The 57,671-nt window shown below is 41.0% G+C and carries 49 protein-coding genes, 3 tRNA genes and 1 riboswitch (2 of these 53 running past the window's edge); of the genes, 15 read left to right on the forward strand and 37 right to left on the reverse strand.

The genetic code is table 11. The features are described 5' to 3' along the window. The 14 genes from lpxB to rpsB all read right to left on the reverse strand — a co-directional run. On the reverse strand, positions 1-425 hold the 5' end (the start) of the coding sequence (gene lpxB / locus M1F05_RS16445) for a lipid-A-disaccharide synthase (protein ID WP_272516358.1). Its footprint begins 724 nt before the window's first position; the window shows 425 of its 1,149 coding nt (coding positions 1-425); the start codon lies at positions 423-425; its stop codon lies off the left edge, out of view. Positions 426-481: 56 nt separating this feature from the next. Next, complete coding sequence (lpxA, locus tag M1F05_RS16450) at positions 482-1,279, reverse strand: acyl-ACP--UDP-N-acetylglucosamine O-acyltransferase (protein ID WP_206083757.1); 798 nt, start codon at positions 1,277-1,279, stop codon at positions 482-484. A gap of 1 nt (position 1,280) precedes the next feature. Then, on the reverse strand, positions 1,281-1,733 hold the full coding sequence (gene fabZ, locus M1F05_RS16455; RefSeq protein WP_047756012.1) for a 3-hydroxyacyl-ACP dehydratase FabZ: 453 nt from the start codon (positions 1,731-1,733) through the stop codon (positions 1,281-1,283). A gap of 129 nt (positions 1,734-1,862) precedes the next feature. Next, positions 1,863-2,900: a UDP-3-O-(3-hydroxymyristoyl)glucosamine N-acyltransferase gene (gene lpxD, locus M1F05_RS16460; protein ID WP_206083756.1), complete on the reverse strand. Its 1,038-nt coding sequence runs from the start codon at positions 2,898-2,900 to the stop codon at positions 1,863-1,865. 3 nt (positions 2,901-2,903) lie between these two features. Next, positions 2,904-3,398, reverse strand: coding sequence for a molecular chaperone Skp (gene skp / locus M1F05_RS16465; protein WP_206083755.1), 495 nt, complete (start codon positions 3,396-3,398; stop codon positions 2,904-2,906). Positions 3,399-3,487: 89 nt separating this feature from the next. Continuing rightward, positions 3,488-5,917: an outer membrane protein assembly factor BamA gene (bamA, locus tag M1F05_RS16470; protein WP_206083754.1), complete on the reverse strand. Its 2,430-nt coding sequence runs from the start codon at positions 5,915-5,917 to the stop codon at positions 3,488-3,490. Positions 5,918-5,958: 41 nt separating this feature from the next. Beyond that, positions 5,959-7,311, reverse strand: coding sequence for a sigma E protease regulator RseP (gene rseP, locus M1F05_RS16475; protein WP_206083753.1), 1,353 nt, complete (start codon positions 7,309-7,311; stop codon positions 5,959-5,961). Positions 7,312-7,319: 8 nt separating this feature from the next. Continuing rightward, positions 7,320-8,180, reverse strand: coding sequence for a phosphatidate cytidylyltransferase (gene cdsA / locus M1F05_RS16480; protein ID WP_206083752.1), 861 nt, complete (start codon positions 8,178-8,180; stop codon positions 7,320-7,322). Between the two features lie 9 nt (positions 8,181-8,189). Beyond that, on the reverse strand, positions 8,190-8,945 hold the full coding sequence (locus M1F05_RS16485; RefSeq protein WP_206083751.1) for an isoprenyl transferase: 756 nt from the start codon (positions 8,943-8,945) through the stop codon (positions 8,190-8,192). 186 nt (positions 8,946-9,131) lie between these two features. Further along, a complete protein-coding gene (gene ispC / locus M1F05_RS16490; protein WP_206083750.1) occupies positions 9,132-10,325 on the reverse strand; it encodes a 1-deoxy-D-xylulose-5-phosphate reductoisomerase in 1,194 nt (397 codons plus the stop codon). Between the two features lie 147 nt (positions 10,326-10,472). Beyond that, entirely contained in the window at positions 10,473-11,030 is a 558-nt protein-coding gene (gene frr, locus M1F05_RS16495) for a ribosome recycling factor (protein WP_206083749.1), read from the reverse strand. 108 nt (positions 11,031-11,138) lie between these two features. Then, positions 11,139-11,867, reverse strand: coding sequence for a UMP kinase (pyrH, locus tag M1F05_RS16500; protein ID WP_206083748.1), 729 nt, complete (start codon positions 11,865-11,867; stop codon positions 11,139-11,141). 217 nt (positions 11,868-12,084) lie between these two features. Next, complete coding sequence (tsf, locus tag M1F05_RS16505; RefSeq protein WP_206083747.1) at positions 12,085-12,936, reverse strand: translation elongation factor Ts; 852 nt, start codon at positions 12,934-12,936, stop codon at positions 12,085-12,087. 143 nt (positions 12,937-13,079) lie between these two features. Further along, positions 13,080-13,805, reverse strand: a complete 726-nt coding sequence (gene rpsB, locus M1F05_RS16510) for a 30S ribosomal protein S2 (protein ID WP_102139937.1) — start codon at positions 13,803-13,805, stop codon at positions 13,080-13,082. A 659-nt stretch (positions 13,806-14,464) separates the two neighbouring features. Here rpsB and map point away from each other — a divergent pair. From map to M1F05_RS16530, 4 genes are all read left to right on the forward strand, one after another. Next, positions 14,465-15,262, forward strand: coding sequence for a type I methionyl aminopeptidase (gene map, locus M1F05_RS16515; protein ID WP_206083746.1), 798 nt, complete (start codon positions 14,465-14,467; stop codon positions 15,260-15,262). A gap of 108 nt (positions 15,263-15,370) precedes the next feature. Beyond that, entirely contained in the window at positions 15,371-18,007 is a 2,637-nt protein-coding gene (glnD, locus tag M1F05_RS16520) for a bifunctional uridylyltransferase/uridylyl-removing protein GlnD (protein ID WP_206083745.1), read from the forward strand. A gap of 62 nt (positions 18,008-18,069) precedes the next feature. Next, a complete protein-coding gene (gene dapD, locus M1F05_RS16525; protein ID WP_206083744.1) occupies positions 18,070-18,897 on the forward strand; it encodes a 2,3,4,5-tetrahydropyridine-2,6-dicarboxylate N-succinyltransferase in 828 nt (275 codons plus the stop codon). A gap of 412 nt (positions 18,898-19,309) precedes the next feature. Continuing rightward, positions 19,310-19,690: a DUF3461 family protein gene (locus tag M1F05_RS16530; protein WP_047755916.1), complete on the forward strand. Its 381-nt coding sequence runs from the start codon at positions 19,310-19,312 to the stop codon at positions 19,688-19,690. A gap of 78 nt (positions 19,691-19,768) precedes the next feature. Here M1F05_RS16530 and M1F05_RS16535 read toward each other — a convergent pair whose 3' ends face one another. From M1F05_RS16535 to M1F05_RS16545, 3 genes are read right to left on the reverse strand one after another with little or no spacing between them, the layout of a single operon-like run. Continuing rightward, complete coding sequence (locus tag M1F05_RS16535) at positions 19,769-20,221, reverse strand: flavodoxin (protein WP_047755915.1); 453 nt, start codon at positions 20,219-20,221, stop codon at positions 19,769-19,771. A 21-nt stretch (positions 20,222-20,242) separates the two neighbouring features. Continuing rightward, positions 20,243-21,001 carry a tRNA pseudouridine(65) synthase TruC gene (gene truC, locus M1F05_RS16540; protein WP_206083743.1) on the reverse strand — a complete coding sequence of 253 codons (759 nt, stop codon included), beginning with the start codon at positions 20,999-21,001 and terminating at the stop codon, positions 20,243-20,245. A gap of 3 nt (positions 21,002-21,004) precedes the next feature. After that, on the reverse strand, positions 21,005-21,340 hold the full coding sequence (locus M1F05_RS16545) for a YqcC family protein (RefSeq protein ID WP_206083742.1): 336 nt from the start codon (positions 21,338-21,340) through the stop codon (positions 21,005-21,007). A 240-nt stretch (positions 21,341-21,580) separates the two neighbouring features. Here M1F05_RS16545 and M1F05_RS16550 point away from each other — a divergent pair, with 240 nt between their 5' ends. Continuing rightward, positions 21,581-22,468 carry a DUF535 family protein gene (locus M1F05_RS16550; protein ID WP_206083741.1) on the forward strand — a complete coding sequence of 296 codons (888 nt, stop codon included), beginning with the start codon at positions 21,581-21,583 and terminating at the stop codon, positions 22,466-22,468. Positions 22,469-22,914: 446 nt separating this feature from the next. Here M1F05_RS16550 and syd read toward each other — a convergent pair whose 3' ends face one another. Next, on the reverse strand, positions 22,915-23,475 hold the full coding sequence (gene syd / locus M1F05_RS16555; protein WP_206083740.1) for a SecY-interacting protein: 561 nt from the start codon (positions 23,473-23,475) through the stop codon (positions 22,915-22,917). Positions 23,476-23,618: 143 nt separating this feature from the next. Here syd and queF point away from each other — a divergent pair, with 143 nt between their 5' ends. From queF to xni, 3 genes are all read left to right on the forward strand, one after another. Beyond that, positions 23,619-24,464: an NADPH-dependent 7-cyano-7-deazaguanine reductase QueF gene (queF, locus tag M1F05_RS16560; protein ID WP_206083739.1), complete on the forward strand. Its 846-nt coding sequence runs from the start codon at positions 23,619-23,621 to the stop codon at positions 24,462-24,464. A 108-nt stretch (positions 24,465-24,572) separates the two neighbouring features. Continuing rightward, on the forward strand, positions 24,573-25,940 hold the full coding sequence (gene ppnN / locus M1F05_RS16565; RefSeq protein ID WP_206083738.1) for a nucleotide 5'-monophosphate nucleosidase PpnN: 1,368 nt from the start codon (positions 24,573-24,575) through the stop codon (positions 25,938-25,940). A gap of 18 nt (positions 25,941-25,958) precedes the next feature. After that, positions 25,959-26,714, forward strand: coding sequence for a flap endonuclease Xni (gene xni, locus M1F05_RS16570; protein WP_206083737.1), 756 nt, complete (start codon positions 25,959-25,961; stop codon positions 26,712-26,714). Between the two features lie 55 nt (positions 26,715-26,769). Here xni and rlmM read toward each other — a convergent pair whose 3' ends face one another. From rlmM to M1F05_RS16585, 3 genes are read right to left on the reverse strand one after another with little or no spacing between them, the layout of a single operon-like run. Continuing rightward, a complete protein-coding gene (gene rlmM / locus M1F05_RS16575; RefSeq protein ID WP_206083736.1) occupies positions 26,770-27,873 on the reverse strand; it encodes a 23S rRNA (cytidine(2498)-2'-O)-methyltransferase RlmM in 1,104 nt (367 codons plus the stop codon). Then, entirely contained in the window at positions 27,866-28,261 is a 396-nt protein-coding gene (locus tag M1F05_RS16580) for a DUF423 domain-containing protein (protein ID WP_206083735.1), read from the reverse strand. Before M1F05_RS16580 ends, rlmM begins: the two co-directional genes overlap by 8 nt. A gap of 27 nt (positions 28,262-28,288) precedes the next feature. Next, positions 28,289-29,230, reverse strand: a complete 942-nt coding sequence (locus M1F05_RS16585) for a transcriptional regulator GcvA (protein WP_206083734.1) — start codon at positions 29,228-29,230, stop codon at positions 28,289-28,291. A 699-nt stretch (positions 29,231-29,929) separates the two neighbouring features. Here M1F05_RS16585 and csdA point away from each other — a divergent pair. After that, complete coding sequence (gene csdA / locus M1F05_RS16590; RefSeq protein WP_206083733.1) at positions 29,930-31,135, forward strand: cysteine desulfurase CsdA; 1,206 nt, start codon at positions 29,930-29,932, stop codon at positions 31,133-31,135. 29 nt (positions 31,136-31,164) lie between these two features. Then, on the forward strand, positions 31,165-31,623 hold the full coding sequence (csdE, locus tag M1F05_RS16595; RefSeq protein WP_206083732.1) for a cysteine desulfurase sulfur acceptor subunit CsdE: 459 nt from the start codon (positions 31,165-31,167) through the stop codon (positions 31,621-31,623). 37 nt (positions 31,624-31,660) lie between these two features. Here the strand turns inward: csdE and tcdA are convergent, their stop codons facing one another. Both tcdA and mltA read right to left on the reverse strand, forming a co-directional pair. Continuing rightward, positions 31,661-32,482: a tRNA cyclic N6-threonylcarbamoyladenosine(37) synthase TcdA gene (tcdA, locus tag M1F05_RS16600; protein ID WP_206083731.1), complete on the reverse strand. Its 822-nt coding sequence runs from the start codon at positions 32,480-32,482 to the stop codon at positions 31,661-31,663. 30 nt (positions 32,483-32,512) lie between these two features. Next, positions 32,513-33,622 (reverse strand): murein transglycosylase A, encoded by a 1,110-nt coding sequence (gene mltA / locus M1F05_RS16605; RefSeq protein WP_318826061.1) that lies wholly within the window; start codon positions 33,620-33,622, stop codon positions 32,513-32,515. A gap of 263 nt (positions 33,623-33,885) precedes the next feature. On the opposite strand from mltA, the gene M1F05_RS16610 reads away from it, so the two are divergent. The 3 genes from M1F05_RS16610 to M1F05_RS16620 all read left to right on the forward strand — a co-directional run bounded on the left by M1F05_RS16610 (position 33,886) and on the right by M1F05_RS16620 (position 34,192). Then, positions 33,886-33,962: transfer RNA gene (locus tag M1F05_RS16610), tRNA-Met, on the forward strand. Positions 33,963-34,019: 57 nt separating this feature from the next. After that, positions 34,020-34,096: transfer RNA gene (locus tag M1F05_RS16615), tRNA-Met, on the forward strand. Between the two features lie 19 nt (positions 34,097-34,115). Continuing rightward, positions 34,116-34,192 (forward strand) — tRNA-Met (locus M1F05_RS16620). 112 nt (positions 34,193-34,304) lie between these two features. Here M1F05_RS16620 and amiC read toward each other — a convergent pair. Further along, positions 34,305-35,555, reverse strand: a complete 1,251-nt coding sequence (gene amiC / locus M1F05_RS16625) for an N-acetylmuramoyl-L-alanine amidase AmiC (protein WP_206083730.1) — start codon at positions 35,553-35,555, stop codon at positions 34,305-34,307. A gap of 246 nt (positions 35,556-35,801) precedes the next feature. On the opposite strand from amiC, the gene argA reads away from it, so the two are divergent. Beyond that, positions 35,802-37,145 carry an amino-acid N-acetyltransferase gene (argA, locus tag M1F05_RS16630; RefSeq protein ID WP_206083729.1) on the forward strand — a complete coding sequence of 448 codons (1,344 nt, stop codon included), beginning with the start codon at positions 35,802-35,804 and terminating at the stop codon, positions 37,143-37,145. Between the two features lie 109 nt (positions 37,146-37,254). On the opposite strand, the gene M1F05_RS16635 is transcribed toward argA, so the two are convergent. From M1F05_RS16635 to rppH, 13 genes are all read right to left on the reverse strand, one after another. Continuing rightward, positions 37,255-37,824 (reverse strand): hypothetical protein, encoded by a 570-nt coding sequence (locus M1F05_RS16635; RefSeq protein ID WP_206083728.1) that lies wholly within the window; start codon positions 37,822-37,824, stop codon positions 37,255-37,257. A gap of 70 nt (positions 37,825-37,894) precedes the next feature. After that, positions 37,895-39,742 (reverse strand): exodeoxyribonuclease V subunit alpha, encoded by a 1,848-nt coding sequence (gene recD, locus M1F05_RS16640; protein ID WP_206083727.1) that lies wholly within the window; start codon positions 39,740-39,742, stop codon positions 37,895-37,897. Continuing rightward, entirely contained in the window at positions 39,742-43,353 is a 3,612-nt protein-coding gene (gene recB, locus M1F05_RS16645) for an exodeoxyribonuclease V subunit beta (protein ID WP_206083726.1), read from the reverse strand. The genes recD and recB overlap by 1 nt, the downstream gene beginning before the upstream one ends. Beyond that, the gene (ptrA, locus tag M1F05_RS16650; protein WP_206083725.1) at positions 43,350-46,247 is read right to left on the reverse strand and encodes a pitrilysin; all 2,898 of its coding nucleotides are present in this window, start codon (positions 46,245-46,247) and stop codon (positions 43,350-43,352) included. Before ptrA ends, recB begins: the two co-directional genes overlap by 4 nt. Positions 46,248-46,264: 17 nt before the next feature. After that, positions 46,265-49,642 (reverse strand): exodeoxyribonuclease V subunit gamma, encoded by a 3,378-nt coding sequence (gene recC, locus M1F05_RS16655; protein ID WP_206083724.1) that lies wholly within the window; start codon positions 49,640-49,642, stop codon positions 46,265-46,267. After that, positions 49,620-50,006, reverse strand: a complete 387-nt coding sequence (locus tag M1F05_RS16660) for a prepilin-type N-terminal cleavage/methylation domain-containing protein (protein ID WP_206083723.1) — start codon at positions 50,004-50,006, stop codon at positions 49,620-49,622. The genes recC and M1F05_RS16660 overlap by 23 nt, the downstream gene beginning before the upstream one ends. Then, positions 50,003-50,440 carry a YgdB family protein gene (locus M1F05_RS16665; protein WP_206083722.1) on the reverse strand — a complete coding sequence of 146 codons (438 nt, stop codon included), beginning with the start codon at positions 50,438-50,440 and terminating at the stop codon, positions 50,003-50,005. Before M1F05_RS16665 ends, M1F05_RS16660 begins: the two co-directional genes overlap by 4 nt. Further along, positions 50,440-51,045 (reverse strand): prepilin peptidase-dependent protein, encoded by a 606-nt coding sequence (locus M1F05_RS16670; protein WP_206083721.1) that lies wholly within the window; start codon positions 51,043-51,045, stop codon positions 50,440-50,442. The genes M1F05_RS16665 and M1F05_RS16670 overlap by 1 nt, the downstream gene beginning before the upstream one ends. Further along, positions 51,039-51,524, reverse strand: a complete 486-nt coding sequence (locus M1F05_RS16675; RefSeq protein ID WP_206083720.1) for a prepilin-type N-terminal cleavage/methylation domain-containing protein — start codon at positions 51,522-51,524, stop codon at positions 51,039-51,041. Before M1F05_RS16675 ends, M1F05_RS16670 begins: the two co-directional genes overlap by 7 nt. A 307-nt stretch (positions 51,525-51,831) precedes the next feature. Beyond that, the gene (locus M1F05_RS16680) at positions 51,832-52,683 is read right to left on the reverse strand and encodes a thymidylate synthase (protein ID WP_206083719.1); all 852 of its coding nucleotides are present in this window, start codon (positions 52,681-52,683) and stop codon (positions 51,832-51,834) included. A gap of 111 nt (positions 52,684-52,794) precedes the next feature. Beyond that, positions 52,795-53,691, reverse strand: coding sequence for a prolipoprotein diacylglyceryl transferase (gene lgt, locus M1F05_RS16685; protein ID WP_206083718.1), 897 nt, complete (start codon positions 53,689-53,691; stop codon positions 52,795-52,797). A 158-nt stretch (positions 53,692-53,849) separates the two neighbouring features. Then, positions 53,850-56,096: a phosphoenolpyruvate--protein phosphotransferase gene (gene ptsP / locus M1F05_RS16690; protein ID WP_206083717.1), complete on the reverse strand. Its 2,247-nt coding sequence runs from the start codon at positions 56,094-56,096 to the stop codon at positions 53,850-53,852. Positions 56,097-56,100: 4 nt separating this feature from the next. Beyond that, the gene (gene rppH / locus M1F05_RS16695; RefSeq protein ID WP_206083716.1) at positions 56,101-56,634 is read right to left on the reverse strand and encodes an RNA pyrophosphohydrolase; all 534 of its coding nucleotides are present in this window, start codon (positions 56,632-56,634) and stop codon (positions 56,101-56,103) included. 113 nt (positions 56,635-56,747) lie between these two features. After that, positions 56,748-56,845, forward strand: a riboswitch (TPP riboswitch). Between the two features lie 59 nt (positions 56,846-56,904). Between rppH and thiB the strand changes: the two genes are divergently transcribed. Beyond that, positions 56,905-57,671, forward strand: the 5' portion of a protein-coding gene (gene thiB / locus M1F05_RS16700; protein ID WP_206083715.1) for a thiamine ABC transporter substrate binding subunit. Its footprint extends 238 nt past the window's final position; 767 of the gene's 1,005 nt are visible here — the first part of the coding sequence; its start codon is at positions 56,905-56,907; the stop codon falls past the right edge of the window.

Below are 57,671 nucleotides of genomic sequence, written 5' to 3' on the forward strand. Positions count from 1 at the left end.
ACTAAATGAGTGGAGCGACCAATTTTAAATACGCGCTTTTGGCGCCATGCCCAAACGGAAGGGCTAACGTAATGAATGGTTTTAATGCCTTTCGCTTTTAAGCGCCCCTCTAGAGTGATGTTAAAATCAGGGGCATCAATTCCAACAAAAATGTCGGGTTGTAACTGCGTAAAACGCTGGGTCAAGTCTTTACGAATGGATAATAAGCGAGGTAACCGGCCGAGAACTTCAACAATCCCCATCACGGCTAATTCTTCCATTTCGTACCAAGCTTCACAGCCTTCAGCTTGCATCAACGGACCTGCCACACCAACAAAGCGCGCATTAGGCACTTGTTCTTTAAGTGCACGAATAAGCCCCGCACCGAGAATATCACCAGATGTCTCTCCGGCAACAAGGCCAATAGTAAGTGGACGGTTATCAATCACCGAAATTCGCTCCTTAATAAAGGCCTAGTCACGTTAAGCACATTACCTTGTGATTAACGGATAATACCACGCTTAGATTGTGCAGAATCTTCTAAGAAATCACTAAACACTTTAACATGTTCGTTTACTTTTGCCGCTTCTGCGATTTCTTCACGTGCTTCTTCTAATGATTTACCTGAACGATACAACGTCTTGTATGCATTACGAATAGCATGAAGTGATTCTTTTTCAAAACCACGACGTTTTAAACCTTCAAGGTTTAAGCCAAATGGTGTTGCATGGTTACCTTGTGCGATAACATAAGGAGGTACATCTTGCGCCACACCAGAGCAACCACCAACCATAACATGAGCACCAATTTTACAAAATTGATGAACCGCAGTCATGCCACCAATAATCGCGTAATCGCCTAACGTGACATGGCCACCAAGGGTTCCGTTATTTGCAATAATGCAGCGATTACCAATGATACAATCGTGAGCTATATGCACGTTAACCATCAATAGGTTATCGTCACCCACTTTTGTTAGGCCAGTATCTTGGACGGTACCACGGTGGATCGTTACGCTTTCTCTAATGCGGTTTCTATCACCAATTTCAACACGAGTTGGTTCGCCTTGGTACTTCAAGTCTTGGTTAATTTCACCAATTGAAGCAAACTGGAAAATGACATTATCGCGGCCAATTTTAGTATGGCCATTAACAACAACGTGAGATTTCAGCTCAGTGCCTTCGCCAATTTCAACATTCGCGCCAATATAACAAAAAGGGCCAATACGCACATTGGCTCCAATAATCGCACCCTCTTCAACAATGGAGGAAGGATGGATATAGGCAGTATTGTCAATCATATCAGACCTCACGGCGACGGGCGCACATCATTTCTGCTTCGCAGGCCACTTCTCCATCAACTTTTGCAACGCCTTTAAAACGTGCGACTCCGCGACGTTCTTTAATAAATTCAACTTCTAAGACCATTTGGTCCCCAGGTAGAACAGGACGTTTAAAACGTGCATTGTCTATCGCTGCAAAATAATACAGTTCACCTGGCTCTAATTTTCCAACGCTTTTAAATGCAAGAATACCCGTTGCTTGCGCCATCGCTTCTAAAATTAAAACACCTGGGAAAATTGGTTTACCAGGAAAATGCCCTTGGAAAAATGGCTCGTTGAAGGAAACATTTTTAACTGCACGCAAAGATTTGCCTTCTTCAAAATCCAATACACGGTCAACCAAAAGGAATGGGTAACGGTGTGGAAGGAGCTCTAAAATTTCTTCAATATTCAGAGTATGATTATCACTCATCGAAATACTCTTCCTGTCTATTAATACGATTATTATTAACGAATCGGCCTGCTTTAACCTTAAATTAGGTTAACTGGCAGGCCGGAAAACGTAACTCAGATAACTATTTTAGCCTGAATTACAAAATGATTACTGATTTTTTTGATTTTGGCTATCTAATTCACGTTCAACATTTTTCAGGCGCTTATTCATCTCATTGATACTTAAGACTAAAGCAGCTGTTTTACGCCAAACTTTATTAGGTTGTAAAGGGATGCCTGAAGAGTAAACACCTGGTTCAGTGATAGGACGCATGACCATTCCCATTCCCGTTACTGTGACCTTATCGCAAATTTCCATATGGCCATTGATTACACTCGCGCCACCAATCATACAGTAACGACCGATTTTTAAGCTGCCAGCCATAATTACACCACCAGCAACTGCGGTATTATCACCAATAATGACATTATGTGCAATTTGGCACTGGTTATCGATAATAACCCCATTACCTATCACTGTATTGTCGAGTGCGCCCCGGTCAATTGTTGTACTTGCGCCGATCTCAACGCGATCGCCGATGATCACTGTACCTAATTGCGGGATTTTGATCCAATTACCGCGATCATTTGCATAGCCAAAGCCATCTGACCCGATCACAGTACCAGATTGCACTAAGCAGTGTTCGCCAATTTCAATATTGTGGTAAACGCTGACATTTGCCCATAAACGGGTGCCTGCCCCAATACGCGTGTTTTTACCCACAAAGCAACCTGCGCCAATCACCACGTTATCACCCAGTACAACACCACTTTCGATAACGGCATTTGCGCCAATTGCAATATTTTTACCGAGTGTTGCATCACTTGCAATCACTGCGGATGCATGAATATCTTCTGCCGGGCTTGGCGTGGTATCCATGATTTGAGCCATCCGTGCATAGGCTAAGTACGGGTTATCAACAACCAGTGCTGCTACTTTGCAGGATTCGAGATCTTTTGCTGTGAGGACCACCGCGGCAGCTTGGCAATCGGCCAATTTATCGCTGTAACGGCTATCAGATAAAAAAGTTATCTGTTGATTATTCGCTGAATGCATAGGCGCAATACTGGTGATGACGGTATCGCCATCACCATGTAATTGTGCATTCAACTGCTGAGCAAGGTCAGCCAATCGAATTGAAGACATCTATTATTTAACCTGTTTTTGAACCTGACTCGTGATGTCGATGCTATCTTTTGCATACGCAACTGCGTTTGCATCGATAACGACATCGTAGCCTTCTTTAGCGGCAACAGACTTAATAGAGTCCTGAATACGAGTTAAAATCTTATTACGCTCTTCACCTTGACGACGACGGTTGTCTTCTTCAAATTTCTGCGCTTTTTCAGCAAAAGTGTCACGTTTAGTCATGAGTTCGGATTCAAGCTTTTCGCGCTCGCTTTGCTTCATGGTAGCACCATCGCGACGCAGTTTTTCTACGCGCGATTGCAGGTCTTTTTCCAAATTCTGCAATTCAGTTGCACGGCTTTTGAATTCGCTTTCAAGCTGTTTAGCAACGGCTTCACGCGCAGGCATATTTTGGAAAATTTCACCAACGTTTACGATAGCGATTTTTTCAGCATAAGCCCCCGCAGACATTGCTAAAGCAATACTCACACCCGCTGCACACAACAATTTTTTCACACTAAACTCCTTAGCCCATATGTATGGTTGGAAATTTTGGTTGCCCCCATAAAATTATGGGAGCCTTCATAGATAGAAACTAGACTAGATTACCACGTTCTACCAATATTAAATTGGAACTGTTCTGATTTATCCCCTTCGTAGTCCTTAATCGGCTGCGCATAAGAGAAGACCAGTGGTCCAAGTGGGGACATCCATTGTAAAGCCACACCCGCTGAAGCACGGACATTGGATGCCTTACCGTAGTCAGGCATACCCGCACGCCAATCGGATGGAATACTATTCCAGTTAGTGTCCCATACAGTACCTGCATCAACGAAAAGAGAGGTACGAACCGAGTTCGAATATTTCTCATCGAGGAACGGTGTAGGGGTAATTAACTCAAATGATGCTGCATACATGGCGTTACCACCTACTGCATCACTCGATGGGCTACCTGGCTCAGGGCCATTTACCCAATTCCCTGCTGAATCCTTGAAACGCTTCAGGTAAACCGCTTTCGGACCGATATTGTTCGAGCGGAAACCACGAATGGTACTCGAACCACCCGCATAGAAGTTTTCATAGAATGGCATTTGCTTGCTGCCGATACCATCACCATAACCTGCTTGAGCACGACCCAGTACAACCCATGTTTCATCTTCATCTAATGGGTAATACTGCGCAGTATCAAAACGTAATTTATAGTATTCGTTATCGGAGCCAGGAATAGTCACTTTACCAGAGACATTCGTTTTATTACCTGAAGTTGGGAAGAAACCACGGTTTAACGAGTTGTATGTCCAGCCTAAGTTAAGCGTAAAGTCATCCGCATCAAAACTTTCTTTATTACGGCCATTTTCTGTGATTGGTGGATTTTTACCCATAGAATCAAGGTAATCCCACATCGCAGCTTGCGCACGCATATCAGATAGTTTGTTATGAACATAACCCGCTCCCACACGGAAAGAGTTATTTTCATTGAATGGGAAGCTTAAGAAACTATCTAAGCCATACGTTTTGTTGTTATAGCCAGACAGGTCAGCATCTTTCGCGCTAAAGTCGTTATAGAAAATACGACCCCCCAAGCTCACACCATTAACAGTGAAGTAAGGGTCAGTAAAGGAGAACTCAACGTTAGTTGAATAGTCATTTTTACTTGCGTTGATACCAACCGCGTTACCTGTACCTAACCAGTTATCCTGTGTAACACCGACTTGGAAGCTCACGCCACTTTCTGTACCAAAACCGATACCGAAGTTCATCGAGCCTGTATTACGTTCTTTAACTTTATAGATAACATCAACTTGATCAGGGCTGCCTGGCACACGCTGAGTTTCAACATCAACAGTTTCGAAATACCCTGTACGATTCAGACGTTCTTTACCAAGCTCGACAAGGTCATTCCCCAGCCATGCTCCTTCCATTTGACGCATTTCGCGACGTAGGACAGTATCTTTACTGGTGTCATTACCTTGGAAACGAATTTCACGAACGTAGAAACGGTTACCTGCATCAATGTTCAGATGTAATTTAACTGTTTTATCGGTGTCGTTAATTTCAGGCTGAGTCATCACTCGTGGATAGGCATAACCATAACGACCAAACAATTCTTTGATCTGGTTTTCCATCCGCGTCACTTGCGCACCATTGTATAACTCACCTGGTGTAATTGTGATCAGCTCTTTGATTTCATTTAAATGTTCAGCCGTATTACCATTAATTTCAACGCCAGAAATTTTGTACTGGTCGCCTTCAGTAATGTTAATCGTGATGTAAATACCTTTTTTGTCTGGGGTCAGACTGACTTGTGTTGAGTCAATATTAAAGCGTGCATAACCGCGATCAAGATAGAAACTGCGCAGCGTTTCTAAATCACCTGCCAGTTTTTGCTTCTGATATTTTTGGTCAGCCGCAAGGTTCCACCATGGGACATCATCACGTAATTGCAGCTTGTTAACCAATTCAGCAGTCGTGTAGTTTTTGTTCCCCACAATGTTAATCTGCTGAATTTGCGCAGAAACACCTTCGGAGAATACAAATTTTAAATCCACACGATTACGCGGTAATGGCGTCACAACGGCTTTCACTGTCGCGTTGTATTTACCCACACTGTAGTAAAAGTCTTCTAAGCCTTTTTCAATATTCGCGATTGTCGTGCGGTCAAGTGCCTCACCTACGCGAATATTTGAAGCCTCCAAGTTCTGCTTGAGCATATCGTCTTTAACAGATTTATTACCTGTAAACGTGATGCTTGCGATGGTTGGCCGCTCTTTAACTTGAACGATCAGCGTGTTTCCATCACGCAGGACCCTAACATCTTCGAAGTTACCCGTTGAAAATAGTGAACGAATCGAACGACTGATATCGTCGTTATCAATCGAATCACCAACCCTAACTGGCATGTTCAATAATGCTGCACCAACGGCGACGCGTTGTAGACCTTCGAAACGAATGTCTTTAACTACGAATCCGTCTGAACCGTATGCAGTGGCGCTGCCTAGAAGCAGCGACGCTATGAGCAACTTTTTCATCGCCATCGTTGTTATGCGTATTCCTTACTGGTCCCCAGCTTACAAAATTAGAAGCGAGAGAAATCATTAAAAAGTGCAAGTCCCATTAACAGAATCAATGCCATTGCACCTATCCGAAAACTAAAGTCTTGTACTCGCTCAGACACTGGACTTCCCTTAATTTTTTCAATTAATAAGAAGAGCAAATGCCCCCCATCTAAAACAGGCAATGGAAACAGATTGATGATACCTAAATTCACGCTAATAAGCGCAATAAACATCAAATAATATACCAAGCCTGATTCGGCTGATACCCCCGCTCCTTTCGCGATAGATATCGGACCGCTTAAGTTATTGAGTTTGACATCCCCAACAACTAATTTACCCATCATGTTGACCGTTAGCTTCATCAACTGCCACGTTTTATCACTTGCTTGGTAAAACGCAGAAAATGGCCCGTATTGCTGAACCATTTTATATTCATCTGCCAACGGTAACACTGAAAGTTCCACCCCCGCAAATCCAATTTTCTCACCACGCTGCCCATCTTGGCTGTCTGGCGTTAAGGTGAGTGAAATACGTTGTGAAGAACGTTCAATTTCTAATTTTAACGGTGTTCCCGGATTCATACGAATAATTCGAGTCACAGGATTCCAATACCCAAGTTCCTCACCGTTAACACTCACAATTCTATCGCCTGGAATTAAGCCCGCGCGTTCACCAGCTTGACCCGCTGTTACTTTTTGAATCACAGGGTCAATTCTGACTGAAACTGGCATAATACCCAGTGACAAAATCGGATCTTGCTTTTCAGGATCAAATTTCCAGTCAGTTAAATCAACTGTTTTGGTTATGGGTTCACTATACCCTTGTGGCAACACTTGCGCAGTTAACTCGCGATCACCTATTTTGCCAACTAATGCTAAGCGCGCCGAATTCCAATCAGGTGTTTCGATACCATCAATGGATTTTAGTTCCATTTTGGGTTCAAAATTCGCAACTGCTGCAATCGAACCAGGTTTTATATCCTCAATAACTGGCTTAACAGAAGGAACACCAATCATAAAGACTATCCAGTAGACAACAATAGCTAACAAAAAGTTCGCAATTGGGCCAGCACTAATAATTGCCGCACGTTGCCCTACCGTTTTATTGTTAAATGCTTCATGTCGGCGTTCAGGAGAAACGTCACCAACACGTTCATCCAACATTTTGACATAACCGCCCAGCGGGATTAACGCAAGGACAAACTCAGTACCGTGTTTATCTACTTTACGCCACAACGTTTTACCAAAGCCAATGGAGAAACGCTCAACATAAACGCCACAGCGACGTGCAACCCAATAATGGCCAAATTCGTGTACGGTTATCAGCACACCAATTGCAATAATAAATGCCGCTAAGCTCCAAATAAATCCCATTTATCTTCCTACAGCCCAAAGCCGTTAAAAATTAACAAATTCAGCCCAGCAAACACTGGAATTGCTGCAGTTAAGCTATCAATACGGTCAAGGATACCACCGTGACCAGGGATTAAATGACTACTATCTTTAATACCAGATTGGCGCTTAAACATACTTTCCGTTAAATCGCCAAATACAGATACTACAACAACAATAATTGAAGTCACTAGCAAATAATCTGGCATAGCAGGGATTGGCGCATATGCACTAAATACCCAAGAAATAATCCCAGCTGTGATTAAACCACCAACGAGGCCTTCCCACGTTTTGCCTGGCGAGACTTTTGGGGCCATTTTATTACGGCCAATCGTACGACCAAAGGCATAAGCACCAGAGTCTGCCCCCCATACCAATAACATGACATACAGTAGCCACCATGCACCAATAGCGGTGTCATTCTGGTAGCCCACGGTACGTAGTGCCATCATTCCGCAGTAGAAAGGGATTATGGTTAATACCCCAAATAATAAGCGAATAATAACAGATTTACCCCATGACGCTGATGCTGGATAAGTGACAACAAGGATAATAGCAACAACCCACCAGACCAGCCCTGCCCATAGTCCATAAAGGATCATTGGCGCATTGGATAATACCGTGATGTCAGGGATTGAAAATTGTATTGCAAGTAATATTGCAGCAAAAACAACTGCTAAGCTAATTCGTTTAACCTGTGAGTGCCATCCTGCAAATTGTGCCCATTCCCAAGCACCTAGTGCAGAAACAGCAATCACAACTAAACCAAAATTCGCTGGAGAAAGAAAAAACAACGCCGCAATAACAATTGGTATCAATACTATCGCAGTAAGCAAACGATATTTCAGCACATCTATCCCCTATTCTTTGACGAGTTCGTCATCTGATTCAGCCCCACCATAACGACGCTCGCGCTTACTAAATGCATCAACCGCATCCTGAAACACCATTTCATCAAAATCTGGCCACAAAACGTTGGTGAAATAAAATTCCGCATAAGCGACTTGCCATAACAGGAAGTTGCTAATTCGATGTTCTCCCCCTGTTCTGATGACTAAGTCGACATTCTCTTGGTCATGCATACAGATTGAGTTATTAATAGAGTCTTCACTGATATCATCAATAGAAAGCTCACCACTTTGCACTTTTGCAAAGATTTGCTTCACACTATTGGCGATATCCCAGCGCCCACCATAGTTCGCTGCAATATTTAATATTAAGCCTGTATTGTTTTGCGTCAGTGCTTCTGCTTTATCAATGCGTTTTCTAAGACGCTCGCTAAAGCGGTCAATATCCCCTATCACTTTTAATTTAACATTGTTCTTGTGTAGGTTTTTGACTTCATTATCGAGTGCAAAAACGAATAATTCCATCAACGAACTGACTTCTTTTTCAGGCCTTCGCCAATTTTCACTGCTAAATGCATAAAGCGTGAGCGAGCTGATTTTATTTTTTACCGCAAAACGCACAGAATTACGTACAGATTCAACACCTGCCTTATGGCCTGTTATTCTGAGTTTTCCTCTCTGTTTTGCCCATCGCCCATTACCATCCATAATGATAGCGACATGCTTAGGCATCATCGATTCAGAGAGATTTTCACCACTAGAGTTCATTAAATGTTAATCCTTGTAAGTACCGCTTTGAGAATACCACTCAATAATAACCACTATTATTAAGTTTGCTGATAAGACACATCCTTAATTCTCTGCTAAATACTAGGTTATCTTTCTTTTTTTAAACGCATCACATATTAAAGATAAATTATGGTTATCAGCAACTAAATAAATCACATACCAAGCTTAAACTGTCTGAGCGATTATTTTTATCGCATCACGACGTGCACATTCATCGATTTCTAAGACCTCTTCAATAGAAACAGGTTCAGAAAAAACTTGGTTTTCTAGGATTTTGTGATTAATTTTCGCGATATCTGTAAAACGAATTTTCCCTTCAAGGAACGCCGCTACCGTCATTTCATTTGCCCCATTCAGTGCTGTTGTCGCTGCTTGCCCTTGATGACACGCATCAATAGCAAGTTTCAAACAAGGGTAGCGCTGATAATCAGGTTGCACAAATGTTAACGATGAAAGGCTAGAGAAATCAAGCGGTTTTGCGCCTGACATAATACGCTGTGGGTAAGCCATGCTATACGAAATTGGGGTGCGCATATCAGGGGTACCAAGCTGTGCGATGACGCTGCCATCACGATATCTCACCATTGAGTGGATCACCGATTGCGGGTGAATAATCACTTCCATCTGATCAGCATTTGCATTGAAGAAATAACAGGCTTCAATATATTCTAGCCCTTTATTCATCATAGTCGCTGAATCAACTGAAATTTTACGTCCCATCGACCAATTCGGGTGATTACACGCTTCATCTGGCGTCACGTTATCAAAGTGCGATAGTGGTGTATCTCTAAATGGGCCACCTGAGCCTGTTAAAACAATACTGGAAATACCTGAAGCCGTTAAATCAGCAAAACCTAAGTTGAGCTGAATAATTTCAGGTAAACTTTGGAAGATAGCATTATGCTCACTATCAATTGGAAAGACTGAGGCATTATGTTGTCGAATCTCATTAAAGAATAAGCGGCCACTGGTAATTAAAGACTCTTTATTCGCTAATAATATTCTTTTACCTTTGCGGATCGCCGCCAAGGTGGGTAATAGCCCAGCAACACCCGTGATTGCTGACATTACTTGGTCTGCCTCATCAAGACCTGCAAGGTCAATTGCTGCTTGTTTGCCCGACAACACTTCTGTTTTGTTATTATTCTCAGATAAAATTGTCCGTAATGCCTTCGCCGATAACTCATCCGCCATGGCGGCATATTTCGGATTAAACTCAAGACACTGCTTTGCCATTTCGGCAACATTTTTACCTGCAACAAGGGCAAGAACTTGGAATTTTTCAGGATTTTGACGAACAACAGAAAGTGTATTAGTACCAATTGAACCTGTTGAACCCAGGACTGTCAGACGTTTCATAGTGATCGGATACTCTGTATTAATTCAATACTGAGATTATATCAGCTTAGTGATAAGAAAGGATTTTTTAATGGGTACGAAAAATAATAAAGCCACGCTAACGCACACTTTTACAGTTTGCATTGGTGGCTTTATCATCATAATGGATTAAAACTCCATCAATTCTGCTTCTTTTTGCGCTAATGACTCATCAACTTTCTTGATGTAGCTATCAGTCAGCTTTTGAATGTCATCTTGTGAACGACGCTCATCATCTTCACTAATTTCTTTATCTTTTAGCAGCGCTTTTACTTTGTCATTAGCGTCACGACGCACGTTACGAACAGCGATACGACCTTGCTCCGCTTCACCACGAACCACTTTAATTAAGTCTTTACGACGTTCTTCCGTTAACGGAGGAAGCGGAACACGGATAACAGTGCCAGCAGAAGATGGGTTCAAGCCTAAATCAGACGCCATAATCGCTTTTTCAATCGCAGGTGACATGCTACGGTCAAAAACAGAAATAGCTAATGTACGTGAATCTTCAACCGTCACGTTAGCTAATTGGCGTAATGGTGTCGCTGAGCCATAATATTCAACAGTGATACCATCTAATAAACTTGGAGATGCACGGCCTGTACGAACTTTGCTGATTTGGTTTTTGAATGCTTCAAGGCTCTTTTCCATACGGTCTTGAGCATCTTTTTGGATTTCGTTAATCACGTTTTCAACCCTTAAGAACTGATTATTAAAGGCCGCAATGCGACCTCGCTTAAATTGTCTGAATTTATCTTAGATAATACATTTAAACTCAGGCTGTGTCTCTGAGTATTAGTTGTGAGAAATCAGAGTACCTTCGTTTTCGCCCATGACAACACGGCGTAATGCACCTGGTTTATTCATATTGAAAACACGAATTGGTAAGTTATGATCGCGAGCTAATGTGAAGGCAGCTAAGTCCATCACTTTTAATTCACGTTCCAAAACCTCTTGATAATTCAGGTTTTCATATAATACAGCATCAGGGTCTTTTGCTGGATCAGCTGAATAGACGCCATCAACTTTTGTGGCTTTTAACACAACATCCGCTTCAATTTCAATACCGCGTAAACACGCTGCAGAGTCTGTTGTAAAGAATGGATTACCTGTTCCCGCAGAAAAAATAACAACACGGCCGTGACGTAGCAAGCTGATGGCTTCTGCCCAGCTGTAATTATCACAGACGCCGTTTAATGGAATAGCAGACATCAGTCTTGCATTCACATAAGCACGGTGCAAAGCATCGCGCATAGCGAGTCCGTTCATCACCGTGGCTAACATACCCATGTGGTCACCGACAACACGGTTCATACCAGCTTGTGCCAAACCAGCACCACGAAACAGGTTACCACCGCCAATAACCACACCGACCTGTATACCCAGTTCTATGAGTTCTTTGATTTCCTGAGCCATACGATCTAAAACGCTAGCATCGATACCAAAACCTTCTGCGCCTTGTAAGGCTTCGCCACTTAATTTAAGCAGAATACGCTGATAAACGGGTTTTGCATTGGTAGCCATGGTGTTCTGTCCTAACAGATTATTTATTGGGGTAACATACGCAGAACACACAGGTTCTACATACCTAAATTTGAATAGATTTTTAAACCTTAATTACCCACGTAATATTTCAAGCCAAAAGATAACGTTGATGGTCTCTCATACCCGCTAACTCATGTTTGTTTACTTGAAAGAAACGTGAATAAAACAGAGCCGCCAATTGGCGGCCCTTAGTTGATTACTTGCTCATCGCAGCAACTTCTGCTGCAAAGTCAGTTTCAACTTTCTCGATACCTTCACCAACTTCGAAACGAAGGAAACCAGAAACAGTAGCACCTTTCTCTTTCAGTAAGTCACCAACAGATTTGCTTGGATCCATGACGAAAGGTTGGCCAGTCAAAGAGATTTCGCCAGTGAATTTGTTCATGCGACCGATAACCATTTTTTCAGCGATCTCGCGTGGTTTACCTGATTGCATTGCGATGTCTAACTGAATTTGGTGCTCATGAGCAACAACATCAGCTGGAACGTTGTCTGGAGTCACATATTCAGGTTTGCTTGCAGCGATGTGCATAGCGATGTGTTTCAGTAATTCTTCGTCTGCGCCTTCGCCAGCGACTAAAACACCAATACGAGCACCGTGCAGGTAGCTACCTACTTGTGCGCCTTCCAGAATAGCAACGCGACGAATATTGATATTTTCACCAATTTTCGCAACTAATGTTGTACGAGCTTCTTCGAATTTTGCTTTCAGCGCGTCGATGTCAGCATTTTTATCAGCAACAACAGAAGCTAAAACTTCTTTACCGAATGCTAAGAAACCTGCGTCTTTAGCAACGAAGTCAGTTTCACAGTTCAGCTCAACCAGAGCACCTGTTTTACCATCGTTGAAAACTTCAGTCAGGATAACACCTTCAGCTGCAACACGGCCTGCTTTTTTAGCCGCTTTTGCTTGACCTGATTTACGCATGTTATCAATCGCTAATTCGATGTCGCCATTAGCTTCAACAAGTGCTTTTTTACATTCCATCATACCTGCGCCAGTACGTTCGCGCAGTTCTTTTACCAATGCAGCGGTAATTCCAGACATGTGATTTATTCCTCGATATTCCCCGTGAGAGTCTTCCCCACGTGGATAGTTCTGATTCATATATAAAAGGGGCCTAAATCAGGCCCCTTCTAACATATAGCAGTACCTGTATAGCAATACCTGTTAATAAGGTTAAAACCTTATTATTCAGCTTCTACTAAGCTTTCTTCTGCTTGAACAGCCAGATCTTGCGAACGACCTTCACGAACGGTGCTTGCTACAGCGCCCAGATACAGTTTGATTGCACGGATTGCATCGTCGTTACCAGGGATAATGAAATCAATACCATCTGGATCAGAGTTAGTATCAACGATAGCAAATACTGGGATACCCAGGTTGTTTGCTTCTTTGATAGCAATGTGTTCGTGGTCTGCATCGATAACGAACAGAGCGTCAGGTAAACCGCCCATATCTTTGATACCGCCTAAGCTGTTTTCTAACTTGCCAAGTTCACGAGTACGCATCAGCGCTTCTTTCTTGGTCAGTTTGTCGAAAGTACCGTCTTGTGATTGAACTTCTAAATCTTTCAGACGTTTGATTGACTGACGAACAGTTTTCCAGTTAGTCAACATTCCGCCTAACCAACGGTGGTTAACGAAATATTGGTCACAGCTGTTAGCAGCTTCTTGAACGGCTTCGCTTGCAGCACGCTTAGTACCAACAAACAGAATTTTGCCTTTACGAGAAGCAATTTTAGTCAACTCAGCCAGAGCTTCGTTGAACATTGGAACAGTTTTTTCCAGGTTGATGATATGAACTTTATTACGCGCGCCGAAAATGAAAGGTTTCATTTTTGGGTTCCAGTAACGAGTCTGGTGACCAAAGTGAACGCCCGCTTGTAACATATCGCGCATGGAAACAGTTGCCATTTAATACCTCTGTATTTAAGTAATTGGGGTTATGCCTCCACGAATCCCATACTACCGACTCCAAAGCTGCGTCTAAACGCATAAGAGCACCCCGGCGCACGTGTCGATTCGTGTGTGTTATACACAATTGAGTTTAAGTTTCGCAAATCCAATTTCCTTTTCAGGAAACCTCATTTTGCTGCCATAAGTTGACATTTCAATGAAGATGAGAAGAAATAATATGGATTGCCGGCGCGCTTTATACCATAAAACCAACTTAGAAGCCAACTTTTGTTGATTTTTTCACACATAAAAATGCGTGAAAAATGGATTTTATGGTTCGCATTTCGCCTATCTAATACGTGATCCGTATTGGGTTAATTATAGACCTTTTTTGATGTGATGAAAAAGCCCTATTTTTATAATGGATACTCATTCACTTACTGGTATTTTTTGCAATTTGTGCGGTTAAAAGCTCAAAATGAACAAGCCGCTCGCTTCTGTTACCTTATTCTAATAGCAACTTCAACTCTCGAACCTTTCGATAGCTAGTTGGCAGAAAATGCGGTGGCTGTTACCATAAGTGTTATTAATGCTAAAAAATGGTCTCAAAAACCCATTTTCAACCTCTCATTTTTTAACATGTCATCAATCATTGCTGGCATGAATGGACTGAACTCATGGCTATTATTATCAAAACTGAAGAAGATATTCAGAAAATGCGTGTTGCTGGCCGCTTAGCTGCCGAAGTATTAGAAATGATCGCACCGCATGTGGTACCAGGTGTTAGCACAGGTGAGCTGGATAGACTTTGCCATCAACACATTGTTGATACACAACAAGCAATTCCAGCATGCCTGAACTACCATGGTTTTCCAAAATCCGTTTGTATTTCCGTTAATGATGTTATCTGCCACGGTATTCCAAGCGATGAAAAAATCCTAAAAGACGGTGACATCGTGAATATCGATGTCACCGTGATTAAAGAAGGCTTCCACGGCGATACTTCAATGATGTTTATTGTTGGAAAACCAACTATTCAAGGCGAACGCCTGTGCCAAGTCACCCAAGAAAGCCTATATTTAGCCATTCGTATGGTTAAACCTGGCATTCGCCTACGTACCATCGGTAAAGCGATTCAAGAATTCGTTGAAAAACAAAGTTTCTCCGTTGTTCGTGAATATTGTGGTCACGGTATTGGCGAAGGTTTCCATGAAGAGCCACAAGTGCTGCATTATGATGCAGATGACAGTGGCGTCATTCTGCAAAAAGGCATGGCATTCACCATCGAACCGATGGTGAATACAGGCGACCACCGTATTCGCACGATGAAAGATGGCTGGACGGTAAAAACCAAAGATCGCGGCTGGTCTGCACAATATGAGCACACCTTAGTTGTCACCGACAATGGCTGTGAGATCCTCACACTGCGTAAAGAAGAAGAGCCGTTTATTTCTGCGGTTTTAGTTAACGAATAAATTTCCCCAAGAACCCTCGATTAAGAGGGTTCTTCCTCTGTTCATCTTTCACAAAAAACCGTAAGCTGGTCGTAGTTTCTTTATGGCTATCAATACGGAAAGATAAAGATGACGGCATCCTCTGCAACATATCTTGCACCAAACCACTTCACTGCCCACGACCTTGACCTCATTACCTTAAGGCAACATGTTGATGATTTTGATCGTTGGCTTGAAGACAGCTTTAATCAAGGTAAAAATGTGGTTGATTTAATTCACGTTCGCAGTGATTACCTTGATGCTTTGCTAACAAGGCTTTGGCAGGCTTTCGAATTCGACAAACAAGCAAATATGTCCCTTGTGGCTGTCGGGGGCTATGGGCGACATGAGCTCCATCCACTTTCTGATATTGATATTTTAATTCTCAGTAAACAACCACTTCCCGAGGATATCGCTACAAAAATTGGCCAATTTATCACGTTACTGTGGGACTTACGCTTTGATATTGGGCATAGCGTCCGTTCTCTTGCTGAATGTATCGAAGCAGGCAATACCGATTTAACAACAGCAACCAATTTAATCGAATCACGGCTTATTTGCGGTGATATCACCCTTTTCTTATCGCTACAAAAAACCATTTTCAGTGATGATTTTTGGCCATCAGCCACCTTTTTTGCGGCAAAAATTGCTGAGCAACAAGAACGCCACCAGCGTTACCATAGTACCAGTTACAATTTAGAACCCGACATCAAAAGCAGCCCTGGCGGCCTACGGGATATTCATACCTTACTTTGGGTTGGAAGGCGCCATTTTGGTGCGACCACAGTAGATGAGATGGTTGGTTTTGGTTTTTTGACTGAAGAAGAACGCCAAGAGCTCAAAGAATGCCTCACTTTTTTATGGAAAATTCGTTTCGCGCTCCACTTAGTGGTGAAGCGCCACGATAACCGTTTACTGTTCGATCGCCAATTTAGCGTTGCACGTTTACTAGGCTATGTCGGTGAGAAAAATCAGCCTGTAGAACGCATGATGAAAGATTTTTATCGTGTGACTCGCCGCGTGAGGGAGCTAAATCAAATGCTATTACAGCTATTTGATGAAGCGATTTTAACCCTTAAACCAAATGAAAAACCGCGACCGATTGATTCACAATTTCAATTACGCGGCACATTAATTGATGTTATCGATGAAAACCTATTTATCAACCAACCTGCCGCTATTTTAAAAATGTTCTACCAAATGGCTCGCTATCCAAACATCACGGGTATCTATTCCACAACATTGCGTCTACTGCGCTTTGCTCGACGAAACTTGAGCCTGCCACTGTGTGAAATCCCTGAGGCACGCAAGTTGTTCCTAAAAATTCTGCGCCACCCACGAGCAATTAAAGGCGCATTTGTTCCCATGCACCTGCACAGCGTACTTAGCGCCTATACGCCGCTTTGGAGCAACATTGTTGGGCAAATGCAGTTTGACTTGTTTCACGCCTATACCGTTGACGAGCACACCATCCGTGTTTTACAAAAAATCGACAGTTTTACACTTGAAGAAAACCGTCGCGAGCACCCTTTGTGTGTCAGCGTTTACCCTAAACTGCTACAACCTGAGATTTTACGCCTTGCGGCTATCTTCCATGATATCGCCAAAGGCCGTTCAGGGGATCACTCCGATTTAGGCGCTGATTTTGTGTATGACTTTGCGCTACTGCATGATTTATCAGCAAAAGAAGCTGAGCTTGCTGCATGGCTTGTTAAAAACCACTTATTGATGTCGGTTACTGCTCAACGCCGAGATATTCAAGACCCTGATGTTATCAAGCAATTTGCAGGTGAGGTGAAATCGGTTTCTCGACTTAACTATTTGATGTGTCTAACGGTTGCAGATATTTGCGCCACCAATAGCACTTTATGGAACAGCTGGAAGCAGAGCTTAATTCGCGAACTCTTCCTATCAACGGAACATCAGCTCAACCAAGGCATGCAAAGTACGCCAGATTTACGGGAGCGCATTCGCCATCACCGCAATCAAGCGTTATCTCTGCTTCGCCCTCTTGCAATTGATGAAGAGAAACTGCAAAAACTGTGGTCACGCTGCCATGCCGACTATTTTTTACGCCACACCCCGTCGCAACTCGCTTGGCATGCCAAAAACCTGTTACATCATGATTTAACTCAGCCTTTAGTGCTAATCAGCACTCAACCGAAACATGGTGGAACAGAAATTTTTATTTGGTGTCACGATAAATCGCATCTGTTTGCCGCCGTAGCCAGTGAACTAGACCGTCGCAATTTAAGCATTCACAGCGCTCAAATATTCACCAATAAAGACAATATGGCGATGGATACCTTTGTAGTCCTTGAGCCAAATGGCTCGCCGCTCGCCAAAGACCGTTATGACCACATACGCAAAATGTTGTTACTGGCGGTACAGCAACCTGAAATTTCCCTGCCGAAACAACGTACATTGCCCTCTAAATTGCGCCATTTTACGGTTCCTACCAAGGTCAACTTCTTGCACTCCACCAATGAACGCCGTACCTACATGGAATTATTCGCGTTAGACCAGCCCGGTTTGCTGGCAAGAATTGGCCATATTTTTGCACAGCTAGAAATTTCTTTATACGGCGCGAGGATCACCACAATTGGCGAAAAAGTAGAGGATTTCTTTGTGTTAGCAGATAAAGAACACAAAGCACTCGATAAAAAAATGCAACAAGTGTTATCAGAAAGGTTGACAGAAGCCCTACAATCGAAGGATAAAATATAACGTTCATCACATTTTTATGGTGAACGCTCACTTTTATGTTATTCAAGAGGGAAATAGAATCAATGCAGCATTTACAAGCGATCATTGAAAACGCATTTGAAGACCGTGCTAACATCACGCCAAATACGGTTTCAGCCCCCGTTAAACAAGCCGTTTTGGACACTATCGCGTTATTAGATAGCGGTAAACTGCGTGTTGCCGAAAAAATCGCAGGTGTCTGGGTCACTCACCAATGGTTAAAAAAGGCCGTCTTACTGTCATTTCGTATCCAAGACAATCAAGTGATTGACGGTGCTGAAAGTCGCTACTTCGACAAAGTACCAATGAAATTTGCCGATTACGACCAAACACGCTTCGAAAAAGAAGGTTTTCGCGTTGTACCACCTGCCGCGGTTCGTAAAGGTGCCTATATCGCCAAGAACAGTGTACTCATGCCATCTTATGTCAATATTGGTGCCTATGTCGATGAAGGAACAATGGTCGACACTTGGGCAACAGTGGGCTCTTGTGCACAAATTGGTAAAAACGTGCATTTATCTGGCGGTGTCGGTATTGGTGGCGTGTTAGAACCATTACAAGCGAACCCAACCATTATCGAAGACAACTGCTTTATTGGCGCACGCTCTGAAGTTGTTGAAGGTGTCATTGTCGAGGAAGGCTCGGTGATTTCCATGGGCGTCTATTTGGGGCAAAGCACTAAAATTTATGACCGTGAAACAGGCGAAATTTTTTATGGCCGCGTTCCTGCGGGGTCTGTCGTTGTATCGGGCAATTTACCGTCGAAAGAGGGTAACTACAGCTTATATTGTGCAGTCATCGTCAAGAAAGTGGATGAAAAAACGCGCGGAAAAGTTGGCATCAATGAATTATTAAGAACTATTGATGAATAACTAGTTTTCTAACAGTTTCTCCTCCTGAACCTTTTACTGCTGTTTTTGAATCACTTAGCAGTAATCTGGTAAAACGAAGCTATCCCGAAATGCATACGCTGTATGCAACTCGGGTGGCCAAGTTCCCTTATCTCCCCCACATCTCCTTTTTCTTTTCACCGTTTTATTGCAAAGAGAAGTTGGTCAATTTCGAGAAATCGCGCATAATATGTTCGTGACTTTTGCCGTTTACCATCAATAAAACTGTATTATTTTATTTTTCATTATCATGATGCTATTTACGTAATGGCTTAATGTTATTTACGTCTTTAGGTCAATAGCACAGTACAAGAGAAATAGACTGGTATTGTTGCGGCCTGTTCACACGATTATTCTGTTCACCGACTCTGACTCTACAGTTAAGCGAGCTAACATGTACGATAATTTGAAAAGTTTAGGCATTAGTAACCCTCAGGATATCGACCGCTATACCCTGCGCCAAGAAGCAAATAACGATATTTTGAAAATTTACTTCCGTAAAGACAAAGGGGAATTTTTTGCCAAAAGTGTAAAATTCAAATACCCACGCCAACGTAAAACTATCGCGGATGGTGGTAATAATTTCAAAGAGATCCACGAAATTAACACCAACCTTCGCTATGCCATTGAAGAACTTGATCAAATTTGCCAAACAGATAAAACTGATATTGATTTAAAACACAAAATCCTTGATGACTTACGTCATTTAGAACATGTAGTTTCAAACAAAATTGCAGAAATTGAAGCTGACTTAGAAAAACTGACTCGTAAGTAACTGACCTGCAAAATAATTTACTGCGCCGTGAAATCACCTGAATTCGTATCGAAAAGGGTTACTCCACGGTGCAGGTACTTAAAGTAATTCACTCCACGCTTCAACCCACGGTTTTGCAAACTCTTCAGGAACATCCACTTCAATAGCGTCAATAAAAAGAATATCACCAATACGCGTAGCTGATTGTTCGGTCAGCACTTCATCAAAACGTAACCCAGCGCCACAAAAACTTTCATAACTGCTATCACCTAAGGCAATTAACCCATAACGTAAATCAGGTTGGTAACCAACAACATCATTGATTTCATTAAAAAGTGGTGCAATAGAGTCAGGTAAATCACCTTGTCCTGTAGAGGAAGTCACGATTAACGCAATTTCATTTCCTGAATTGTATAATTGCCAATCATTCAGAGTGGGTTCGTCAAAGACAACCACTTCATGCCCTCGTTCCTCTAAGATTTCTTGTGCTATTTCAGCCACAGCTAAAGAGTTGCCATAGACAGTACCAACAAAGATACCTATTTTTGACATAACGCCTCCCTCTAAATTTATTTAAACTGATGGATTAATAACTTTCATACTTAAATTAGCGACTTGTGCTGACCATCCAAACTGCTCAATCAGTGATATCCATTGTGCATCCCAAGGTGCAACCAGAGATATATTTTCTTCTGTTATAGGGTGACTTAAATTTAATTGACTTGCGTGCAACATTAGACGCGACACAGAAAAATGTTCTGTTACCCCTCGATTTTGGCGTAAGTCACCATGTTTACTATCCCCAATAATTGGGTGACGTAAGTGAGACATATGCCGCCTAAGCTGATGTTTTCGACCTGTTTGTGGTGTTAATTCGACTAAACTAAAGCGTGCTGTTTCATAGCGACCGATGGCCACAGGGCATTCCACCGTCGCAATTGGACGGCAATGGGTAATGCACTCTTGTAACACAGGCTCCCGAGTGGCATGTTTGTCTGCAATTTTGTCTAACTCTTCCCGTAAAGGGTAATCAATAGTTTGCTCATCTGTCAGATAGCCACGCACAATGGCATGATACGTTTTCTCTAACTGATGTTTTTCAAACTGAGTAGCTAGCAACCTCGCAATGTCACTCGATAACGCAAATAATAAAATACCTGATGTCGGTCTATCGAGACGATGAATGGGATAAACATATTGGCCAATTTGGTCACGCAATGTTTGCATCACAAAAACAGTTTCTTTGCTATCTAACCAACTGCGGTGAACTAACATACCTGCGGGTTTATTCACCGCAATCATATATTCATCTTGATAAATGATTTCTAACATCAATCACCCGTTTGAATTAGTTGAAAAGATGCTGTCTAGCTCACGCAAGTGCTGGATAAGAGCCACATATTGCTCTTCTTCATCGTGCTTATAGGCTTCTTCAAAATACGGCGCGATAGCAAAATTTGCAGGTAACATGCCACCTTGGTCAATAATCGCTTGTAAACGTGGAATTAAGATCCATTGTAGCCATTCCAGTGCTTCCATCGTATCAATACAAAATGGCTCGACACTTTTAAACGCATCCTGTTCAGGTGGATGCTCACGCCACAATACTTTTAATTTCATTTCCTCTTCGAGATGGCGAAGCTTTTCAACAATGCGTTGTTCTTTGTTCATATGTAACCCTTTTAACCTTTATGCTGCGAAATATACTGTAATTTTGCCAATGATTCTGTCGGATAAATGGGGTTGTTCTGTCTTATATACAAGCGGGTTTACTTCTATTGCATTTATTTATTCATAATAAATTCAATTCAATAAGTTTCGTTGATGTTTTGTTAGGGTGTATACGGATATAATAAAATGTTTTTTTTAATTGAATTTTAGCAAAATAATTAACAATAAAATGGTCTATCTATGGGATTACTAAAGCAGTGGCGCAAGGAAAATAAGGCATGGAAGGCCTTCAGTGGTAAATATGTTGAGCTCAAAAGAAAAATTCGCATAGCGAAACTCCCTTCAGTGCAATATCAACAGTACCAAGGCATGTGTCAGACATATCAAAGTGCTCAGTTCGCTTCTGCAATTAACGGAGTTCCCCATTTTATTGAGCGCCCAATTAATAAATATCTGCATAAAGCTTGGAGTGGAAAGCAAAAATTGCTGACAGCAAGCTATACACTGGATTTAATTGAAAAAACCTTTACCCCTAAAGCCGTCGAAAAAATGTTTTCGGCAAAACGTGAAGGGTTAACTGTTGCAAATATTGAGCTGAAATCTGGTGATTTTGCACAGCTCACCTTGATTTATTCTCAATACCCAAGAGAAGGCGATCTTACCTTACACCTGCGTAATGAAACGGGTGATGATATCTATTTAATGAGTTTTTCTTTTGGGCCTGAAGGGCAACTCTATGTTTGCTCACTGCAAGGCCCATCAACCGACCAAAGTGTTGAGCAGGTTCGCCTAATCACCAAACAAATGCATGGTATGAGGCCCAAAAACCTATTAATGTCTGCTGTTTATGCTGTCGCGACCTATTTCAAAGTGACATCAATCCAAGGCATTTCAAACAATAGCCATATTAAGAGCCAACATTTAAAATCGAGCTATGATACTTTTTGGCAAGAATGTAGTGCAACATTATCATCTGATGGTTGGTACCAGCTTCCATTACAAGAGCCAGTTCGTGATATAGAATCCGTGAAAAGCCAGCGTCGTGCTGAATTTCGTCGACGTGAAGCACTTCGTGATGCGATGAGCCAAGAAATTATTGCATCACTCAGTGCGAACTCAACGAAGTAACAATCCGTTGATTACAAGCTAGAATAACAAAAAAAGCCAGCCGGCCTAAATCAGGCCGACTGGCTTAACATCACATTTTAGATTTTAATGCATCCTGCAAAACGACATCCTGTCGTTCAACATCCTGTTGAATAAAACAATTTAATAGGTTGTTCCTGCCTATTAAGCAGTCCATCGCTTTGGTTTTTTCATTTTTTATACATTACGATGTATAAAAAGCTAAACGAACTTACCCTGTCCAGCGGCATAAGAATGTATTAAATCTATTAATGAAACAACCTAGCTGAGCAAACAAAAATTAATTTAAAAAAGCGGCGTTTCCATTATCGGTAGTAACGTCATGATATTAAAAGTTAATTAATTATCATTTAAATAAAATTAAATAACTTTGAGAAATTACTTAACCCAATTGTAAGTCCTGACTTACAACATTTATCCTAAAATACTTACTCCTGAAGCTCAACAACAGGGAGTAACTCTTCAATAAAACTCGCTAAATTTGGTGAAAGTACGCGCCGCTCTTGGCTACCAAATTTTTCTAAGATCACCTCCCCTGTCAAATTACACAACGAGATCATTTCAATTTCAGAGTCTATTGTGGCAATAAACAGAGTTGGCGATAACTTTAAACGCTTTTGAGTGACTAAATGCCCAATTAAATTTTCTTGTAAGCGAATAAAATCCTCTTCATTCCATACTTGTACCAAACTTAAGGTAATATCACGAAATGTGGCTTTCATATCCCCAGCCAGCTGAGTGGTATAAAAGTGATGAATATCGTCCTGTAAACTGATATCCAATGCCGTAGCGACTTTATTTAAATGTGCATCCTTAATGGGAAATGCTTGCGGTTCCCAATAGACCCAGTTCTCGCCTGTTCTCACGACACAAGGAGAAGGAATACCATATAAATCAACAGATGCAGGTGGTAACCCCGTTTGTTGTTCCCACGCTGAAATATAGTTTTGAGTAAAACGCTGTAACGCTTGAGAGAGTATTGTATTCATAATTACGTAATTTTTACGGCTAGCCTAAATTGAAAGACGTCAATATGATGGATAAATGGTATTATGACAGATGTTTGCAGGCGAATAAAATGTACTCATTGCGCCTTTTAGCCTCATTTTGTTTATGAAGTATAAGGATCACTATGTCACACTACCAGAACAATCCCGCTCTTGACAATTTAACCCTCGGGAAAAAAACGGCGTATCACGACCAATACGATGCCTCGCTACTGCAGCCCGTCCCAAGGAGCTTAAACCGTGATCCACTGGATATTTATGCAAATTCACTGCCATTTCATGGTGCTGATATTTGGACCTTATATGAACTTTCTTGGCTAAATCAAAGTGGCGTTCCCCAAGTGGCTATTGGTTCAATCAGTGTGGATGCAACAAGTGACAACCTGATTGAGTCTAAAAGTTTTAAGCTCTATCTCAACAGCTTTAATCAAACTCGCTTTGAAACTTGGGAAAATGTGCGAAGCGTTTTGCAAAATGACTTAAGCCACTGTGCTAATGGCAAAGTTGACGTTACACTTCATAAGCTAGAGGCTTTTTCTCATCAGCCAATCTTACCCTTTAAAGGGCTGTGTATTGATGAGCAAGACATTACTATCGAACAGTACGAGTTTAATCGTGACTATCTAGCGGGTTGTACTCAAGAACCGATTGTTGAAGAAACATTAGTCAGTCATTTGCTAAAATCGAATTGTTTGATTACAAATCAACCTGACTGGGGCTCTGTACAAATCCACTACCATGGCCCTAAAATCAATCATGAAGCGCTCTTACGCTATTTGGTTTCGTTTCGCCATCATAATGAGTTTCATGAGCAGTGTGTTGAACGAATTTTTAACGACATTATGCAACTGTGTAGACCCGAAAAATTGAGTGTTTACGCGCGTTATACCCGCCGCGGGGGGCTGGACATTAACCCATGGCGTAGTAATGAAATTTTTGAACCTGAACTTGGTCGTTTGGCTCGCCAATAAGTACACATGTAGTTAAAAAATGCTTGAAAAACAGTTGAAAAGTAAATGCACTAGTGTATTTGCGGTACAATTCACCTATCAAGAACCCATGGGGTAAAGGAGTACTACTTGATTACGCATATCAGTCCATTAGGATCTATGGATCTACTTTCGCAGCTTGAAGTTGACATGCTTAAACGCACTGCAAGTAGCGATTTATACCAGTTATTTAGAAACTGCTCACTCGCGGTTTTACATTCTGGAAGCCTTACTGATAGCAGTAAAGAGCTACTAGAAAAAAGCAAAGACTTTGATATCAACGTATTACGTCGTGAACGTGGTGTAAAACTTGAGCTTATCGAGCCACCAGAAAAAGCATTTGTTGACGGGAAAATTATTCGTACTTTGCAAGCTAACTTATTTGCAGTTTTACGCGATATTTTATTCGTTCATGCGCAAATAAACCAAGCTAAAGAGCAACTCCATTTTGATACGGAAAATGGCACGCACATCACCAATATGATTTTCTCTATCCTACGCAATGCTCGTGCATTACATATTGATGATGACCCAAGCATGATAGTTTGCTGGGGCGGCCACTCAATAAATGAAATTGAATATCAATATGGCCGTAAAGTTGGTAACGAACTGGGTTTACGTGAACTGAATATCTGTACGGGCTGTGGGCCTGGTGCGATGGAAGCCCCAATGAAAGGTGCAGCTGTTGGTCATGCCCAACAACAGTATAAAGATAGCCGTTTCATTGGCTTAACCGAACCTTCAATCATCGCAGCAGAGCCACCTAACCCATTAGTTAACGAGTTAATTATTATGCCTGACATTGAAAAACGGTTAGAAGCGTTCGTCCGTTTAGGTCACGGTATTATTATTTTTCCAGGTGGCGTTGGTACCGCTGAAGAGCTGCTGTATTTGCTGGGCATCTTGATGGATCCAGCCAATAAAGAGCAAGTTCTCCCGCTTATTTTAACGGGTCCGAAAGAAAGCGCTGAATACTTTGAAGTCCTCGATGATTTTATCCGACATACTTTAGGGGATGAAGCGAGCAAACACTATCAAATCATTATCGATGATGCTCAAGAAGTGGCGCGTGTGATGAAAAGAAGTATGCCACAAGTGAAAGAGAATCGCCGTAGCACAGGCGATGCATACAGCTTCAACTGGTCAATTAAAATTGCGCACGACTTGCAGCATCCGTTTGAACCAACACATGAAAACATGGCCTCACTGAACCTTCATCCAGGGCAAGCACCTGAAAAATTGGCTTCAGATTTACGCCGTGCGTTCTCTGGTATCGTTGCAGGTAATGTGAAGGAATTTGGTATGAAAGCCATTGAAAAACATGGCCCATTCAAAATTCACGGTGATAGCGATCTCATGAGGCGTATGGATGTGTTACTCCAAGGCTTTGTTGAACAACATCGAATGAAATTGCCAGGTGGCACTGCATATGAGCCTTGCTATGAAATCGTGAAATAAATCTGTAATGGCGTATTTATGATCCATTTATTAATTATTGATGCATTAAATTTAATACGCCGTATCCATGCGGTGCAAGGAAGCCCGTGTGGAGAAACCTGTCTATCTGCGATATCACAGTTGCTCACTCATACAGATGCCACACACATTGTCGCGGTGTTTGATGAAGAAGGTCGCCATCAAAGCTGGCGTCATGAAAAACTCCCTGATTACAAAGCAGGTCGGTCGCCGATGCCTGAAGATTTACACGCAGAGCTTCCTGATCTAATGGCTTTATTTACAGAAAAAGGCATTCACTGTTGGCAATCTGTAGGGGATGAGGCTGATGATTTAGCGGCCACGTTAGCAACGCGTATCGCGGGAGCTGGGCACACTGTTACCATCGTTTCCACCGATAAAGGCTACTGTCAACTGCTTTCGCCTAATCTACGCATTCGCGATTATTTCCAAAAACGCTGGCTAGATATTCCTTTTATCGAAAAGGAATTTGGCGTTTCTCCTGAACAACTTCCTGATTATTGGGGACTTGCGGGGATCAGTAGCAGTAAGGTTCCAGGTGTCGCAGGTATTGGCCCGAAAAGTGCGGCAATACTATTGCAGCAATATCACTCTATCGAAAACTTATTTGCGAATTTAGATAAACTGGAAGAAAAATGGCAAAAAAAACTAGTTAATCAACAAGAAATCGCATTAATTTGCCGCGATATTGCCACATTAAGAACGGATATTGCACTGCAAGGAAATTTAAACCAGCTACGTTATATAAGCAACTGATCAAAATAAAAAGGCCTCTGAGTTAATTAGTGGCCTTTCTTATTAGTTTTATAAATTAATAATATTCACGCGCCATTGGGTTTGCTGACCAAACACGCATCACATGCACAGTCACTTCTTCACGATCATGATAAAGCTGCTTAGCTTGGATTAGCACGTTTACACCCCGTTCTTTCAGCTGCACCTGCATCTTTTCTAATATGTGTGAGACTTCTTCATAGCGCTTTTTCATTGGCAGTTTTAGGTTAAATATGGCCTCGCGGCACCAACCTTGAGCTAACCAATCCGTCATCAATGCAGCCACTTTTGCTGGCTTTTCAACCATATCACACACTAACCATGTGATGTTTTGTGATGAAGGTTGAAACTTAAAACCATCTACACGGTGATGAGTAACTTGCCCTGTATCCATCAAACTTTCTGCCATCGGGCCATTATCAACCGCATGAACCATCATGCTACGTTTCACTAGTTGATAAGTCCAGCCCCCAGGGCAAGCGCCTAAATCGACCGCTTTCATTCCACTGGCAAGACGCTCATCCCACTCTTCATAAGGAATAAAGACGTGAAATGCTTCTTCTAACTTCAAGGTAGAACGGCTGGGCGCATCTGATGGAAATTTTAAACGCGGAATACCCATATAAAAATTTGAGCTATTATTGGTATATGAATATCCCGTATAACAGCAACCTGGTGCAATAAAAAACACGTGGATCACGGGTCTTTTGAAATTCTCAAGTGGAAGTAAGATTTTTTCTTTACGCAACGCATTACGTAAAGGCACCGTAAATTTACGGCAAAACTTCATCAGTTCTTTGGATTCGTTGGTATCTGCGACCTCCACCCGAATATCACCTGCTCTCACCACTTGTTGGCTTAGCGCATTGACTATTGGGGTGATACGATCTTCAGGTGGCAAGTCTTTTAATAAATCACCAACCACAATCATTTGGCGAGCAAAAATTAGCTCACGAAAAGGCAATGTACGGGCGAGAGTGTCTGCATCTTCAGCTTGGTAGCACTCAAAAATGACATAACCACTATTTTCTTTTACACGGGCAAAACCATAAATTTCTTTTTGCCCTGCTTTATCCGTAATCTCTGCTGCGCACTCTTTTTCAAAGCCTGGTCGACAATAAAGTGCAATTTTATTACTCATTACGTGACGCCGATTTCCTTAGACGCATAGCGCCAATAACTACTAACAACCAACCAATCAGGAAACAAACTCCCCCTATTGGCGTAAAATAAGAAAAGTATTTTACCTGCAATAGGGCCATACAATAAAGGCTACCGCTAAAAAGAAGTATCCCAACAGAGAAAAAAACACCTGACCAATAAAACCATAGGATCACTTTACGTAATAAAATTGCGCCTAATACCATTAATGCAATAGTGTGCAACATCTGATAACGCAATCCAGTTTCAATCCAGTCCATTTGATGGACACTCATAATTGACGATAACGCATGAGAACCAATAGCCCCAAAAGCAACAGTAAAAAAGCCACTAATTCCAGCGAAAATTAACATCAAACGACTATTCACAGTAACACCTTTTGTTTAAATACTTGATTACTGAATAAGCGCCACATCTTGGTCACCCGTAATAAAACCCAATTTTTCTTGTTCACTCGCTGCTTGCGCAAGGATCCACTGACGAAATGCAGCTATTTTGCCTAAATCTGCTTGGCTTTCTTGGCAAACTAAATAAAACGCATTTTTACTAACTAACACCTCGCTAAAGGGACAAACCAAACGCCCTGCGTCAATTTCATTCTTTGCCATTACATTATTGGTTAATGCAACACCTTGTCCATGTACTGCCGCTTGAATCACCATCGCGCTATGGCTGAAAATCGGCCCTTGTTGTACATTCACTATATTCTGTAGCTCTAGCTGTTTAACATACGCTTGCCAGTCTCTTCGAGAAGAATCATGAAGCAGTGTATGTTTTGCTAAATCTTCTGGATTTTTTAGTTGGTTTTCCCCTGTCATTAATGACGGTGCACAAACTGGCATTAAATATTCAGCGTAAAGCCTATCAGTTCTTAAACCAGACCAATTTCCTCGACCATAAAAAATCGCCACATCCACATCATCTGCGAGTTTATCTTCTTCTCGATCAACGGCTTGAATGCGGACATCAATACCTGGGTAAGCTTGGTTAAACCCTGAAAGCCTAGGTACCAACCATTGGATAGCAAAACTGGGTGATAAACTCACCGTTAATGCACCTTTGGCGCTTCTCGCTTGCAACTTACGTGTTGCTTCATTTAAAGAAGAAAATATTTCTTTAATATCAAGGTAATAACTTTGCCCTTCTTCCGTAAGAAGTAGCGAGCGATTACGCCGACGAAATAGCTTTAACCCAAGAAAGTCTTCCAAACTTTTCATTTGGTGACTCACGGCTGCTTGGGTGACAAATAATTCTTCTGCTGCCTTAGTAAAACTTAAATGACGGGCTGCGGCGTCAAACACTCTCAGCGCATTCAGTGGCGGTAATCTTTTAGACATAATCACTTCTACTCGGCATCTCGTTATGCATTAGTTTTTTTCATCCGAAGCATTATAATTTGTCCCTTGAGGATCTGCCAGTAAATACCTATAGTATGCGCACTTCCTAAGCCGGAACGAAAAGTTACAGAGTTTAGTTACTTTGAAACTTTTGGCTTTGTGGTTGTGATGTTGTGTTTGCAAGTTGTCTGGTTGAACCAGACTTTGTAGCTTTTGCTACTGTTTTTTTCACTTCCTGTACATTTACCCTGTCTGTCCATAGTGATTTTTTATAGTGCACCGCCAAAACGCGGTGCTTTTTTTTGATTTTTTTACTGGTATTTACTTAGGACAAATGAAAAATTTAACTTAGTAAATACAAATAGCTACAGATAATTACTAGTGTACCGAAAAAACTTTAAGTTAGATATTTAAGATAATTCCTGAAAATAATTCAGTTTATGCTTTCTAAAAAAGAACTCTCAAACAAAAAGGATTACTTTGCGGTGCAATACACTGAATCACCCAAGAAAATTTACTTTTGATATTGCTAATAAGTAATACCAAACGTAACAAAATATTTCAATGTTTTGATTGAAAATGACAAGTTTAAATTAATCAAAAAATAATCAATAATGTACGGATAAATGTACATCTCTGTAGACAATACCCACAACTATCAGATAACACAGATAATTATTGACTAAAAAGAAAGAACCCATGGATCATTTTAGCGCTACCGCATTTCGCCAATTATTTCCTGCAATAAATTCCTCAACATTATTTTTTGATAGTGCAGCAACTGCATTGAAACCGATTGCAATGATTGAGGCTTCAAATAATTACTACCGCTTATCTGGTAGCTCGGTTTACCGCGGTCAATCACCAGAGTCATTAAAATTAACTCGCGACTATGAATTAGGCCGTATTCGAACGGCAAAATTTATTAATGCCGCCAGTGAAAATAATATAATTTGGACACGAGGTGCCACCGAGTCGATTAATTTGATTGCTCAGAGTTATTTTCGGCCAATCTTACAAGCAGGTGATGAAATCATTGTCAGCGAAATAGAACATCATTCAAATTTATTACCTTGGATGATAGTTGCTAAGCAAACTGGCGCTAAAATTATAAAATGGCCCATCGAACAAGGTGCCTCACTCAGTTTAGCAACGCTAAAATCACTGCTAAATAACAAAACCAAAGCCATTGCTATTACACAAATGTCGAACGTCACTGGCTTTCAGCCTGACTTATCGGCAATCACTCATCTCGCCCACCAAATAGGTGCCCTGGTTATCGTTGATGGCGCACAAGGCGCTGTACACTGCCCTATTGATGTTAGTGCTGAAGATATCGACTTTTATGTTTTTTCCGCCCATAAACTGTATGGCCCTACAGGCCTCGGTGTTTGTTATGGAAAAACAGCATTATTAGAAGCCATGGTGCCTTGGCACGGCGGGGGAAAAATGTTGACTGAGGTGACTTTTGAAGGTTTCACGCCAGCCCCCATTCCTCAATGTTTTGAAGCAGGCACACCTAATATTGCTGGCGTTATTGCTTTTTCAGCCGTTCTTGAGTGGATTCAATCTATCGATTTAGTACAAGCAGAAGCTTATACTTGCTCACTTATCGAACAAGCCAATAAAAAACTCTCACGCATTCCTGGTTTTATTGGTTATAGTGTGCCTAATTCACCATTACTTTCATTCAATTTTGAAAGTATTCACCATAGCGATTTAGGTGTGCTCTTGACTGAACAGCATATTGCATTACGCTATGGGCAACATTGTGCTCAACCTTTAATGGATGCCTTGAATATTAGTGGCTGCATACGCATCTCTGTGATGCCATATAATAACCTACAAGATATTGATAAACTTATTAATGCAGTCACTCGCTCACTTTCAATACTCAATGACTAAATCAATACTAAAGATAAAAAGGAAGCCTAATGACTTCGACTAAATATGAGCTTGCTCCGCACCCTTTTGGTACAGAGATTAAAATTCAGGAAATAGTTGAACAGTTTTCCGCACATAAAGCCTGGGAAGATAAGTACCGTTTACTTATCCAATTAGCGAGACAATTACCGACACTAACTGATGATGAGAAGCAACAAACTCAAGAAGTGAAAGGCTGTGAAAACCGAGTGTGGATTGGTGCAATACTCAATGATGATGAAACTTTCCATTTCTATGGTGACAGTGAAGGTCGTGTTGTAAAAGGGCTTTTTGCGATTTTATTAGCGGCTATTGAGCAAAAAACAGCGAAAGAAATTATGGAATTCGACTTCAATGAATTGTTGGAACAAACAGGCTTACCCAGTCAGCTCAGCGAATCTCGCCAAAATGGTATTCAATCATTAATTACGGCAATTCGAAATATTTCCAATGAAATGACGCCAGCCTAATCAACGAAAGAGGCTATGTATCGCAATAGCCTCTTCACTATTTAATGTTTTTTTCTACATTTCTTTGGGCTTTTGCCATCATTTTTTTCAACGCATGTGCCACAGCAATAAAGCCAAAGCTTGCTGTGACCATGGTGACTGCCCCGAAACCTGATGCACAATCCATTCTTTTTGAGCCTTCTGCAGTACTTTTTGCTGCGCAGACAGTGCCATCACTTTGTGGATAAACAAGCTGTTCCGTGGAAAACACGCAATCAATTCCTAGCTTGCCTTTACCATTTTTAACCACATTAAAGTCCGACTTTAACCGCTCACGAAGCTTTGCCGCTAATGGGTCTTGAATGGTTTTCGCCAGATCCACCACTTGTATTTGTGTGGGATCTATTTGACCACCAGCCCCACCAGTTGTGACTACAGGGATTTTAAATCGCCTACAATAAGCCAGTAGTGCAGCTTTAGGCCGAACACTATCAATTGCATCAATAACGTAATCAAACCCCGTACTGAAGTACTGAGCGACATTATCGACTGTGATGAAATCATCAATGACATTCACCACACACTCTGGGTTAATCTCCAAAATCCGCGCTTTCATCACCTCAACCTTCGGTAAGCCAACGGTTGATTTAATAGCATGTAATTGACGGTTAGTATTCGTGACGCAAATATCATCCATATCAATTAAGGTGATTGCACCAATTCCAGAACGAGCTAATGCCTCAGCTGCCCATACACCAACACCACCCACACCGACAACACAGACATGAGAGCGCGCAAAAAGATGAAGGGCTTTCTGCCCATATAAACGCCCGATCCCAGCAAAACGCTGCATCCAAGCATCTGAAAGCTTAGCTTGCATAATAACAAACAACCTTAGTTAAGACGGTAATTACATTGCACCAAAAAGGGGCTGACTCTTTTTCAGCACCCAGACGCGTCCATAATGGTTATAAAAACCAGCCATTTTGCCTGCGTCATGACCTGTTCCATGGTAAATATCGAAGTGGTGGCCTTTAATCGCTCCCCCTACATCCAAGGCAACCATCATACGCATTTCGTATTGCCCCGTAAATTTACCATTACCATCTAAAACAGGAATTTCCGCCAGCAATGCCGTTCCTGCTGGGATCAAGGTTTTATCTGACGCAACTGACGCTTTTGCTATCAACGGAACTGCGCTAGCGCCTCTTACTGGTACAAAAGATTGCGGTTTGAAAAAAACAAACGATGCATTTTCCTCCAATAATTGACGAACTTCTTGCTCACTATGGCTATTTGTCCAATCGTGGATAGCTTGTAAAGACATTTGGCTTAATGGCACTTCGCCACGGTCAACAAGAACTTTACCGATACTTTTATACGCGTGGCCATTTTTCCCTGCATACCCAAAGAAATTCAGCGGGCTACCATCACCAAAATCGACATAGCCACTCCCTTGAACTTCCATCATAAAATTATCTACAGCGGAATTATTGTAAGCCAAAATGAGGTTATTACTCAACGCGCCATTATAGATAGCTGCTCGGCTAGGTAACCGCGATTTCCCTTTTGGGGGCATTCCATATAATGGATGGCGAAATTCCCCTTGTGGTGAACGTCTTGCTTCAATAACAGGTGTGTAATACCCCGTAAATTGAACGTTCCCGTAATTATCAGCCCCTTCCATTTGGAAGGCCGATAAATTGAAGCTGGCGAGCTGTGCGGGGTTTCCACCTGCCATTAACCAATTTTCAATCGCATGATAAGTGTCACGGTTATTTTGGAATAAACGCGGAGATGCATTTTTAATTTCAACGATCTGCTGATTAAAGTCAGGTGCATTTATTGGTTTGCCTTGAACATTTACCTGATTAACTTTCTGTAAGTCTTCAACAAGACGACCATCTTTGTATTGTTGGCCTTTATCCGTTGGGTGAGTTTGGCATCCTGCCAACAATGAAAAAAAGACACCTGTGACTATCCACTTATTTACTATTGACCATTTTTTCACCGATAGCATATTAATTACCTTCATTAATTCTAAGTTCATGCTCCACCATCCAAATACAACCCACAATCCAATATGCAACGCACAATAGCAAACCCAAAATGGGAATGAAACGAGTAAACATATTTAGTTAAATTATTTTTCTTTGCCACCCCCGCAAAGTTCAAAAAATAAACATAACGTGCGTATTTTGTTCTGTAGAATGCTAAAAATGAAAAAAAAACACGAAAAAACTTGCATCAGATCTCATCCCGAGTATAGTGCCCGCTATCGGACGCGGGGTGGAGCAGCATGGTAGCTCGTCGGGCTCATAACCCGAAGGTCGTTGGTTCAAATCCAGCCCCCGCAACCAATACTGATTTAATCAGTAAAGTAGTAAAAAAAATCAAAACGTTGTAAAGAATTCAGTCGCGGGATGGAGCAGCTTGGTAGCTCGTCGGGCTCATAACCCGAAGGTCGTTGGTTCAAATCCAGCTCCCGCAACCAATTTTTTTACTTCTTCAGTCGCGGGGTGGAGCAGCTTGGTAGCTCGTCGGGCTCATAACCCGAAGGTCGTTGGTTCAAATCCAGCCCCCGCAACCATTTCTTCCCCTAGCACCACACTCTCAAAAATATTAATCACCACCTTTATTTTTACAAATAAAAAAGGCGACTCGCTTTTGCTTATCACCTGTTTATCTACCGTTAGTTATGGTTAGTTGCGGATCGCTAACTCACCACCATTGCGGAAGTAAGCTTTTACCCCTTCAAAGATAGACTCTGCCATTTGTTGTTGGAACTTGGCCGTTTTCAGCTTACGCTCTTCTTCCAAGTTACTGATAAACGCGGTTTCAACTAATATTGATGGAATTTCAGGTGCTTTGAGTACCGCAAATCCAGCTTGATCAACCTTATTTTTGTGTAATCGGTTGACTTTCCCCATACGTTTGAGTACTTCATCACCAAATTTCAAACTATCATTAATCGTTGCTGTCTGGACTAAATCCAACATTGTGTGGTCAAGATACACATCACCACTCTTACTTACACCACCAATTAAATCGGCCTCATTCTGAGTTTGAGCAAGGTAGCGAGCCGTATTACTGGTAGCTCCTTTAGTCGATAATGCAAAAACCGATGAGCCATGTGCTGAACGATTAGTAAATGCATCTGCGTGAATTGAAACAAATAAATCAGCCTGCATCTTACGTGCTTTTGCAACACGCACTTTAAGAGGAATAAACACATCCTCATTACGTGTCATGTAAGCACGCATTTTAGGATCTTTATCAATCAACGCTTTTAAGCGCCGTGCAATCTGCAAGACAACATCTTTTTCACGTGTTTTATATTTCCCTATCGCACCTGGGTCTTCCCCACCGTGCCCAGGGTCAATCATAATAATAATTGGGCGATCCGTCCCTGCTTTACCTGGTTTTTTCGCTTGCGCAGGCATACTTTCTTCGAGGTCACCTTTATTGTAGTCCTCGAGTAATGCTAATAATGGATCATCGCTAGTATCCACACCTTTGCCTGGATAGAAATCAAGGACTAAGCGGTGTTTAAACTCCCCCACAGGCGACATGGTAAAGAATTGTGGGGTCACTTTATTTTTCACTTCAAAAACAAGGCGTACGGTTTTAGGATCAAATTGCCCCACTCTGACCAATTTGAGATAAGGGTCACGTGTTTGAATTTGAGTTCCCATCTGCTTAAGTACGTTATTTAACTGTACGCCCTCAAGGTCAACAACAATCCGCTCTGGGTTATTCAGCACAAACTGGCGGTACTTTAGCGGAACGCTTGATTCAAGCGTTACACGAGTGTAACTCGATGCAGGCCAAATACGCACAGCAATCACGCTGCTATTAGCAGAAAAACCGAATGGGCTAACGCTCAGTAACATAACTGCGGCGGCGCCTTGAATAAAACGACGCTTAGATGGGCTGTGATCTTGCTGACTCATCAATAATTCCGAACCTAGAACTGAAAAATAAATTGATATTAGACTATATGCCAATTAATTGGCCAGAAATAAGCACTCTAACTAATCATGTGCTCTCTGTCATTAATAATACACATTTATATTTAAAGATATGTAACTCTTAAAAATATATTTGTTATTTTTTATACCATCTTTTACTTGATATTTTTCGCCAAAAAGAATAAAAATACATTATTAACGAATAAAAATTCATTAAAGAGGGTTGTTATGAAAGAGCGCAGCACCGAGTTGGTTGATGAGTTTCGCCATTCGGTACCTTATATAAACGCCCACCGCGGCAAAAATTTTATCATTATGCTTGGTGGTGAAGCGATTGCGCATGAAAATTTCCCAAGTATTGTCAATGACATAGGATTATTACATAGTTTAGGGATCCGAATTATTGTGGTCTATGGTGCTCGTCCTCAGATTGAGGATATTCTAGCAGAACACAAATATGATGCGGTTTACCACAAACATACCCGTGTGACTGATTCGAATACACTTGAATATGTTAAGCAAGCATCTGGTGCATTACAGCTTGATATTACCGCTCGCTTATCAATGAGTCTAAGTAATACACCATTACAAGGTGCCCATATTAATGTGGTCAGTGGTAATTTTGTCATTGCACAGCCACTTGGTATCGATGATGGTGTTGATTACTGCCACAGTGGGAGAATTCGCCGCATCAATGAAGAAGCCATTAATAATCAATTAGATAATGGTTCTATTGTTTTAATTGGCCCTGTTGCGGTTTCCGTTACTGGGGAAAGTTTTAATCTGACCTCAGAAGAAATTGCGACTCAACTCGCTGTAAAAATGAAGGCCGAAAAACTGATCGGGTTCTGTTCTTCTCAAGGTGTCGCAGATAAAGAGGGTAATATCTTATCTGAATTATTCCCAAATGAAGCAGAAAATAGAATTCAAGAACTTGAATCTGAAGGGGATTACTACTCTGGAACTGTACGTTTCTTGCGTGGCGCAGCAAAAGCTTGCCGCCGTGGGGTACGTCGTAGCCACCTATTAAGCTATCAAGAAAATGGCTCGCTTATTCAAGAATTATTCTCTCGTGACGGTATTGGTACTCAAATCGTAATGGAAAGTGCTGAACAAATTCGCCGTGCAAATATCAATGATATTGGGGGTATTTTAGAACTAATTCGCCCTTTAGAGCAGCAAGGAATACTTGTTCGTCGCTCACGGGAACAACTTGAAATGGAAATCGATAAATTCACGATTATTGAACGAGACAATTTAGTGATAGCTTGCGCTGCTCTTTACCCATACCCAGAGGAAAAACTAGGGGAAATGGCTTGCGTTGCTGTTCACCCTGATTACCGTAGTTCTGCTCGAGGAGAGGAGCTACTTCACCGCGTTGCAGTACAGGCGAAACAATTAGGCTTAGATAAACTATTTGTATTAACGACTCGTAGTATCCATTGGTTTCAAGAGCGTGGTTTTACCCCTGCTGAAATTGAGATGCTGCCACTGAAAAAGCAAGCTTTATATAATTACCAGCGCCGTTCTAAAATTTTGATCTTGGAGCTAAAGAGCCAATCTGATAAGTAACCGTCCCTATTTGCAATAAAATAAGTGTTGGTTAGTGCAGTTAATACCCCAAATTATGCATGGATGTCTAATTTGGGGGCATATAATTAACTCGTTAATATCGACTTAATTAAGCAATCTGTACAATTCTTGCTTTTTCACAAAGTGGATTGGCCTCTAAATGTGGCTTTATTGCCGCTTCCATTTCAGCAAAAGAGCTACCATAGAAGTAGAATGCGGTTTCTGTTGGGCCATCCCACACACCGTGAATACTGCCGATATCTTCAACAGCTTCATCTAATACATCAAAAACGTCGTTAATGTCCCCATTTTCATAAACTTCATCAGCAAGCTCTGTACCATTAAAATAAACGGCTAAACCTTCGTGCTCACCAAAGTCGATACGAACATCTTCACCATGAATAAATAAACGAGACCCTTTTGGCGCTAGCATTGAGGTAAATAGCTGGATTATCATGCTAATATTTTCATCACTTGCGTCAGCGATGGCCAATTCAATATCACATTCCTGTGCTTCGCCATTATCACCTAATAGTGTGCCGCCACCTGTGACATGAATATCCTTACCCAGACTTTTCATGACTTCATCAAATGCATCTTCTAAATCTGCACGCCTAACAGGTTCTAATCTCGCATTTAACGTAATGGTTACTGCGGTCATCTCTTGCTGGTTATCCATATCATTACCTTTAAATCATTATTATTAACAAGTTAAGTAGTTTTATTACCTATACTATCACTTGTCATGGTTACACTAACTGTCTCGTTAGCCCACTACGGCGTTTTGTTGGTGTTTCGATTGCCCGACGTAAAATCTTCGGGTTGCTATAAAGGGAAAGTTCTTTTTTTGCTCGGGTGATTGCGGTGTATACCAATTCCCGAGTAATAACGGGTGAATATAATTGGGGTAAAACGAATGCGGTATGAGTAAATTCCGAACCTTGTGATTTATGAACCGTCATCACATAAGCGGTTTCATGTGAAGGAAGTCGATTTGGCTGAACTCCGCGAATACTCCCATCAGGAAACTGAAAATAAGCTCTAAGTGCGCCTTCTTCATCAGGTAAAATAATGCCAATATCGCCATTAAAAAGCCCTAATGGGCTATCATTACGGCTGATCATTATAGGCCGACCTGCATAATGTTTATTCAAATGATTATAAGGCCGATTGATTAGCCCTTGACGATGAAGTAGCTTTTCTAGTTTATCGTTTAGCCCAACGACACCAAAAGGCCCTTCTCTTAGCGCGGTTAACAACCGATATTGATTAAACTTAGATAAAATTTCTTCAGGCGTTTTATTTGCTTTCACCGCAAGTAAGTAATCTTCATAGCAAGCTGAAGCATCAAATAAAATTTTCACATAATCATCTGCGGTTTCTTGTACATAATTATGCACATCCACTAACCCTTGGTTTAACAGCTTTTGAGCCCGAGTGGAATTGCCGTCGTTAACAGCAAAAGCGAGTTGCCCAATACCTGATTGCGCTGAAAAACGATAACTTTTGCGTAATAAGCACAAACTATCACGAATAACAGGGCCTTCAACCGACGAGTATTCACCTAATGAATAACCTGTAATTTCTGCCAATTGCTTCGCTCTTTCAGGACTATAGCCAATATCTGCAAACTGGCAAATATCTCCGAGTACCGCCCCTGCTTCTACTGATGCAAGCTGGTCTTTATCCCCTAGAAATATCAATTTTGCCTGTTCGGGTAGTGCCTCAATCAATTTTGCCATCATCGGTAAATCAACCATCGATGCTTCATCGATAATTAAGACATCCAATGACAATAAATTATTGCGATTAAAGCGAAATTGTTGACTTTCTGGTTGAGCCCCTAATAATCGATGCAACGTCTTTGCTTGACTTGGCAAAATCTCACGCTCTTTTTCGGTCAGTGGCATGCCTTTCATCGCATTACCAAGGGATTCCGTTAACCTTGCTGCGGCTTTCCCTGTTGGAGCCGCCAGCTCAATCTTTAACTGATTCTCTTTTTGCATTTCCAGCTTAATTAAAGCAGCCAGTATACAGGCAACTGTCGTGGTTTTTCCCGTACCTGGCCCCCCTGAAATAATGGAAACCTGACTGGTTACAGCAACTGCTGCTGCAATTTTTTGCCAATCAATACTTTCTGAAATAGGAAAGAGAGTATCTAACACGGATTGAATTTGTTGATTCTGACTATTTTTCACTGACCTGTTAGAGAAAAAATGAGCAACACACTGCTCATACTGCCACATACGTTGAAAATATAAATAATCCCCCGAAAGCAATAACGGGGAGAGGCTATTTTCTGATGTTAAAGAGACCGCATGTGCATTTTGCACAGCTTGATAAAGTGTTTTTTTGTCAGGCTGCCCCATTCTTTGCCAAAAATCATTTGCAAGCTCTTGATGACGCCCTGAAAATAGGTTATCCAATGTCACGTCAGATAATGCTAAACACACATGTCCTGTCATGGTTTCCGCACTCAAAAGCGCAGCAACAACCAATAAAATGGGATTGTTTTCATCAGCAATACTGTAAGCAAATTGCACATCTAAAGGCATAAAAATTCGCTCTTCAATCCCTCGATTAAAAAGAGATTTCATTAGCATGCCTCCTTAACAGGTGTATCGCTAAACAGTTGATCGATAGCTTGAATAAACGCTTTTACTGGGCGATAAAAGAAAATACCATTCTGTGAATTAACGCTATCAATTCCTCTTAAAAAGAGATAATACACACCACCAAAATGCGTTTCATAATCGTAGTCAGGTAAGCGCTGTTTTAAATAGCGATGTAGCGCCAAGGAATACAATTGATATTGTAAATCATAGCGGTGGTCAATCATTGCTTCAGCCATCGCTTCTTGCGTGTAGAATGAAGCATCTTCACCAAGGTAATTCGATTTATAATCAAGTAAATAGAATTTTCCATTCCAATAAAAAGTTAAATCGATAAAGCCTTTTAAAATCCCCTGCACTTTTTCAAAATTCAATGGCGGACATTGCTTAGATAACGGATCATAGCGATGCGTTACGTTATCTAAGCTTTTCGCATTAATGATGGCGTCAATGGGCAAATAAAACTGCATTTCATCAAGCTGATCTTGTAGCGGCAATACGGATAAACAAAGCCCGTCGTCAGAAAGGGGAGCATCTACGATTGCTTTTAGCCATTCTTGCAACATGGGCGCCCATTTAACATCAAACCCCGAACCTTCAAGCTTTTCAGTTAACCACTCGAGTGAAACTGGCTCGCTAAAGCCAATTTCCTCCATCAAGGTATGCAGGAAAGTTCCTGGTGATGCTCCTTTAGGAAACTGATGAGGAGTTAAGATATTATCGATTTCATCGTCTTGTTGTTCGAGATCAATACTCACTTCGACATCCATTTTAGGTGCCAATGAGTTTGCAAACTGTAACGGAGAGACTGTTTGCCCATCTTCTGAATGGCTAGCCCCATAACTAAGCCCTGAATAGCTGGTTACCCGCCAGTGATCATCAAAGTAACGAGTTAGTTCCCTCGCCATTAAATCGCCATGAGTTTCTTTGTCTAACACAAGTCTTTCGGATTCAAACTGACCAATAGGAATAACGTCAATAATCTCATTGCCAATCTCATTTAACATACTATTTAGCAGCAGATGATCACCTGGCTCTCCTTTTTGGATAACGTAGCCAAGGGCTGATAAATGTAAATCCGTTTCACCACTTTTCTTTCTATTTCCCTTTATTAACGGAGCAATACCGACACTACAATGGTAAATTGCACGAGTTAATGCTACATACAACAAACGGAGATCTTCAGCTAAACGTTCTTCATCTGCTAAAATAACGGTTTCTTCACTATCTTCTAAATCTAACCTCGTACTATAATCATTCCTATCATGATATAAGCCTTTAGATTGCGGTAAGAAATTGCTAGCGAAAGGTAACCACACAATTTTATATTCAAGGCCTTTTGACTTGTGGATTGTACTAATTTGAACAAGGTGCTTATCGCTTTCCAAGCGCATCTGCTGCGCGTCCGATTGGTGGTCGGGATGAGCAATTTGTTGTGCTAACCAGCGCGTTAGTGTGTGCTCACCTTCAAGTTGAACTGACATTTCCTGCAATAGCTCACCGATATGCATGACATCCATCAAACGCCTTTCACCATCAATTGCAGATAATAATGTTTCAGCAATATGGCGCTGTGACATTATCATTCTCAACATTGGCAATACACCTCGTTTTTGCCAGACGGTAGAATAGCGAGAGAATTCATCAACGAGATTTTCCCATGCTTTTTCATCATGGTTGAGTTCATCAATCTCTTTGGCGGTTAGCCCTAAAATCCCTGTCGCTAATGCACTTCGTAGCACGCGCTCTTTTTCAGGAGTCAACACTGCCTGTAGCAGCCACAATAAATCCCTCGCTTCAGGTGTTGAAAATACACTTTCCCTATTTGATTGAAAAACTGAAGGAATATTTAGCTGATTTAAGGCATCTCTAATTAATACTGCTTCACGGCGGCTGCGTACCAATACGGTAATATCTGAAGCGGAAACTGAAACCTGTTGCTCATTATTCACGAAGTATGTTTTACCTTCGAGCCCACCTTGCAGGTATTGTGCAATTTGCGCTGCACATTGTTTCGCCATTCCATATTCATATTCAGAAACAGAGACAGCTTCTGCATCTAACTGCCAAAAAGTGAGAGCTTTTACCTCATTACCTCTGTTGACCAGTTTTTTCCCTACATTTTGTTGTGCAAAGTTAACGGGCTGAAATGGAATTTGTTCAAAAATAAAAGGCGATTGGCAATGGCTAAACACACGATTTATGGCTTCAACCATACTTTGTGATGAGCGATAGTTGGTTTCTAATGTGTAGTGAGCACTAACTTCTTTTTTCGCTTCAATATAGGTAAAAATATCTGCGCCACGAAAGGCATAGATGGCTTGTTTCGGATCACCAATAAATAAAAGAGCTGTATTATCAACACCTTGATAAATTCGCTGAAAAATACGGTATTGCTGTGCATCTGTATCTTGAAACTCATCAATCATTGCAACAGGAAAACGCTGGCTAATCGTCTGTGCTAAGAACTTACCACCATCATGACTCAGCGCACGGTCTAAACGCGTTAAAAGATCATCGAACCCCATTTCCCCGCGACGATGTTTTTCATCAGCAATAGTTTGCCTAACTTCTGAAATCGCTAATGGGATCACAATATCTTTCAACGTGAGTGATTGAGTGAGTAACACCTCAATTTGCTGAAAAACCGCATGCTCAGGGCCCTGCCCACTTTTTGATTTTTCATGTAATACCGTTTGAGAAAAACGAACAAGATCTTTTGGAAGATCATAATCTTGGGTGATTTCTTCCGCCCACAGGCCTATTTTGGTTAACCAACCTGGTAAAAAACGAGAACTGTAGCTTCGTTTATCAACGTCAGAGCCTGTAATGAGTTTTTCAAAATCCCCTGCATTTTCTCGCCAAGATAGTTTCACCGATTCAATAAGGGAAATTATGCGCTGATGCCGTTCCTCCAAAGACTCTTGAACCCTAGGCTGGTTAATAATAAGCGGCATATCCCCTTGTAAGAAAGGCCTTATTTCAGCTAAAAGAGACTCAGGGCCATTCCATTCGGACTGCACGACTTTAGCCATTGAGTAATCAAGCGGATAAAAGTGGCGTCGCCAAAAGTCTGCACAGGCTTGCTTTTGAATTGGAAATTCATCTTGGATCATTGTTTGCTCAAAGAGTACACCAGATTCAAATGCATTATGCACTAGCATCCTTTGGCAAAACCCATGGATAGTATAAATAGCAGCCTCATCCATTTGCCGTTCAGCCGCCAATAACCACTCTTGTGCAAATTTTAATTGTTCTTCACCTGAAAGCTCACCAAGCAACTCCAAATATTCAGGTTGAGATTCAAACCCAACGCCATTCCTTAAGCAAACCAAACGCATTTCATGAATTCGCTGACGTATTCGTCCACGTAATTCATTTGTTGCAGCCTCAGTGAATGTCACCACTAATATTTCTTCAACGCTAAGCGGTCTAGGGAACGCATTCCCTCCCCCTAGACCTAATAAAAGCCGCAGATAGAGTATACCAATAGTATATGTCTTCCCTGTTCCCGCAGAAGCTTCTATTAATCTTTGTCCACTTAATGGTAAAGAAAATACATTTAATAGTTGGGACTCTACCTGCACTTTATTCACTCAGCATCTTCCTTTATTGGCAAAATCTTTTGTAACTCTGAAGCTGTTGGGTAAAACACCCAATCTTTCAGTTGAGCAAAACCAGACTTCGCATCCACGCCTTGACCAATGACTTGAGATGTTAATGCTAGCCCTTTTCGCCTAATGACTGCATTTTCGTAAAATTCAATGACTTGCTCTTTCGTTGCAGCCCCTAAAGCCAACACAACTTTCTCACGGGTGTCAAAACTAAAAATATTACGTGAGAAGTCTGATGAATAACGCCCAAGCTCTTCATAAAATGTCTGTGGTGGCTGGTTCATTTCAGTAATAATTGATTGTTTATACTGACTAAACTCTTCAACTGGCAGCTTTTTAAGTTTATCTAATGCCTGAGCATAAAACGCTTGATAGCGCATGTTAAGGTAATCGGGTGTCTTGGCATTACTTTGTAATAAAAAGCCCATTCCCCACTGGTCACCTAAGCCAGATTTAAATGCAAATACCGCATAACCTAGCTGTTCATTAGTCCTTAATTGATCATAAAACCAAGGCTGAATAACCTTCGCTAAAATACCTGACAGCACTGCGCCATCTATGCGACTATAGCCATCTGGGACAAAGATTTCAGCAAGTGCGTTATCGGTACTATTCCCTTGTTTATGGAAGTCAGCTAAATAGTTTTTATCAATAACAACCACATCACCACGCCACCATTCAGTACCCTCACTGTGTAATAACTTTTGAGCATCCTGAATTGTTTTGATACTTTGCGACTCACTCATGTTACCGAAAACGAGGGCTTGTAATGCTGCGCTTTTCACCAATAGTTGACGATAATGAGTCAAATCACCTAACGATATTTTGCCCAACTCAGCAAGACGTTGCTCTTGTTCAAAGTAAGGTACGCTATTAATGCGCTGAAGAGGCTGCATTGCCAATTCATAAGCTTTAGCATTATTTGCAACGGCTATTTGTTCCTTATACCAAGATTTTGCCTGTGCTAACTCTTGCTCTGTTGGCTCAAAGCTTAAATACAGCTTAGTCATTGATAAAAAGAGTTCTGGTAAATGTTGCGTATAACCACTCGCATTGAGCTGTAAACCAATATCTTGTGAAACAGAAACAGACATACCCGCAACGGATGCTTGATATTGCAGCTCATCCATTTTTAATGACGAAATATATTGCAGTAATGCCCCTGTTACTTGATCTTTCGCACTCTGATTACCTAGCTTTGTACGTAAAGACAATGTGATACTTGCTTTAGGTTCATCAGCAAAATATTGGCTTGGCATATATAACACACGAGTATTTCCATTTTGATAAATAAACTCAGGGTGTTTATAAGCTTTTTCAGGTTTAATTAAGGGTAGTTTATCCGCAATGTAAGGGTTTAATGCTGGCAGTTTAAAGTGCATTTTAGACTCTAAACTATCCCAATTTTCAAACTGTTTTTGCGTGACCTGATCCACTTGATAGGGCGCTTCAACAAAATACGCTTTTTTATTGCTTGGTTCATCAGGGCTAATAAACCAGATTCTTGCATTTTTTGCGGTCAACTCAGATAGACGTTGCTTAATGGCTGCGGGATCATATTTATCTGCAATATAATCAGAATCAAGCACATGATTAACAGGAACATCGATCATTTGGTCAGACAACCACTCGATGTAGTTCATATCCCTAACAACCGAACCATAGCGAAAAGATAAGTTAAGCACTTTTGCAATTTCATCAAAATAGCTTTTGCTTATACCATCATTTTTGATTAGCTCTATATAGGAGAAAATAGCGGCAATAATCTGGTCTCGTTCCTGTAACCCCTTATCCGTTAAAGTGACATAAATCGAGAAAGAACCATAATTTCTATCCGCGTTTGGTGATGCTGATGCGCTTATTCCTTCAGCTAAACCCTGCGAAATTAACCAATCAGCTAATGTTCCAGGGCTACGATTCCCAAGTAGGTAACTAATATAGCTATCACTTTTACTGCGAAAATCCGCCATATTGTTTTTAATACTAAATTCAATTTGAATCGCCTTTTGTGGCTGCGCTGGCACGTAATGAATAATAATGCCTTTTTCTTTATCCGTAACCGCTTGAGTATTAATGGCAGGAACACTGGCATTAAAATTAGGAATACGACCAAACGTTTCTTGCGCTATATTGGCAAGAGATTCAATTGATTGATCACCATAAAGAACACCATTCATCAAATTCGCTGAATAATAATGTTTATAAAAACCAACAAGTTCATCCTGTAATTTACTGTTAGGCTTATCTTTTAATGTATCTAAATTACCGCCAGAAAAACGAGAGTTAGGATGTTGTGGGTTTAGTGTTTCAGAACGTACTTGCCATATACGCATTCCATCGCGAGAACGCGCCATCGTTAATTCTGCATTAACTGCATTACGCTCTCTATCTGCATTAGTAGGATCTAATAACGGCTCCGCTAATGCATCAGCTAATCTATCAGTCGCTTCTTTTAATGCGCCGTTCTCCACTTCAAAATAGTATGCTGTTCGGTGTGGTGCAGTACTGGCATTATGGCTACCGCCGTGTTTTTGTAAGAATTCAGAAAAGCTACTTGGTTCTGGGTATTTTTTAGAGCCCATCAATACCATATGTTCTAAATAGTGAGCTAACCCTAGCTGGCTATCTGGATTTTCAATACTTCCTACAGGTATAGAAACGGCTGCTAATGATTTTGTTGCTTTAGCATCAGACACCAATAAAACCGTCATATCGTTATTCAGTTTTATTGCCTTATACTCGCGAGGGTCGCTCTCACTCTTATTAATCGTCTCAGGTAACAATTGCCATAATGGTTGAGCAGCAATAGCACTACCACACCCTAATACTATGAATAATAAGAATAGTTGGGCGATTTTTTTGGATAAATATTGCATCCTATAATGCACTCCCGTTATTTTAAATATTTAGTCATTGGCTGTAAAAAACGCTGAGTATTCTGTAACAGCGATTGAATCATTGTACTATTCAAGTTTCTACAAGCCCTCAACACGTAATCATCTTCTATCTCGCCTTTTTTCATCGAACTCCCTTGGAGACTTTGAATTAAGGCTGATAGTGCTTTTTGTTGGTTATCCTCTGAAACGAAATCATATTGCTTCGTTTTTTTATCAAAACATGCATTTAACCAACTCCAACCACTTTGGTTTAAAAGAATTAATGGGGAGTTTAACCCTTCACAATAACCTTTTACTAAGCTTTTTAAGTAACCTAATGCATCGTCTTTTTCGATGGATGAAAACTGCCAAATACTGTTATCGCGCCCCAATGCAATGCTCTCTCCTTCGCCAACTTGAGCATTAAAAAGAAGATGCTCAATCCATAACTGCATTCCATCATTCGCAGTTAGATAAGCTGGACGATAACGTAATATACCTGCTTCGTGCACATTCTGAAGTTGCCCTGTCAATTTGATCCCTTCAATTTCACAATCTATCGGATAATCAAACGGTTGAACTTTATAATCTTTTATTTTTTCAGCTAATGGAATAATCTCGTTAAGTTGTTGTTCCCAAACAAGCTGACCAAATTGTTTCGCTGGCAGCTGCCCTGATGCTTTAAGTGCATGATAAAAAGGATCAGGGCTTTCCTCTTTGACGAGCAAATCTAAAATTTGGTCGTTAATTTTATAGCGTTGTAGCCGCCCAAGGATAAAAGGTTCTTCCTCTGGGAGCTCGGTATCTTCAATTGAGAAATGGACTTTCAGACGTTGCTGGAAAAATGCACGAATAGGATGACGATAAAAACGTAAAAGCTGCTCTAAAGAAATATGCGTAATTTTTTCTTCTGGATCTTGAAGAACTGAGCAAAAAGAGGTGTCTACACTCTCTGTCATCTTCGCTGCAGGTAACCACTCTTTAGCAAAACTTTGATAAGGGTCTTGAGGAAGATAGTTTTCTTTCGCAAAAGGAACCCGATTGTGTTGAATAACCAGATGGGATCTTAGACGCTTAGAACTATCATCGATATTGAGTAGCTCATCACCTTCTAAGCAGAAACTTTGGCAAATATAATCGAGTAGCTCCGTCACTAAGACAGATGGATTGCATGGTTGATTATCTCGAATTGAAAGCCCGATATAGCTAATATACAGCTGGTTACTTGCTGAATTTAGCGCTTCTAAAAAGAGGTAACGGTCATCATCCCGACGCTTTCTATCCCCTCTTGCAGGCTTCTCTGCCATTAAATCAAAACCCAATGGTGGAATACTTCGTGGATAGGCTCCATCGTTCATCCCCAGCAAACACACGACTTTAAATGGAACAGAACGCATTGGCATCAATGTACAAAAGTTAACGGCTCCTGCTAAGAAGCGCTGACTAATTTTTTCATCATCAAAGCGTACTGAAAGCTCGTCCCTAATCAAACGAAGTGGAATTGATTCTTCATAACCTGACACCATCGCATTTTCAATAATTTGATGCCATTGGCTGGTTAAAAGGGCTAAGACGAGCTCAGTTTCACTATCAACTATAAAACAACTATCAATAAGTTGCTGACAAAGCTCTTTCCATTCATTAAGCGTTTTTTCTAACGCTAATATGGCACGCCATTCTCTTAATGTATTAATTAATAAAGCCAATTTCCCTGCTAGTTGAGCAGCTAACCCACTACACTCATCGTAAGGCAAAATACCATTCCATGGGCCATTTCGACTATCCATGGCATACCCCAATAGCATTCGACTTAAACCAAATTGCCACGTATTTTGCCCTATAACGGGTAAAGCAAATGAACGTACATTATCGTCGTCAAGCCCCCAGCGGATCCCTGACTCGTTCACCCAACGTCGTAGCAAACTTAATTCACTTTCATCAATCCCAAAACGCTGAGAAAAAGCCTTAACCTCAAGTAAACTAAGTACTTGTTCCGTAGAAAACCGACTTTGTGGCAAATCTAACAATGTGATGAACGCCTGCAAAATTGGGTGAGCTTGTAATGCTTTCCTGTCAGAAATAGAAAAAGGGATATAGTGTGAAGATGTTGTATTACCAAAAACAGCTTGAATATACGGTGCGTAACTGTCTATATCTGCCACCATAACAATGACATCTCTTGGCGTTAATGATGGGTCTTCTTCAAAAATAGACAGCAGATGATCTTGCAACACCTCAACTTCACGTTGGGCGCTATGACACAAATGGAATGAAATAGAATTATCCCCTTTATGTATTAGCCCTTTTCCTTGACTTGTTTTATAGTTTTCTATTGTCGTACCAAGTTGTGCGTGATCCTCAAGATCTAAAATATCTTGCTGAATATTTTCTAGCAGGCTCGCTCTATTTGTATCAACATAAGCAGAAATTTCATTTGCTGTATCAATTTGAGAAATAAAATATAAATTATCTCGACCAAGCTTCCCCCACGAGGCCAGTAGCGGATTCGCAATATCCTGCTCCCCCTCATCATTAAATAGATGAGGTACATGCTCTTCAATTTTAAAACGCGATATCTCATGTTTATCAAGATAATGACGTAATTTTCTTTGTTGTAATTTTGCTAAAAAAGAAGCGCTCTGAATATCCCCCCAATAATAACGGCAAGGGTTTGTAAACATTAAATGGATGTCGGTATGCTCCGCAATGGCATTCAACGCTTGAAGATAAACAGGTGGGAGTGATGAAATTCCGCAAATAAAAATACGCTTAGGAAGCATTTTCCCTAAAGAAGGTGTACTTCTCAGCTTATCAATAAAATTTTCGTATAAGTTAGCTCGATGCCAAGGTGATTGATTTAATTCATTTGAGTATTCAACAAGACATAGCCACAACCTTTTCTGCCATAGCTGATTAGTACTAAGCCCTTCTATTAGCTCATTTTGTTGCCATTTTTCAATCCATTGTGGCCGATAGACTAGATATTGGTCAAATAGGTCTGCAACCCTTCCCGCAAGCTGATGAAGTTTTCGTTTATCGGTATCATGTTGTAGATAATGTCTTAATGGTTCAAATTCTTCATCATCAATAACCTTGGGTAAAATTGTCATCAATTTCCATGTCATTGCTTGTTTGGTATACGCACTTTCTTTCGGTATCTCAGGCAACACACGCCTGAACATGTCCCATATAAACGTCGCTGGTAACGGGTAGTTAATATTTGCGGCAATCCCGAATTGCTTTGCGAGTTCAATCTGTAACCACTGAGACATTCCAGGGCTTTGCACTAAGATGATTTCTTGTTCAAAGGGATGAGATAAAGGCTCATTTTTCATTAAATGAGCAATGAGATCTTTTAACAAATCTAATTGGTTAGAATGATAGACTTGAAACATGACGCTCTCCTATTGAGCAATACCAACGGCTAAGCGAAAGCCGCTGCCTAGGAATAAGTAATGAAACCATCAACTCAGTGCAAAACTCCGCTGGGTAGCGGTAACTTTGCTCAATCTTTCCAACAGAGTATCGTAAATCTGTATCAATGAAAGACCTTTCCGTCTTCGAAATTTCATCGACCAGTATTCGTTGTTTTTCTAATGCACTATGCAATTCCCTGACAGCCATTGAACTCTTATATAATTGATTAAAATTCAATACGATATATTGTGTATAGTTTAGCAAAGCGATAAGCAGGATAGCAAAAACCACCATAGCTATCATTGATTCTATTAATGCAAACCCTTGTTGTTGTATTTTCACAAACAAAATCCTTTTTGTTGAACAGGACAGTAATCTAACCAGCCATTCTTACGGGGAGTAACTCTCTGCTTCAGAGGATCCCATTCAACCCATTGGTACACTTTAATATCTAAACCATCTTTATAAGAACTTTGACCTGATAAAATAGAAGTTGAGCGACCATAAGGCTTTAAGCAGCTTTTCCAATTTTGTGTTACGTTTTGCTGACAAACCCATTTTTTCTTTGTATTTATTTCCCAAGGTAGCGTTAAACCCCACGCTAACGCGGATTCCGCTCGGTTAAACGTATGATAATATTTAGTTTCTTTGTGCCACTCATCTAAAGCTCGACTTTGAAAAAAATGAAGAGAACTCATTAATAACAAACTCATAGTCATTAAAATAACTGTCATCACTAAAGCAATATTACCTCTTTGGCTGTCCATTTTTGCCATTATAAATTCCTAAGCTTTACTGAGATTCTGTAATCAAAAAGCTGTCCAGCTAATAACCTTGTTTCAACACTCATAATAACTTCAAGTAGTTGAGTACCTTCAATCCAATTAAAAGCTAATTTTTTTACTGTAACCAATTTTGCATCTAATAATGACTGCCAACTTGTTCCGCTACAATCCCTAACATTTCGGTTTGACTCTAACTTTCCATTATTTAGCCGATAGCCAAAATAGTCTGTCTCTCTTTTTTTTGACTTAACAGCCGCCCATTCACCTGATAAGTCTTGGTCATAGGCAAAAATGATACACGTATTTTTTCCCTCACTTAACGATTTAGCGCTAATCATTATTGGTTCTCCCAGACAACTAGAATTGCGGCAATAACCAATGCGCCTAAAGTCCTTTTCCATATTCAGTAAAACCTGCCTGACGTCCCTATTTATTTGATATTGAAAATAAGCGCGGTAAGTTTGCTTAAAGATTGAAGGGATACTATTCATAACAGCGAGACAAATAAGGCTACTTATTACCATTGCAACCAACATTTCAATTAATGTGAATCCTTTTTGCCTTGTCTTATTTAAGCAATTTACCAGCGTCAACATTTAGGTATCCCTGCCATACCAAAGTGTGAACAGGCTCTAACTCTCCCTAAAGCAGACATATAAATAGAAATAACCTTATCTTTATTCTTTAACTGAAAACTAAATGCGCGGCTGGTGCCTTGCTTCCCATATAACTCGACTGAAGTACGAGTTGAGCTAGCCAGTTCAATTCCCTGAAATTTATCAGATGTAATATTCCCTACCTCTTGGTGTGTGTTTGAATCTTTGATGGACATACACCAGTCAGCTTTTCCTGATCTTACAAAAAGAGTTTGATGTCGATTCATGTAAATTCCTTCTTTTACATGCTGATAAATAAACTCAGTCAGTTGCCTCGCAGTATCAATGAGCCGTTGTTGCTCAATGTGTTGTTGCCAAGAATGCAGCCCCGAAAAAGCAGTCAAAGAACAAATAAATAGCACAACTAATATCTCTATTAATGTAAAACCTAGCTGAGTTTGATCCAGTTTGATTTTCATAAACCCCCTCCATGCATATAGAGAAGGAATCTCGCTAAAAAAAGCGGACATAACGAGTAAATGTTTTTCTGTTTACATAGTTCTTCCCAAAAAAATGAATGCTTTTGACTTGAGTTTAAATCAATTTGCGAAACGCTTCGCAAAATCATAGATAGCATCCAAAAAAGTGGAGTTTTTTTACTCAAGGAAAAACAAAATAAAACACACCAGTAAAGTGTAAGCAACTCAAGGAGGAGAAATATGTATTCAAGAATAGGGCAGGTGGTGGCTCATCATCTCAAGCCACCATAGTTATGAAAGAGAATAATTAAACAGTAAATGGATACTTGATAGCTTCATGACACTGATACCCATCAAGTGTGAAGTCATCTGTTGTTACCCATGTTTCAATATCTTCTAACGTTTTAATTTTTGGGTTAATTGTTAATGAAGGAGAAGGAAATGGTTCACGCTTTAATTGTACATCTCTCATCAACGGTAACTGATTTTCATAAATATGTGCATTTACAATTTTATGATAGGCCTTACCTGCTTTATGACCCGTAATCCGTGCCATTAATGCAAGTAAAACAAAGCATTGTACTTGATTGAAATTCAAGCCGAGCGGGACATCACAGCTACGCTGATATGATGTTAGATGCAGCGTATCGCCTAACAGCGAAAATGTATGAGTGTGCATACAAGGACGTAGGCACCCCATTTCAAATTCACCTGGGTTATAGAAAGTGATAATTTCCGCACGGTCATCAATGCCATTTTTTAAGTTATTAACCACTTTTTGAAGTTGATCAAGATGGGTGCCATCTGGGCGTTGCCATGAGCGACCTTGAACACCATAAACACGGCCCATATCATCCTCCCCCTTTCGATGAGGATTATTCAGCCAAGCTTGGTTTTCATTCGCATTTGCATTCCATGTGTTGCAACCAATTTCACGAAATTGTGCTGCGTTATCATAACCACGCAAATAACCCAGTAGCTCAGCAATCGCCGCTTTATAAAAGCTTTTACGAGTCGTAATCAAAGGGAACTGATTATTACCAACATCATATTCAAGATCGGCATTAATTACAGTTAAACAACGAACGCCCGTGCGTTTGTTTTCAACCCATTGCCCTTCATCAATAATACGTTGGCATAACTCTAAATACGGCTTCATAGTGGCTCTCTTATTCGAAATAACTTAACTGGCAAGCTTAGAACTAAATACCTTATTTTCAATTAAATTATTGTATTTAAAATACTAAGCTAGCCTCAACAACAAGGTGATTTAACTACCTTTAGGCTCTTTTTCTGGTTTATGCGCAGGGACATTTTGACCATATTTATATGCCCATACAATCATTAAAATTCCAATAATTATCATTGGGATAGATAAAATTTGCCCCATACTAATACCGCCAAATAACCCAAGCTGGGCATCTGGTTGCCTGAAGAATTCAACAATAATCCTAAACGCACCATAACCAATTAAAAATAACCCTGAAACGCTCCCCATTGGCCTTGGTTTACGAACAAATAAATTCAGGATAAGGAATAAGACAATACCCTCTAAGAACATTTCATACAGCTGTGAAGGGTGCCTTGGTAATACACCATATTGCTCTAAAATCGGTAATAAAGAAGGGTCCTGCGCAGCCAATTGAATATCTTCGCTGCGTGAATGCGGGAATAGGAAAGCCCAAGGCGTATCAAGGGTTACACGTCCCCATAATTCACCATTAATAAAGTTACCGATACGCCCCATTCCTAAACCAAACGGGATTAACGGAGCAACAAAGTCAGAAACTTGAAGAAAACGGCGACGAGTACGATGTGCAAACCACATCATGGCACAAATCACCCCAATTAAGCCGCCATGAAAGGACATCCCGCCATCCCAAACCTTAAAGAGATAAAGCGGATCATCAAGGAAAACAGGGAGGTTATAGAAAAATACGTAGCCAAGACGACCACCAACAAATACGCCCACAAAACCAATATATAGTAGGTTTTCAACTTCGTTTTTAGTCCAGCCGCTATTTGGTTTTGCAGCACGGCGCCCTGCTAACCATAATGCGAAAACAAAACCAACAAGGTACATAAAACCATACCAGTGCAACGATACTGGCCCAATTGAGAACATAACAGGATCAATTTCCGGAAATGCTAAGTAGCTGTTACTCATCGTTCCCCACTTTTAATGATTAAGCCAATAGTTGGCTGGCTATAAAATATCCAATACACGTCAACGCATTTGAATGCGCGCAAAAGCATACAACAAAAGGTATGGTAACTTATACTCGAATATAATAATTTAACCGCAAACACGCAAAAATAAGGAAGCTAAATTCCACCACGAACAAACCCACCTAAGCGATGAATTTCCATAAAGTGGCTCGCTTCTTTTCGAACATTTTCACATGTTTCTGCCATTAATAATTTATCTACCAAATCAGTCATTAGCTCAGGATCAAGTTGACGAATAAGGTACTTCATCCTCGGAACACTTCGCCCACTCATACTTAAAGAGCGGTAACCAAGGGCAATTAATATCATAGCACTGAGTGGCTGGCCTGCCATCTCACCACACACACTGACAGGAAGCGCCAAACGCTGACACTCTTCACTGACCTTCGCCAGAAAGCGAATAACAGCAGGATGAAGATTATCATATAGCGCAGCAACATGTGTATTATTGCGGTCAACAGCAAGTAAATATTGTGTAAAGTCATTGGTACCAATAGAAATAAAATCTACGCGTTTTTTTATCTCTGGCAACAAAAATAACAACGAAGGTACTTCAAGCATGACACCAATTTGTGGCATTTTTACTGGCTGTCCAAGCAATTGGCTGACCTCTCCTTTCGCTCTTTTTATTAATGAAATAGCTTCATCTATTTCATTAATACTGGTCACCATAGGCAACAGAATGCGTAAATTTCCAGATAATGCATTAGCCCGTAGCATCGCCCTTAATTGAATTAAAAAAATCTCAGGCTGATCAAGCATTATGCGGATCCCTCGCCAACCTAGACTTGGATTTTCTTCACTAATAGGCATATAAGGAAGCTGCTTATCTGCCCCAATATCAAGGGTACGTAGCACGACAGGCTTTGTTGGAAATAACTGTAAAACTTCTTTATATAGCTGTTTTTGTTCATCTTCTGAAGGAAAACCATTGTGCAGCATAAACGGTAATTCTGTACGGTATAGCCCAACACCATCAACCCCTGTATTAATTTGCTGCTCATAGCGCGGACTTAACCCTGCGTTTAGGTGGATCTGTATTTGTTCACCACCTATTAAGGTTGCATCTTGCTCTAAAGTTCCCTCAGCCAAACGACTAATCACATTCTCTTCTTCAATAATCTGCTGATATTCCTGAATAATTAGGTTTTCGGGCTCAATGAAAACCTCACCACGGTAACCATCTAAAATCAAATGGCGATTATGTAGTAGAGACGGTTCAATATCCGCTCCCATTATGGCGGGAATACCCATTGCTCGGATTAAAATTGCTGAATGCGAGTGCGTTGCGCCATCACGGACAATAACACCCGCGAGCTGCTCCATCGGCAACTCAGCAAGCACACTGGCACTGAGTTCATCAGCCACTAAAATAAAGCGATCGGGCCACTGTTCATTCGCCGTTAACGAATCATCAAGATGAAATAATAAACGCTGACCTAACGCCTTGAGATCTGCGCCCCTTTCTCTTAAATAGAGATCACGTAAACGAGAGAATTGCTCAACATAGTTTTCAATAACCGTTTTCACCGCCCATTCAGCAGCGGCTCCGCCATCAATGGCTGTAAATAGATGTTTTTTAAGCTGAGGATCACTAAGCAAATGATTATAAAGGTCAAAAATTGCTGCGCTTTCTTTTGCAGAACTCGCCATAAAGCGTTTGCTGATCCTCCGGCATTCTGCCGTTGCACTTTCTAAGGCGGCAATTAAACGTTGCTTTTCACTATCGATATCAATGGCGCTGGTTTGGCTGATGCTATCAAAAGAGGGCTGTGAATTGTCTTGCCAACCATAGGCCATTGATATTCCCTGAGAAACAGGAATAGCTTTAATTCTATTTTGTCGATACTGCCCAAAAATCCCTTTGGCTTGTGCTTGTGATAAAATCACGGCAAGCTGCATCGACAACGTCACCATGAAAGACTCTTCTGTCTCATTAAACAGTCGTTTTTCTCTTTGCTGAACGACAAGCACGCCTAATAATTGACGTCGATAAACAATAGGGACACCCAGAAAGGCTTTAAGCTGCTCTTCTTTTAATTGAGGAAGGTATTTATATTGAGGGTGTTCACGAGCATCAGCGAGGTTTATCATTTCAGATTGACGCCCAACAGCGCCAACAACACCTTCATCAAAGCCAAGGCGAATAGCAATCCCGCTAGGTTTTTTTAACCCGCGGGTTGCCATTAAGTAATAGCATTGGCGGGGGTGATCAGCCAAGTAAATCGAACACACATCGGTTCGCATTGCTTTGCAGGTTTCATCCACCAACACTTCTAGCGCATCAGTCAAACTTGTCGCCATCGCAACTTTTTCGACAATTTCACGTAAACGCATCAACATAGGCTTACTTTGCTCCGCGCCTACGGTTATTAAAAGCGGGTCGTTGTGGTAATTTTTGTTCCTGTAAAGGCATAACAACTGGAGCGAATTCTTTCATTACACGGCGATAAACTTCCCGTTTAAAAGAAACCACCTGCCTGACAGGATACCAATAACTGACCCATCGCCAGCCATCAAATTCTGGCGATTTACTGCGCTGCACGTTTATATCGGCATCATTACATTGCAGTTGGAGTAAAAACCAACGCTGTTTTTGCCCAATACAAACTGGTTTTGTATCCCAACGCACCAAACGCTTGGGTAATTTGTAACGTAACCAATTACGGGTAGATGCCAGTAACCTGACATCCTTACGCTGTAGCCCAACTTCTTCGTATAACTCACGATACATCGCTTGCTCAGGTGATTCCCCTGGGTTGATGCCCCCTTGAGGAAACTGCCATGAGTGCTGACCATAGCGGCGAGCCCATAGAACCTGCCCTTGCCGATTACAAATTACAATTCCTACATTCGGGCGGTAGCCATCATCATCAATCACTCGACTACCCCAATAACCAAATTTGAAAGATACCTAATTGTTTCACACATACCCTAACTGGTAAACCTATATCAATACAGTTTGCAGATATGTCCGAAGTCTCTACAATAGTGAGTGCCTCAACGGGGTGCCAAAATTATTTTGGCTGAGAAATAACCCGTAGAACCTGATCCGGTTAATACCGGCGTAGGGATTTGAGCCACCGCCTGCAAACCTGCATCGGTTCACTCTCAAATCCTGTGTCACTCTCTTTTTAGCGCAGGAAAAAGCATGTTTAAAAACAAAATTATAGCATCGATTTTTACCCTCAGTGCACTCAGTTTGAGTCAATTCGCATGGGCAGAGAAACCAACCCTAACTGTCTATACCTATGACTCCTTTGCTGCAGAGTGGGGACCAGGCCCGCAAATTAAAAAGAATTTTGAAGCTCAGTGTGGCTGTGAATTAAAAGTTGTTGCGTTAGGTGATGGTGTTGCCCTGTTAAACCGTTTGAGAATGGAAGGCAAGAAAAGTAAAGCTGATGTTATTTTAGGCCTAGATAACAACCTATTAGATTCAGCTGAGAAAACAGGCCTTTTTGCCCCTGCTGAAATTGACACAACCGCACTAAAATTACCCATTGCATGGGATAGCTCTGTTTTCATTCCTTATGACTATGGATATTTTGCATTCATTTATGACAAGAATAAAATCCAGCAACCTCCCGCAAGCATGGATGCGCTATTAAACAGCAAAAATAACTGGAAAATCATCTACCAAGACCCACGCACCAGTACACCAGGACTTGGGCTGATGTTATGGATTGAAAAACTATATGGTGATAAATCCGCTGATGCATGGAAAAAAATGGCAGGAAAAACCCTAACGGTCACCAAAGGTTGGAGCGAAGCATACGGTTTATTCTTAAAAGGTGAAGGGGATTTTGTTCTGAGTTATACCTCATCGCCAGGCTACCAGATGCTAAATGATAAAAAAGATAACTATGCCGCGGCATTATTTAATGAAGGCCATTACATGCAAGTGGAAGTTGCTGCAAG

Origin of the sequence: Providencia sp. PROV252, assembly GCF_033676005.1 — a bacterium.
Taxonomy (GTDB): Bacteria; Pseudomonadota; Gammaproteobacteria; order Enterobacterales; family Enterobacteriaceae; genus Providencia; species Providencia vermicola.

Excerpts from the sequence above, each read along its gene's own strand:
- truC (WP_206083743.1), bottom strand. The coding sequence starts at position 21,001 with ATGTTAGAAATCATTTATCAAGATGAATATATGATTGCGGTGAATAAA.
- bamA (WP_206083754.1), bottom strand. The coding sequence starts at position 5,917 with ATGGCGATGAAAAAGTTGCTCATAGCGTCGCTGCTTCTAGGCAGCGCC.
- M1F05_RS16485 (WP_206083751.1), bottom strand. The coding sequence starts at position 8,945 with ATGAACTCTAGTGGTGAAAATCTCTCTGAATCGATGATGCCTAAGCAT.
- M1F05_RS16635 (WP_206083728.1), bottom strand. The coding sequence starts at position 37,824 with ATGGATAACCAGCAAGAGATGACCGCAGTAACCATTACGTTAAATGCG.
- recD (WP_206083727.1), bottom strand. The coding sequence starts at position 39,742 with ATGAAATCTCTTTTTAATCGAGGGATTGAAGAGCGAATTTTTATGCCT.
- M1F05_RS16665 (WP_206083722.1), bottom strand. The coding sequence starts at position 50,440 with ATGGCAAAAATGGACAGCCAAAGAGGTAATATTGCTTTAGTGATGACA.
- ispC (WP_206083750.1), bottom strand. The coding sequence starts at position 10,325 with ATGAAACGTCTGACAGTCCTGGGTTCAACAGGTTCAATTGGTACTAAT.
- recC (WP_206083724.1), bottom strand. The coding sequence starts at position 49,642 with ATGTTTCAAGTCTATCATTCTAACCAATTAGATTTGTTAAAAGATCTC.
- syd (WP_206083740.1), bottom strand. The coding sequence starts at position 23,475 with ATGAATACAATACTCTCTCAAGCGTTACAGCGTTTTACTCAAAACTAT.
- glnD (WP_206083745.1), top strand. The coding sequence starts at position 15,371 with ATGACGGCATCCTCTGCAACATATCTTGCACCAAACCACTTCACTGCC.
- rseP (WP_206083753.1), bottom strand. The coding sequence starts at position 7,311 with ATGGGATTTATTTGGAGCTTAGCGGCATTTATTATTGCAATTGGTGTG.
- ptrA (WP_206083725.1), bottom strand. The coding sequence starts at position 46,247 with ATGCAATATTTATCCAAAAAAATCGCCCAACTATTCTTATTATTCATA.
- lpxA (WP_206083757.1), bottom strand. The coding sequence starts at position 1,279 with ATGATTGACAATACTGCCTATATCCATCCTTCCTCCATTGTTGAAGAG.
- M1F05_RS16545 (WP_206083742.1), bottom strand. The coding sequence starts at position 21,340 with ATGAACAAAGAACAACGCATTGTTGAAAAGCTTCGCCATCTCGAAGAG.
- M1F05_RS16675 (WP_206083720.1), bottom strand. The coding sequence starts at position 51,524 with ATGAAAATCAAACTGGATCAAACTCAGCTAGGTTTTACATTAATAGAG.
- argA (WP_206083729.1), top strand. The coding sequence starts at position 35,802 with ATGAAAGAGCGCAGCACCGAGTTGGTTGATGAGTTTCGCCATTCGGTA.
- csdA (WP_206083733.1), top strand. The coding sequence starts at position 29,930 with ATGGATCATTTTAGCGCTACCGCATTTCGCCAATTATTTCCTGCAATA.
- lpxD (WP_206083756.1), bottom strand. The coding sequence starts at position 2,900 with ATGTCTTCAATTCGATTGGCTGACCTTGCTCAGCAGTTGAATGCACAA.
- rlmM (WP_206083736.1), bottom strand. The coding sequence starts at position 27,873 with ATGAGTAATAAAATTGCACTTTATTGTCGACCAGGCTTTGAAAAAGAG.
- fabZ (WP_047756012.1), bottom strand. The coding sequence starts at position 1,733 with ATGAGTGATAATCATACTCTGAATATTGAAGAAATTTTAGAGCTCCTT.
- rpsB (WP_102139937.1), bottom strand. The coding sequence starts at position 13,805 with ATGGCAACTGTTTCCATGCGCGATATGTTACAAGCGGGCGTTCACTTT.
- tcdA (WP_206083731.1), bottom strand. The coding sequence starts at position 32,482 with ATGCAAGCTAAGCTTTCAGATGCTTGGATGCAGCGTTTTGCTGGGATC.
- xni (WP_206083737.1), top strand. The coding sequence starts at position 25,959 with ATGATCCATTTATTAATTATTGATGCATTAAATTTAATACGCCGTATC.
- map (WP_206083746.1), top strand. The coding sequence starts at position 14,465 with ATGGCTATTATTATCAAAACTGAAGAAGATATTCAGAAAATGCGTGTT.
- amiC (WP_206083730.1), bottom strand. The coding sequence starts at position 35,555 with ATGAGTCAGCAAGATCACAGCCCATCTAAGCGTCGTTTTATTCAAGGC.
- M1F05_RS16530 (WP_047755916.1), top strand. The coding sequence starts at position 19,310 with ATGTACGATAATTTGAAAAGTTTAGGCATTAGTAACCCTCAGGATATC.
- queF (WP_206083739.1), top strand. The coding sequence starts at position 23,619 with ATGTCACACTACCAGAACAATCCCGCTCTTGACAATTTAACCCTCGGG.
- M1F05_RS16535 (WP_047755915.1), bottom strand. The coding sequence starts at position 20,221 with ATGTCAAAAATAGGTATCTTTGTTGGTACTGTCTATGGCAACTCTTTA.
- M1F05_RS16670 (WP_206083721.1), bottom strand. The coding sequence starts at position 51,045 with ATGTTGACGCTGGTAAATTGCTTAAATAAGACAAGGCAAAAAGGATTC.
- pyrH (WP_206083748.1), bottom strand. The coding sequence starts at position 11,867 with ATGGCTACCAATGCAAAACCCGTTTATCAGCGTATTCTGCTTAAATTA.
- mltA (WP_318826061.1), bottom strand. The coding sequence starts at position 33,622 with ATGCTATCGGTGAAAAAATGGTCAATAGTAAATAAGTGGATAGTCACA.
- dapD (WP_206083744.1), top strand. The coding sequence starts at position 18,070 with ATGCAGCATTTACAAGCGATCATTGAAAACGCATTTGAAGACCGTGCT.
- lgt (WP_206083718.1), bottom strand. The coding sequence starts at position 53,691 with ATGAGTAACAGCTACTTAGCATTTCCGGAAATTGATCCTGTTATGTTC.
- ptsP (WP_206083717.1), bottom strand. The coding sequence starts at position 56,096 with ATGTTGATGCGTTTACGTGAAATTGTCGAAAAAGTTGCGATGGCGACA.
- M1F05_RS16585 (WP_206083734.1), bottom strand. The coding sequence starts at position 29,230 with ATGTCTAAAAGATTACCGCCACTGAATGCGCTGAGAGTGTTTGACGCC.
- tsf (WP_206083747.1), bottom strand. The coding sequence starts at position 12,936 with ATGTCTGGAATTACCGCTGCATTGGTAAAAGAACTGCGCGAACGTACT.
- M1F05_RS16550 (WP_206083741.1), top strand. The coding sequence starts at position 21,581 with ATGGGATTACTAAAGCAGTGGCGCAAGGAAAATAAGGCATGGAAGGCC.
- csdE (WP_206083732.1), top strand. The coding sequence starts at position 31,165 with ATGACTTCGACTAAATATGAGCTTGCTCCGCACCCTTTTGGTACAGAG.
- M1F05_RS16680 (WP_206083719.1), bottom strand. The coding sequence starts at position 52,683 with ATGAAGCCGTATTTAGAGTTATGCCAACGTATTATTGATGAAGGGCAA.